Source organism: Spirillospora sp. NPDC048824, from assembly GCF_043198455.1.
In the GTDB taxonomy this organism is placed as follows: Bacteria; Actinomycetota; Actinomycetes; order Streptosporangiales; family Streptosporangiaceae; genus Spirillospora.
Map to the genome: position 1 here is coordinate 395,076 of NZ_JBICUS010000003.1, position 56,082 is coordinate 451,157.

Annotated in this window: 52 protein-coding genes and 1 riboswitch (2 of these 53 running past the window's edge); of the genes, 16 read left to right on the forward strand and 36 right to left on the reverse strand. The window is 73.1% G+C overall.

The window, feature by feature from the left end:
* Positions 1-1,650, forward strand: the 3' portion of a protein-coding gene (locus tag ACGFIS_RS08245; protein WP_392902664.1) for a beta-glucosidase. It extends 492 nt beyond the left edge of the window; the window shows 1,650 of its 2,142 coding nt (coding positions 493-2,142); its start codon lies beyond the left edge, outside the window; the stop codon is at positions 1,648-1,650.
* Positions 1,651-1,699: 49 nt separating this feature from the next.
* A complete protein-coding gene (locus ACGFIS_RS08250; RefSeq protein ID WP_392902662.1) occupies positions 1,700-2,836 on the forward strand; it encodes a serine/threonine-protein kinase in 1,137 nt (378 codons plus the stop codon).
* A gap of 50 nt (positions 2,837-2,886) precedes the next feature.
* Here the strand turns inward: ACGFIS_RS08250 and ACGFIS_RS08255 are convergent, their stop codons facing one another.
* The 4 genes from ACGFIS_RS08255 to ACGFIS_RS08270 form a co-directional block, all read right to left on the reverse strand.
* A complete protein-coding gene (locus ACGFIS_RS08255; protein WP_392902660.1) occupies positions 2,887-3,045 on the reverse strand; it encodes a hypothetical protein in 159 nt (52 codons plus the stop codon).
* A 65-nt stretch (positions 3,046-3,110) separates the two neighbouring features.
* Positions 3,111-3,779 (reverse strand): thiamine phosphate synthase, encoded by a 669-nt coding sequence (gene thiE / locus ACGFIS_RS08260; protein ID WP_392902657.1) that lies wholly within the window; start codon positions 3,777-3,779, stop codon positions 3,111-3,113.
* Between the two features lie 142 nt (positions 3,780-3,921).
* On the reverse strand, positions 3,922-4,296 hold the full coding sequence (locus tag ACGFIS_RS08265; protein ID WP_392902655.1) for an Rv2175c family DNA-binding protein: 375 nt from the start codon (positions 4,294-4,296) through the stop codon (positions 3,922-3,924).
* An 81-nt stretch (positions 4,297-4,377) separates the two neighbouring features.
* Positions 4,378-5,592 (reverse strand): NAD(P)/FAD-dependent oxidoreductase, encoded by a 1,215-nt coding sequence (locus tag ACGFIS_RS08270; RefSeq protein WP_392902653.1) that lies wholly within the window; start codon positions 5,590-5,592, stop codon positions 4,378-4,380.
* A 91-nt stretch (positions 5,593-5,683) separates the two neighbouring features.
* A riboswitch (TPP riboswitch) is annotated at positions 5,684-5,798 on the forward strand.
* Between ACGFIS_RS08270 and thiO the strand changes: the two genes are divergently transcribed.
* From thiO to ACGFIS_RS08300, 6 genes are all read left to right on the forward strand, one after another.
* Positions 5,788-6,912, forward strand: a complete 1,125-nt coding sequence (gene thiO, locus ACGFIS_RS08275; protein ID WP_392902651.1) for a glycine oxidase ThiO — start codon at positions 5,788-5,790, stop codon at positions 6,910-6,912. (Overlaps the previous riboswitch by 11 nt.)
* Before the next feature lie 16 nt (positions 6,913-6,928).
* Positions 6,929-7,129: a sulfur carrier protein ThiS gene (thiS, locus tag ACGFIS_RS08280; RefSeq protein ID WP_392902648.1), complete on the forward strand. Its 201-nt coding sequence runs from the start codon at positions 6,929-6,931 to the stop codon at positions 7,127-7,129.
* A 56-nt stretch (positions 7,130-7,185) separates the two neighbouring features.
* Entirely contained in the window at positions 7,186-7,905 is a 720-nt protein-coding gene (locus ACGFIS_RS08285; RefSeq protein WP_392902893.1) for a thiazole synthase, read from the forward strand.
* Positions 7,906-8,049: 144 nt separating this feature from the next.
* Complete coding sequence (locus ACGFIS_RS08290) at positions 8,050-9,012, forward strand: DMT family transporter (RefSeq protein WP_392902645.1); 963 nt, start codon at positions 8,050-8,052, stop codon at positions 9,010-9,012.
* Positions 9,013-9,048: 36 nt separating this feature from the next.
* Positions 9,049-10,977: a Stk1 family PASTA domain-containing Ser/Thr kinase gene (pknB, locus tag ACGFIS_RS08295; protein ID WP_392902643.1), complete on the forward strand. Its 1,929-nt coding sequence runs from the start codon at positions 9,049-9,051 to the stop codon at positions 10,975-10,977.
* A 20-nt stretch (positions 10,978-10,997) separates the two neighbouring features.
* Entirely contained in the window at positions 10,998-11,852 is an 855-nt protein-coding gene (locus tag ACGFIS_RS08300) for a deoxyribonuclease IV (protein ID WP_392902640.1), read from the forward strand.
* A gap of 664 nt (positions 11,853-12,516) precedes the next feature.
* Here ACGFIS_RS08300 and ACGFIS_RS08305 read toward each other — a convergent pair.
* From ACGFIS_RS08305 to ACGFIS_RS08325, 5 genes are all read right to left on the reverse strand, one after another.
* Complete coding sequence (locus ACGFIS_RS08305) at positions 12,517-14,253, reverse strand: cation acetate symporter (RefSeq protein ID WP_392902639.1); 1,737 nt, start codon at positions 14,251-14,253, stop codon at positions 12,517-12,519.
* On the reverse strand, positions 14,250-14,726 hold the full coding sequence (locus ACGFIS_RS08310) for a hypothetical protein (RefSeq protein WP_392902636.1): 477 nt from the start codon (positions 14,724-14,726) through the stop codon (positions 14,250-14,252). Before ACGFIS_RS08310 ends, ACGFIS_RS08305 begins: the two co-directional genes overlap by 4 nt.
* A complete protein-coding gene (locus ACGFIS_RS08315; RefSeq protein WP_392902634.1) occupies positions 14,716-15,525 on the reverse strand; it encodes a LytR/AlgR family response regulator transcription factor in 810 nt (269 codons plus the stop codon). Before ACGFIS_RS08315 ends, ACGFIS_RS08310 begins: the two co-directional genes overlap by 11 nt.
* A 76-nt stretch (positions 15,526-15,601) precedes the next feature.
* Positions 15,602-16,966 carry a sensor histidine kinase gene (locus ACGFIS_RS08320; protein WP_392970017.1) on the reverse strand — a complete coding sequence of 455 codons (1,365 nt, stop codon included), beginning with the start codon at positions 16,964-16,966 and terminating at the stop codon, positions 15,602-15,604.
* A gap of 127 nt (positions 16,967-17,093) precedes the next feature.
* The gene (locus ACGFIS_RS08325) at positions 17,094-17,717 is read right to left on the reverse strand and encodes a sulfite oxidase-like oxidoreductase (RefSeq protein ID WP_392902629.1); all 624 of its coding nucleotides are present in this window, start codon (positions 17,715-17,717) and stop codon (positions 17,094-17,096) included.
* A gap of 266 nt (positions 17,718-17,983) precedes the next feature.
* Here ACGFIS_RS08325 and aroF point away from each other — a divergent pair, with 266 nt between their 5' ends.
* The 3 genes from aroF to ACGFIS_RS08340 all read left to right on the forward strand — a co-directional run bounded on the left by aroF (position 17,984) and on the right by ACGFIS_RS08340 (position 20,424).
* Positions 17,984-19,030: a 3-deoxy-7-phosphoheptulonate synthase gene (aroF, locus tag ACGFIS_RS08330; RefSeq protein ID WP_392902627.1), complete on the forward strand. Its 1,047-nt coding sequence runs from the start codon at positions 17,984-17,986 to the stop codon at positions 19,028-19,030.
* 129 nt (positions 19,031-19,159) lie between these two features.
* Positions 19,160-19,474 (forward strand): EamA family transporter, encoded by a 315-nt coding sequence (locus tag ACGFIS_RS08335; protein WP_392970106.1) that lies wholly within the window; start codon positions 19,160-19,162, stop codon positions 19,472-19,474.
* A 53-nt stretch (positions 19,475-19,527) separates the two neighbouring features.
* Positions 19,528-20,424, forward strand: a complete 897-nt coding sequence (locus ACGFIS_RS08340) for a DUF5954 family protein (RefSeq protein WP_392902622.1) — start codon at positions 19,528-19,530, stop codon at positions 20,422-20,424.
* Positions 20,425-20,442: 18 nt separating this feature from the next.
* On the opposite strand, the gene thiI is transcribed toward ACGFIS_RS08340, so the two are convergent.
* The 5 genes from thiI to ACGFIS_RS08365 all read right to left on the reverse strand — a co-directional run bounded on the left by thiI (position 20,443) and on the right by ACGFIS_RS08365 (position 26,003).
* Positions 20,443-21,705 carry a tRNA uracil 4-sulfurtransferase ThiI gene (thiI, locus tag ACGFIS_RS08345; RefSeq protein WP_392902620.1) on the reverse strand — a complete coding sequence of 421 codons (1,263 nt, stop codon included), beginning with the start codon at positions 21,703-21,705 and terminating at the stop codon, positions 20,443-20,445.
* A 132-nt stretch (positions 21,706-21,837) separates the two neighbouring features.
* Positions 21,838-22,863: a 6-phosphofructokinase gene (locus ACGFIS_RS08350; protein WP_392902618.1), complete on the reverse strand. Its 1,026-nt coding sequence runs from the start codon at positions 22,861-22,863 to the stop codon at positions 21,838-21,840.
* 352 nt (positions 22,864-23,215) lie between these two features.
* The gene (locus ACGFIS_RS08355; RefSeq protein WP_392902890.1) at positions 23,216-23,854 is read right to left on the reverse strand and encodes a response regulator; all 639 of its coding nucleotides are present in this window, start codon (positions 23,852-23,854) and stop codon (positions 23,216-23,218) included.
* Positions 23,855-23,887: 33 nt separating this feature from the next.
* A complete protein-coding gene (gene macS, locus ACGFIS_RS08360) occupies positions 23,888-25,036 on the reverse strand; it encodes a MacS family sensor histidine kinase (protein WP_392902615.1) in 1,149 nt (382 codons plus the stop codon).
* Between the two features lie 253 nt (positions 25,037-25,289).
* Positions 25,290-26,003, reverse strand: a complete 714-nt coding sequence (locus tag ACGFIS_RS08365; RefSeq protein ID WP_392902613.1) for a lysophospholipid acyltransferase family protein — start codon at positions 26,001-26,003, stop codon at positions 25,290-25,292.
* 378 nt (positions 26,004-26,381) lie between these two features.
* Here ACGFIS_RS08365 and ACGFIS_RS08370 point away from each other — a divergent pair, with 378 nt between their 5' ends.
* Positions 26,382-27,221: a hypothetical protein gene (locus ACGFIS_RS08370; RefSeq protein WP_392902611.1), complete on the forward strand. Its 840-nt coding sequence runs from the start codon at positions 26,382-26,384 to the stop codon at positions 27,219-27,221.
* Here the strand turns inward: ACGFIS_RS08370 and ACGFIS_RS08375 are convergent.
* The 6 genes from ACGFIS_RS08375 to ACGFIS_RS08400 all read right to left on the reverse strand — a co-directional run bounded on the left by ACGFIS_RS08375 (position 27,218) and on the right by ACGFIS_RS08400 (position 31,517).
* Positions 27,218-27,916, reverse strand: coding sequence for an endonuclease/exonuclease/phosphatase family protein (locus ACGFIS_RS08375; protein WP_392902608.1), 699 nt, complete (start codon positions 27,914-27,916; stop codon positions 27,218-27,220). The two genes, ACGFIS_RS08370 and ACGFIS_RS08375, sit on opposite strands and share 4 nt — an antisense overlap.
* Before the next feature lie 2 nt (positions 27,917-27,918).
* Positions 27,919-28,887 (reverse strand): ROK family glucokinase, encoded by a 969-nt coding sequence (locus ACGFIS_RS08380; protein WP_392902606.1) that lies wholly within the window; start codon positions 28,885-28,887, stop codon positions 27,919-27,921.
* A 46-nt stretch (positions 28,888-28,933) separates the two neighbouring features.
* The gene (locus ACGFIS_RS08385; RefSeq protein ID WP_392902603.1) at positions 28,934-29,392 is read right to left on the reverse strand and encodes a hypothetical protein; all 459 of its coding nucleotides are present in this window, start codon (positions 29,390-29,392) and stop codon (positions 28,934-28,936) included.
* Positions 29,393-29,445: 53 nt separating this feature from the next.
* Positions 29,446-29,880: an SRPBCC family protein gene (locus tag ACGFIS_RS08390; RefSeq protein WP_392902600.1), complete on the reverse strand. Its 435-nt coding sequence runs from the start codon at positions 29,878-29,880 to the stop codon at positions 29,446-29,448.
* Positions 29,881-29,946: 66 nt separating this feature from the next.
* Positions 29,947-30,714: a metallophosphoesterase gene (locus tag ACGFIS_RS08395; protein ID WP_392902598.1), complete on the reverse strand. Its 768-nt coding sequence runs from the start codon at positions 30,712-30,714 to the stop codon at positions 29,947-29,949.
* Between the two features lie 110 nt (positions 30,715-30,824).
* Positions 30,825-31,517: a copper homeostasis protein CutC gene (locus tag ACGFIS_RS08400; protein ID WP_392902595.1), complete on the reverse strand. Its 693-nt coding sequence runs from the start codon at positions 31,515-31,517 to the stop codon at positions 30,825-30,827.
* Positions 31,518-31,748: 231 nt separating this feature from the next.
* Here ACGFIS_RS08400 and ACGFIS_RS08405 point away from each other — a divergent pair, with 231 nt between their 5' ends.
* Complete coding sequence (locus ACGFIS_RS08405) at positions 31,749-33,551, forward strand: AMP-dependent synthetase/ligase (protein WP_392902593.1); 1,803 nt, start codon at positions 31,749-31,751, stop codon at positions 33,549-33,551.
* Positions 33,552-33,579: 28 nt separating this feature from the next.
* Here the strand turns inward: ACGFIS_RS08405 and ACGFIS_RS08410 are convergent, their stop codons facing one another.
* The 13 genes from ACGFIS_RS08410 to ACGFIS_RS08470 all read right to left on the reverse strand — a co-directional run bounded on the left by ACGFIS_RS08410 (position 33,580) and on the right by ACGFIS_RS08470 (position 49,940).
* Entirely contained in the window at positions 33,580-34,239 is a 660-nt protein-coding gene (locus tag ACGFIS_RS08410; protein ID WP_392902591.1) for an NAD(P)H-binding protein, read from the reverse strand.
* A 151-nt stretch (positions 34,240-34,390) separates the two neighbouring features.
* Positions 34,391-35,875, reverse strand: coding sequence for a DUF1996 domain-containing protein (locus ACGFIS_RS08415; protein WP_392970021.1), 1,485 nt, complete (start codon positions 35,873-35,875; stop codon positions 34,391-34,393).
* 35 nt (positions 35,876-35,910) lie between these two features.
* Entirely contained in the window at positions 35,911-36,543 is a 633-nt protein-coding gene (locus ACGFIS_RS08420) for a DUF4142 domain-containing protein (RefSeq protein WP_392902586.1), read from the reverse strand.
* A gap of 146 nt (positions 36,544-36,689) precedes the next feature.
* Positions 36,690-38,201: a ferredoxin gene (locus ACGFIS_RS08425; RefSeq protein ID WP_392902583.1), complete on the reverse strand. Its 1,512-nt coding sequence runs from the start codon at positions 38,199-38,201 to the stop codon at positions 36,690-36,692.
* A complete protein-coding gene (locus ACGFIS_RS08430; protein WP_392970024.1) occupies positions 38,198-39,037 on the reverse strand; it encodes a hypothetical protein in 840 nt (279 codons plus the stop codon). The genes ACGFIS_RS08425 and ACGFIS_RS08430 overlap by 4 nt, the downstream gene beginning before the upstream one ends.
* Before the next feature lie 7 nt (positions 39,038-39,044).
* Positions 39,045-40,901 carry a peptidoglycan DD-metalloendopeptidase family protein gene (locus ACGFIS_RS08435; RefSeq protein ID WP_392902580.1) on the reverse strand — a complete coding sequence of 619 codons (1,857 nt, stop codon included), beginning with the start codon at positions 40,899-40,901 and terminating at the stop codon, positions 39,045-39,047.
* A gap of 575 nt (positions 40,902-41,476) precedes the next feature.
* Positions 41,477-43,015, reverse strand: coding sequence for a penicillin-binding transpeptidase domain-containing protein (locus ACGFIS_RS08440; RefSeq protein WP_392970027.1), 1,539 nt, complete (start codon positions 43,013-43,015; stop codon positions 41,477-41,479).
* A gap of 551 nt (positions 43,016-43,566) precedes the next feature.
* Positions 43,567-44,358, reverse strand: a complete 792-nt coding sequence (locus ACGFIS_RS08445) for a hypothetical protein (RefSeq protein WP_392902574.1) — start codon at positions 44,356-44,358, stop codon at positions 43,567-43,569.
* A 17-nt stretch (positions 44,359-44,375) separates the two neighbouring features.
* Complete coding sequence (locus ACGFIS_RS08450) at positions 44,376-45,503, reverse strand: glycosyltransferase family 4 protein (RefSeq protein ID WP_392970030.1); 1,128 nt, start codon at positions 45,501-45,503, stop codon at positions 44,376-44,378.
* Between the two features lie 88 nt (positions 45,504-45,591).
* The gene (locus tag ACGFIS_RS08455; RefSeq protein WP_392902570.1) at positions 45,592-47,214 is read right to left on the reverse strand and encodes a cytochrome bc complex cytochrome b subunit; all 1,623 of its coding nucleotides are present in this window, start codon (positions 47,212-47,214) and stop codon (positions 45,592-45,594) included.
* Positions 47,211-48,326, reverse strand: a complete 1,116-nt coding sequence (locus ACGFIS_RS08460; RefSeq protein WP_392902567.1) for a Rieske 2Fe-2S domain-containing protein — start codon at positions 48,324-48,326, stop codon at positions 47,211-47,213. Before ACGFIS_RS08460 ends, ACGFIS_RS08455 begins: the two co-directional genes overlap by 4 nt.
* Entirely contained in the window at positions 48,323-49,231 is a 909-nt protein-coding gene (locus ACGFIS_RS08465; protein ID WP_392902564.1) for a c-type cytochrome, read from the reverse strand. Before ACGFIS_RS08465 ends, ACGFIS_RS08460 begins: the two co-directional genes overlap by 4 nt.
* A 52-nt stretch (positions 49,232-49,283) precedes the next feature.
* A complete protein-coding gene (locus ACGFIS_RS08470) occupies positions 49,284-49,940 on the reverse strand; it encodes a heme-copper oxidase subunit III (RefSeq protein ID WP_392902561.1) in 657 nt (218 codons plus the stop codon).
* A gap of 93 nt (positions 49,941-50,033) precedes the next feature.
* Between ACGFIS_RS08470 and ACGFIS_RS08475 the strand changes: the two genes are divergently transcribed.
* Together ACGFIS_RS08475 and trpD are read left to right on the forward strand one after the other, a co-directional pair.
* Positions 50,034-50,456, forward strand: a complete 423-nt coding sequence (locus tag ACGFIS_RS08475) for a hypothetical protein (RefSeq protein ID WP_392902558.1) — start codon at positions 50,034-50,036, stop codon at positions 50,454-50,456.
* A 46-nt stretch (positions 50,457-50,502) separates the two neighbouring features.
* A complete protein-coding gene (trpD, locus tag ACGFIS_RS08480; RefSeq protein ID WP_392902555.1) occupies positions 50,503-51,549 on the forward strand; it encodes an anthranilate phosphoribosyltransferase in 1,047 nt (348 codons plus the stop codon).
* A gap of 36 nt (positions 51,550-51,585) precedes the next feature.
* Here trpD and ACGFIS_RS08485 read toward each other — a convergent pair whose 3' ends face one another.
* From ACGFIS_RS08485 to ACGFIS_RS08495, 3 genes are read right to left on the reverse strand one after another with little or no spacing between them, the layout of a single operon-like run.
* Entirely contained in the window at positions 51,586-51,873 is a 288-nt protein-coding gene (locus ACGFIS_RS08485; protein ID WP_392902551.1) for an Lrp/AsnC family transcriptional regulator, read from the reverse strand.
* Between the two features lie 48 nt (positions 51,874-51,921).
* On the reverse strand, positions 51,922-52,671 hold the full coding sequence (locus ACGFIS_RS08490) for a rhomboid family intramembrane serine protease (RefSeq protein ID WP_392902548.1): 750 nt from the start codon (positions 52,669-52,671) through the stop codon (positions 51,922-51,924).
* Between the two features lie 44 nt (positions 52,672-52,715).
* The gene (locus tag ACGFIS_RS08495) at positions 52,716-54,515 is read right to left on the reverse strand and encodes a DEDD exonuclease domain-containing protein (protein WP_392902546.1); all 1,800 of its coding nucleotides are present in this window, start codon (positions 54,513-54,515) and stop codon (positions 52,716-52,718) included.
* 302 nt (positions 54,516-54,817) lie between these two features.
* Here ACGFIS_RS08495 and ACGFIS_RS08500 point away from each other — a divergent pair, with 302 nt between their 5' ends.
* Positions 54,818-56,082 carry the 5' portion of an NYN domain-containing protein gene (locus ACGFIS_RS08500; RefSeq protein ID WP_392902887.1) on the forward strand. It continues 37 nt past the right edge of the window, so only the first 1,265 of its 1,302 coding nucleotides appear in the window; its start codon is at positions 54,818-54,820; the stop codon falls past the right edge of the window.

Here is a 56,082-nt window from a genome sequence, read left to right on the forward strand (position 1 = left end):
CCCCGCAACGGCCGGACGTTCGAGGGCTTCGGTGAGGACCCGTACCTGTCGGCGACCCTCGGGGTGCCCTGGATCAAGGGCGCGCAGGCCGAGGGCGTGATGACGTCGGTCAAGCACCTGGCCGTCTACACGCAGGAGACCGACCGGCTGTCGCTGAACATGAAGGTGGACCCGCGCACCCTGCGGGAGATCTACCTGCCGCCGTTCGAGGCCGCCGTGAAGCAGGGCGGCGCGGCGACCGTCATGTGCGGGTTCGGCCTGCTGAACGACCGGTGGGCCTGCCAGGACGACACCGTCCTCAACAAGATCCTGCGGTCGGAGTGGGGCTTCAAGGGGTACGTGGCCTCCGACCACTTCGCCCCCAAGGACGCCGCCGACGCGGCCAACGGCGGGCTCGACATGGAACTGCCGGTCGGCCTGAGGTACAACGCTTTCATGCTGAAGACGGCCGCCGGGCAGGGGAAGGTCACGCAGGCGACCATCGACGGGCACGTCCGCAACGTCCTGCGGACGATGTTCGAGTTCGGGGTGTTCGACCGGCAGGCGTACCCGAACGACCTCACCCGCATCGACCGGACGGCGAGCGAGACCGCGGCCGGGAAGGTCGAGGAGGCCGGGATCACGCTGCTGAAGAACGACGGGATCCTGCCGCTGAAGGCCCCGGAGTCGATCGCGCTGATCGGCCGGGCCGCGCAGCAGAGCCCGAGCGGGCACGGTTCTGCGCAGGTCGTCCCGTTCACCACGGTCAGCGCGCAGGACGGCATCGCGCGCCGCGCGGGGTCCGGAACACAGATCACGTTCAACAACGGCGACGACCGCGGTGCGGCGGCGAACGCCGCGCGTGCGGCGGACGTGGCGATCGTGTTCGCCACCGACGGCCAGGGCGAGTTCTTCGACAAGTCGTGCCTGACGCTGGAGTGCGGCGAGCCGCTCAGGGGCGACCAGGACGGGCTGATCTCCGAGGTCGCCAAGGCCAACCCGAACACCATCGTCGTGCTCAACACCGGCGGTCCGGTGCTGACACCGTGGGCCGGGCAGGTGAAGGGCATCGTCGAGGCCTGGTATCCCGGTCAGGAGGCAGGGAACGCCTTGGCCCGCGTCCTGTACGGCGACGTGGACCCGGGCGGGCGGCTTCCGGTGACGTTCCCCGTCAACGAGAACGACGCGCCGGCGTCCGCGAACCCCGCGCAGTATCCCGGCGTCGACGAGACCATCGCGCTCTCCGAGGGCGTCATGGTCGGCTACCGGCACTACGACGCGAGGGGCATCACACCGCGGTTCCCGTTCGGGCACGGGCTGTCCTACACCACGTTCGGCTACAGCGGCCTGGAGGCCGGCACAGAGTCGGTGCAGGTGACGGTGACGAACACCGGCCGGCGCGCCGGCATCGCCGTCCCGCAGCTGTACATCGGCATGCCGTCGCCGGGCGTGGACGTCCCGCAGCCGCCCAAGCAGCTCAAGGGCTACACGAAGGTCGCACTGGCCCCCGGTGAGAGCACGAGGGTGACGTTCCCGCTGTCCCCGCGTTCGTTCGCCTACTGGAACGAAGGCGCGAAGGCGTGGAAGGTCGCAGACGGCTGCTACAGGGTCATGGTCGGCTCCTCGTCGCGGGAGATCGCCCAGACGGGGACGCTCGGAGGGTGCCGGTAAAGGGAAAGATCGAGGTTCCTCTGCCGTACGCCCCGGTTACACGGTACAAATGAGGAAATCTTCGTCCGTCCCCGCCGAGTCGGAGCCTCTTTTGCCGCACGACACCTCCCGCGGGAGGACGAACCCCCATCCCGCGCGGCCCGCCGCCCGGCCCGCGCGGGCCGGGCAGGGTCACTCCGGCCACCCGGCCAAGACGCGGCCCGCCCGTGCGGTGGACGGGCCGCGGCGCGGCGGCGCGGCCCGTCCGCCGCACGGACCGGACCGGCGACACGAGACGCCGCTCGGCCCCGACGATCCGCGCGGCCTCGGCGGCTACACGCTGCTCGGGCGGCTCGGCGAGGGCGGGCAGGGCGTCGTCTACCTCGGGCGGGACGGCGACGGCGAGCTCGTCACCGTCAAGCTGCTGCGGGGCGGAACGGCGGCCGGGGACCGGGCGCGCAGCCGCTTCGTCAAGGAGGCGGACGCGGCCCTGCAGGTGTCCGGGCGGCACACCGCGCGCGTCCTGGACGCGGACATGACCGGCGACCGGCCCTACATCGTCAGCGAGTTCGTCGAGGGGCCGCCGCTCCAGCACATCGTCGAGGACCGCGGTCCGCTGCCCGCGCCGCAGCTGCGCAAGGTCGCGCTCCGGACGGCGGCGGCGCTGGCCGCGATCCACCGCGCCGGGATCGTGCACCGCGACTTCAAGCCCGGCAACGTGCTGCTCGGCCCGGACGGCGCGAAGGTCATCGACTTCGGCATCGCCCGCACCGCCGACGCCGCGCTCGACACGCCGCTGACGACGGGGCCGGTCGGCACGCCCGCGTACATGGCGCCGGAGCAGATCGAGGACGAGCCGGTCGGGCCGCCCGCGGACGTGTTCGCCTGGGGCGCCGCGATGGTGTTCGCCGCGACGGGGCGCCCGCCGTTCGGCACCGGGCCGAGCGCGGCCGTCATGCGGCGCGTCACGTCCCGCAGGCCCGACCTCGGCGACATGGCGGGCCCGCTGCGCGACCTCGCGGCCCGCTGCCTGGACAAGAACCCCGCCGCCCGGCCGACCGCGCCGCAGATCGTCCGCGCGCTACGCGAAGGGCAGGGACCGATGACGAAACCGCGGCCGACCAGGATCCCGCGCTACCGGTGGCGGATGATGGTCGCGCTCGCCGCCGTGGTCGTCGCCGGGTTCGCCCTGGGCATGCTGTTCTAGCCTTGTTCCAGCCGTATTCCAGCCGTGGTCCGGATCCGCGCGGCCCGGCGTCACCAGTGCGGGGGGCGGTCCTCCAGGAGGCGCGAGTCGTCGTCGCCGCCGCGCCATTCGCCCCATCCGACGTCGGTGTCGTCGGAGGTCTGGTCGGGCAGGATCTCCAGCTCGTCGCCGAGATTCACCGGCCGGTCGTCGTCGGGTCCCACGCTCATGATCCCATTGTCCGCGATCGGGCCCCGGCCCGCACCGTGATACGGGTCAAATCCCCACACGGAGGTCAGCCGGCGAGCCGGCGGGCGAACTCCGCCGCGGCGGCGCCCGGATCGCCGGCCTCGGTGATCGCCCGTACCACCACGACCCGGCCCGCGCCCGCGGCCGTCACCGCACCGAGGTTGCCGAGGTCGATCCCGCCGATCGCGAACCAGGGGCGGGCGACGCGCTGCGCCGCGACGTATTCGAGCAGCTTGGGGCCGGGCGCGGGACGGCCCGGTTTGGTCGGGGTCGGCCACACCGGGCCGGCGCAGAAGTAGTCGACGCCCGGCTCGGCGGCGGCCGCGGACGCCTGCTCGCCCGAGTGCGTGGACCGGCCGATCAGCATGTCGCCGCCGACGATCTCCCGGGCGGCGGCCACCGGCAGGTCGTCCTGGCCGAGATGCAGCACGTCGGCGCGGACGGCGTGCGCGACGTCGGCCCGGTCGTTGACCGCGAGCAGTGCCCCGTGCCGGTCGCAGGCCGCCCGGAAGGTCTCCAGGTACTCCATCTCCTGCCGGGCCTCCAGGCCCTTCTGGCGGAGCTGGACGAGGTCGACGCCGCCCGCGAGCACGGCGTCCAGGAAGGCGGGCAGGTCCCCCTGGCGCTCTCTCGCGTCCGTGCAGAGGTAGAGGCGGGACCGGCTGAGCCGGGCGCGCAGCGCGACGGCGCGTTCGGAGGGGAGATGCCTGGACACGGCCGGAGTCCGTCCTTCCACAGGAGAGATCGCGGGGTCGCGCGGCGGTCACGTCCCGCCGCGCACGACCCCGCGATCGTGTCACGTGCCTTGTCTTCCGCCGGATCCCGGGGGCGGCCCTCGGCCGGACGGCGCGGGCGCCCTAGAAGGCCAGCGCCTGGGCGCGGCGGCGGACCTCGGTCCCCCGGTTCTCCGTGAGCGCGTCCACGGGCGTCCCCGGCAGAGTGTCGTCGGCGGTGAACAGCCAGCGGATCGTCTCCACGTCGTCGTAGCCCGCGTCCGACAGGAGCGTCAGCGTGCCCGGCAGCCCCTTGATGACCTGACCGTCCTTGATGAAGGCGGCGGGCACCATGGGGGTTCCTTCCCGGCGCACCGCCAGGAGCCTGCGCTCGCTGATGAGCTGCTTGATCCGGTTGGGCTTGATCCCGAGTCGTTCGGCGGCCTCCCGCAGGGAGAGCCATTCGCCCGCGAGGGCGTCGGTCCGGGGGTCGAGTGCGCTGTCAACGGTTGCGTGCATCTGCGTCACGCCCCCTTGCTACCACTCCTTCGGAACCCTCAAACCCCCTGCACAGCCGTAACGTCCCGGCGTTGATCGCCTTCAGCGAACGGCCTGCCGGAGGGGCACGCCGGGGTCGGCGATCGCGCCGGGGTCCACGGGCGTCCCGGCGGCGATGACGCGCCGCGCCTGCACCAGGTCGCGCGGCCGGTCGACGGTGAGGACCGCGTCGAGGCGGTCGCCGGTCAGCCACGCCACCGCCCATTTGCGGCCGGCCGGGTCGCCGCGGTGGACGATCCGCTCGGACGCGGCGTGACTGCCCGTGTACTGCACCATGCGGCCGAACTGCTCGGACCAGAAGTACGGGGCGGCGTCGTACACGGCGTCCTCGCCGAGGAGCGTCGCGGCGGCCACCTCGGGGGCGTTGAGGGCGGTGTCCCAGTGCTCGACGAGGAGCCGCCGCCCGTACCGCCGCGACCACCACGCGGCGCAGTCGCCGACGGCCACGACGTCCGGGCGCAGCGAGCCGGGCTCCTCCTCGCCCTGGTAGGCGCGGAACGAGCCGTCGGTCACCACGCCGCGCTCCAGCAGCAGCCCCGAGTCCTCCAGCCAGGACAGGGCGGGCCGGACGCCGATGCCGGCGACGACCTCGTCCGCCTCGATCCGGGTGCCGTCGGCCAGCAGGAGACCGCCGTCCTGCACGGCCGCGACCTTGACGCCGGTGCGCAGCTCGACGCCCGCCTCGGCGTACCACGGGACGGTGAGCGCGCCCACCTCGGGACCGATCGCGCCCTCGAGCGGGGTGTCGGCGGCCTCGACGACGGTCACGGCGCAGCCCTTCCCGGCTGCGGTGGTGGCGACCTCGGCGCCGATCCAGCCCGCCCCCACGATGACGATCCGCGCGCCCCCGGTGAGCCGGGACCGCAGCTCGCGGGCCTCGTCGACGGTGCGCAGGACGTGCTGGCGCCCGTCCCCCGGCAGCGTGACCGGGACGGCGCCGGTCGCGATGACCAGCCCGTCGAACGGAAGATCGCCCACCGTGGACGCGACGATGCCGCCGCGTCCCGGTTCGTCCAGGCGCAGGCCGGTGGCGCGCTCGCCGAGCAGCAGGTCGCAGCGCATGGCGTCCCAGTCGACGTCGACCGTCGTGTCGTCGGAGTCGCCCGCGAGGACGGCCTTGGACAGCGGCGGCCGGTCGTAGGGCCGGTGCCGTTCCGCCGAGACGAGGGTCAGCGCGCCCTCGTACCCCTTGTTCCTCAGGACCTCCACGGCGCGCACGCCGGCCAGCCCTCCGCCCACGACGATGACCCTGTCCATAAGGTCACCCTAACGGGGCGCGATCGAGGCTCGGACGATCGTCCAGACAGCTGCGCACGCTACCGAGGTCGTAGAGTGGAACCGGATAAAACAGCAGAAGCGCGGGAGTCCGGTGCGACCGGGCTGAGAGGGCGGCTGGAACGGGCCGCCGACCGCCACGACCTGATCCGGATCATGCCGGCGAAGGGAGCGCGCATGGAGATCGTGATCATAGGCGCCGGGGTCATCGGCCTGGCCACCGCCTGGCGGGCCGCGGCGGCCGGCGCCCGCGTCACCCTGGTCGATCCGGAGCCCGCGAGCGGCGCGTCATCGGTGGCGGCGGGCATGCTGACACCCGTCAGCGAGGTGACCTACGGCGAGGAGCCGCTGCTGCGGCTCGGCCTCGCCTCCCGCGACCGGTACGGCGCGTTCGCCGCCGAACTGGAGGAGCTGACCGGCCTGGAGACCGGCTACCGCACCGACGGGATCCTCCAGGTCGCGTTCGACTCCGACGACCTGACGTACCTGGACGAGCTGCGCCGCTTCCAGGAGAGCCTCGGCATCCCCGCCGAGGCGCTGACCGGGCGGGAGTGCCGGAGGCTGGAGCCCATGCTCGCCCCCGGCGTCCGCGGCGGCCTGCACGCCCCCGAGGACGGCTCGATCGACCCGCGCAGACTGACCACGGCCCTGCTGGCCGCGGCCGGGAAGACGGGCGTCCGGCTCGTCCGGCGCCGGGCCGCCGGCATCGCCGTGGCGAACGACGCGGCCGCCGGGGCACGGCTGGACGACGGGACGGTGATCCCCGCCGACCGGGTGCTGCTGGCCGCCGGCCCGTGGTCGGGCGACCTCGACGGCCTGCCTCCCGGGACCGTTCCACCCGTCCGCCCGGTGAAGGGCCAGGTGATCCGCCTCCGCACCCGGACGCCGTTCCTCGGCCGCGCCACGCGGGGGCTGGTGAAGGGCTCCTCGGTCTACCTGGTGCCGCGCGCGGACGGCGAGATCGTCCTCGGCGCCACGCAGGAGGAACTCGGCTTCGACACGCGCGTCACCGCCGGCGGACTCTGGGAGCTGCTGCGGGACGCCCGCGAGCTGGTACCCGGCATCACCGAACTGGAGTTCGCCGAGGTCTCGGCCGGACTGCGTCCCGGCTCCCCCGACAACGCGCCAGTGATGGGCCCGTCCGCGCTCCCCGGCCTCGTCGTCGGCACCGGGCATTTCCGCAACGGCATCCTGCTGACCCCGGTGAGCGCCGACATCCTGTCGGCGATGCTCCTGGACGAGCCCGTCCCCGGCGTCGCCGCGCCGTTCTCCCCCGGCCGCTTCTCCGCCGAGGTGCGCTGATGGCCGAGGTGCGCTGATGAAGGTGTTCGTCAACGGCGAGCCGCGCGAGCTGCCCGAGGGCGCCAGCGTGGCCGAGGTGGTCGCGTCCGTCACCGCCGCCGGGACCGGCGTGGCCGCCGCGCTGAACGACGAGGTCGTCCGGCGTTCCGCGTGGGAGTCGACGGCCCTGCGCGACGGCGACAGGCTCGAAGTGCTCACGGCGGTCCAAGGAGGCTGAAGGTGGACGACGACAGGCTGGTCATCGCGGGCGAGGAGCTCGGCTCGCGGCTGATCATGGGGACCGGGGGCGCGCCCAGCATGCGGGTGCTGCGGGAGGCGCTCACCGCGTCCGGGACGGAGCTGACCACGGTCGCGATGCGGCGGGTGGACCCGTCCGCGCGCGGCTCGGTGCTGGACGTCCTGGCCGAGTGCGGGATCCGGGTGCTGCCGAACACGGCCGGCTGCTTCACTGCGGGCGAGGCGGTCCTCACCGCCAAGCTCGCCCGGGAGGCCCTCGGCACGAACTGGGTCAAGCTGGAGGTCATCGCCGACGAGCACACGCTGCTGCCCGACCCGATCGAGCTGGTCGACGCCGCGGAGCAGCTCGTCGACGACGGGTTCGCCGTGCTGCCGTACACCAATGACGACCCCGTCCTCGCGCGGCGCCTGGAGCAGGCCGGGTGCGCCGCCGTGATGCCGCTCGGCTCCCCGATCGGGTCGGGGCTCGGCATCCGCAACCCGCACAACATCGAGCTGATCGTCGAGCGGGCGGGCGTCCCGGTCATCCTGGACGCGGGCCTGGGCACCGCGTCCGACGCGGCCCTGGCCATGGAGCTGGGCTGCGACGCGGTCCTGCTCGCGACCGCCGTCACCCGCGCGCAGTCCCCCGCGCGGATGGCCGCCGCGATGCGGCACGCGGTCGAGGCCGGGCGGCTCGCGCGGCTGGCCGGGCGGATCCCCAAGCGCCGCTACGCCCAGGCGTCGTCGCCGTTCGAAGGCCTCGCCACGTCGTAGCAACGCTAAAGACTCGCTTATAGAAATATTCGCTAGACCTGAAATGTCGGCTTGGTGAGACTGGGGCGGTGCACCAGGCCGCGCCGCAACCCGGCACGTTCCTTCGGTGTTCGTGGAAACGTCCCATACCTAAGGTGCGTCACTATGCAGCAGGACAGCCCGCAGACGGCCGCGCCGGGCATCGACAAAATCGCGGTGGCCGCCGCCACGGTCACGGTGGTGCTCTGGGCCTCCGCGTTCGTCTCCATCCGCAGCGCCGGCGCCGAGTACAGCCCCGGCGCCCTCGCCCTGGGCCGCCTCCTCTCCGGGACGGTCGTGCTGGGCGCGCTGTGGCTCGTCCGGCGCGAAGGACTTCCGCCCAGGGGCGCCTGGCCGGGCATCATCGCCGCGGGCATCCTGTGGTTCGGCGCCTACATGGTCGCCCTGAACTGGGGCGAGCAACTGGTGGACGCGGGCACCGCGGCCCTGATCGTCAACATCGGGCCCATCCTCATCGCGCTCCTCGGCGGCTGGCTGCTGAAGGAGGGGCTGCCGCCCCGGCTGATGGCCGGCCTGGTGGTGTCGTTCGCCGGCGCCGCCGTCGTCGGGCTGTCGATGTCCGGCGAGGGAGGCTCATCCGTCCTGGGCGTCCTGCTGTGCATGGTCGCCGCGGTCACCTACGCGGCGGGCGTCGTCAGCCAGAAGCCCGCCCTCCGGCACGCCTCGGCCCTGCAGTTCACCACGTTCGCCTGCGCGATCGGCGCCCTCGCCTGCCTGCCGTTCTCCTGGCAGCTCGTCTCCGAGGCCGCGGACGCCCCGGCCGGCGCCACCCTCAACATGGTCTACCTGGGCATCTTCCCCACCGCCATCGCGTTCACCACCTGGGGATACGCGCTGGCCCGCACGTCCGCCGGGAAGATGGGCGCCACCACCTACGCCGTCCCGGCCATCGTCGTGCTGATGTCGTGGCTGTTCCTCGGCGAGGTCCCCGGCCTGATCACCCTCGGCGGCGGCCTGCTGTGCCTCGCCGGCGTGGCCGTCTCCCGCAGCCGCCGCCGCGTCCCGCCGGAACCGGCCGCGCCGCAGGAGCCGCGCTCCGTGCTCATCGAGGCTCATACTCGGGACTGATGGGATCCACGGGGATTCGCCCGTAAACTCGCACCGATGGACACGACGGTTGCTGATCCACTCGTCGGGCAGGTGCTCGACGGGCGCTACCGCATTGAGTCCCGCATCGCGCGCGGCGGCATGGCCACGGTCTACGTCGCGCGCGACATCAGGCTCGACCGCATCGTCGCGATCAAGGTGATGCACGCCGGACTCGCCTCCGACGAGGACTTCGTCGCCCGCTTCATCGGTGAGGCCAAGGCCGCGGCGGCTCTGTCCCACCCGAACGTCGTCGCCGTCTACGACCAGCGCACCGACGGCGAGCACGTCTTCCTGGTGATGGAGTACGTCGCGGGGCAGACGCTGCGCGACGCGCTGACCTCGCTCGGCCGGCTCGGCCCCCGGGCGGCGCTGGAGATCATGCAACCGGTGCTCGCCGCCCTCGGCGCGGCCCACCGGGCCGGTCTCGTGCACCGCGACGTCAAACCCGAGAACGTGCTGATCACCGAGGACGGCCAGGTCAAGGTCGCCGACTTCGGCCTCGCGCGGGCCGAGACCGCGAGCAAGATGACCAAGACCGGGATGATCATCGGGACGGTCGGCTACCTGGCGCCCGAGCAGGTCACGGCCGGCAGCGCCGACGTCCGCTCCGACGTGTACGCCGCCGGGATCATGCTGTTCGAGCTGATCACCGGGCATCTGCCCCACCGGGGCGACACGCCCCTGGCCGTCGCCTACAAGCACGTCAACGAGACCGTCCCGCCGCCGTCCGGCGTCGTCCCCGGCCTGCCGCCGCAGGTGGACGCCCTGGTCACCGACGCGACGAGCCACGACCCGGCGCGCCGCCCGGTGGACGCGAACCAGTACCACGCCGAGGTCGCCGAGGTGTACGGCGGCCTCCCCGGCGACTTCGACCGGCGCCTGGAAGAGGCCTCCCGCAACGCCACGAGCGTCCTGGAGGCGCCCCCCGGCGGACGCACGGCCGTCCTCGACCGGCGCACCCTGCCCGCCGACCACCCGTCCGAGCACGTCCCCCGGCGCACCGCGACCGACCGCGCCATCGGGGCACTGACCGGCCGCTACGTCCTGGTCGCCATCGGCGCGATCGCGGCGCTCATCCTCGGCTGGGCCGTCTGGTACCAGACGTCCGGGCAGTACGAGCACGTCCCGTCGTCGATCATCGGGATGAAGGTCGCCGACGCCCGCGACCAGCTGGAGAGCGCCGGCCTCGACGTGCGGACCGCGGAACCCGTCTACGACGACCGGGTCCACAAGGGCAACGTCGCCAAGTCCGACCCGCCCGCCGGCGCCCGCATCGCCGAGGGCCGGACCGTCACCCTGACGCCGTCCAAGGGCATCACTCCGCGCCAGGTGCCGGACGTCGCGGGCAAGACCCTGCCCGAGGCCGAGCAGACCCTCGAGAACGAAGGCTTCAAGGTCGGGCGGACGAGCACCACCCCCTCCCAGACCGTCGCCAAGGACAGGGTCATCGGCACCGACCCGGACGCGGGTGAGAAGCAGTCCCCCGACGACCCGGTCGCCGTCATCGTCTCCACCGGCATGTCCATGCCCGACCTCATCGGCGAGAACGGCGACGCCGCCGCCAACCGGCTGCGTTCGATGGGCCTCGACGTCAAGGTCGAGAAGCGGCAGGTCGACGGCAAGGAACCGAACTCCGTGATCGACCAGGCCCCGTCCGAGGGCACCGGCGTCTCCCGCGGCGACGACGTCACGATCGTCGTCAACAAGCGCGACTGCCTCGTCGACGCGGGCCCGTTCCAGTTCGGCTGCGACGACGGCAGCGAGCAGAACGTCCCCGTGCCGAACATGACCGGCCGCACCGTGGGCGACGCCAAGAAGGCCCTGAAGGAATCCGGCTTCAAGGTCAATGTGACGGGTTTCGGCGGCGACATCGTCCGCTTCCAGTCCCCGAGCAGCGGCGAGGCCCCGCGCGGCTCCACCGTGACCATCGTCAAGGGGCCGTGACCGGATAGGCTGAGCCGGTCATGACCTCACCCCAGAGCCCCGTCGGGGCCCATGTCCCCGTGGCCGGCGGCCTGGCCACCGGCGGCCTGAAGTACGCCGCCGAGATCGGCGCGGAAGCCGTCCAGGTGTTCGTGGCGAACCCGCGCGGCTGGGCCCTCCCCGAGGGCAAGCCCGCCGAGGACGAGAAGCTGCGCCGCTCCGGCGTCCCCGTCTACGTCCATGCCCCGTACCTGGTCAACTTCGGCTCCCCCTCCGAGGAGACCCTCGCGAAGTCGATCGCGACGGTCCGCCACTCCCTGGTCCGCGGCCGGGCCATCGGCGCCCGCGGCGTCGTGGTCCACACCGGCTCCGCCGTCACCCAGACCTACGACGAGGCGATGGCCCAGGTCCATGACCAGGTGCTCCCCCTCCTCGAAGAGATTCCCGACGACGGCCCGGACCTGCTCCTCGAACCCATGGCGGGCCGGGCCGGGATGCTCTGCCGGAAGGTCCAGGACCTCGGCCCGTTCTTCGAGCGCCTCGAACACCACCCCAAGCTCGGCGTGTGCTTCGACACCTGCCACGCGTTCGCCGCGGGCCACGACCTGTCCGCCCCCGGCGGCGTCAAGGACACCATCGACGCGCTGGTCGCCACGGTCGGCGAGGGCCGCCTCAAACTCGTCCACGCCAACGACTCGATGGACCCCTGCGGCTCCACCCGGGACCGCCACCAGAACATCGGCGCCGGCCTGATCGGCGAACAGCCCTTCGCCGACCTGTTCCGCCACCCCGCCGTGACCGGCCTCCCCTTCATCATCGAGACCCCGGGCCGGGCCCCCGCCCCCCACGCCAAAGACATAGAGACCCTGAAACACCTACGCGACACCCCCCACTGACCCTGGAGGCGGGGTTGGGCTGGAAGCGGCAGGTACGCGCAAAGAGGTACCGACTACTGCGCCCACACCGGCCACCACCGCACCACGCGACGACCGAAACCGTCGCGATCGCGTCCGAAGGCAGGTTGCAAGCGAAGCGAGAAACCTGATCGCGCAGCGAGCCGCAAGGCGAGCCGGAGCGATGCAGCGATCGCACGCAGTGCCCGCCGAAGGGAGGGCCCCCAGGGCCCGACCGCCAAGGGCACTGCAAACAAACACGACTCGGGCGCCGATGAACAACCCCCCGACTGTTCAGCGGCGCCCGAGCCATAGGCCACCGGATCCCACCCCCCCGGTACGGGATCCAGCGGCGCATGATCCGGCGTTCGACTGGCGCGCGCCGGATCTCCGGATTTGCTCTTGTGGGAGGTTCGCGGTGGTATGCGGCGTGGGCCGCTTTCCGGCCGCCCGCCCTCCGTCGGCGGTGTGGCGTGTGGTGCCACTGAGAACACTAGGGGTCCGGCGTGGACGATCGGCGCAGGAAAACGCGGCTCTCGATAAGCGGTACGTAGTCAGAGTTGTACGTAGCGTGATCATGCGGTGAGCGGTCGATGTTGGGGGACGAGCGGTGGGTGGGAACGGTCCACAACAGGCGGCGAACGGTCGTCGATGATTTACCCGCGGTTCAGCGGGCGTCCGCGTCCTCGGGCAGGTGCAGTTTCATCAGGGCCTGGTCGGCGCGGCGGGGGACGCGGTGGCGGGTCAGCAGCGAGACGGCGACCATGACGGCGAAGACGGCCGGTGCGACGACCAGGGTCGGCTGGGTCAGGACGGCGGCGGGCCAGCCCGTCCAGCAGCCGGAGAACAGCCGGGTGACGCCCGCGGCGGCGGCCAGGCCGCCGCCGGCGAGGAGGCCGGCGGCGGCGCCGGCGGCGGTGAGGCCGCGCCACCAGATGCCGAGGACGAGGAGCGGGCACAGGGAGCAGGCCGACACGCAGAGCGCCATCGTGACCAGGGTGGCCGCGCCCTGCGGGCCGATCGCGGGCAGGACGGCCACCGGGACGGCCAGCGTGACCACGACGCCGACGCGGAACGCGGTGACGCCGCTGGGGCGGCCCGTGCACTGGGACCGGCCCGTGCACTGGGACAGCGTCCCGGCGAGGGCCACGACGATTCCGCAGGACGTGGAGATGAACGCGGCGAAGGCCCCGGCGGTGATCAGGCCGGTGAGCAGCGCACCGGCGGGCCCGGGGAACATGCGCTGCGGGAGCAGCAGGAGGGTCGCGTCGGTGTCGCCGGTCATGAGCAGTTCGGGGGCGTAGAGGCGTCCCAGCGTCCCGTACAGGATGGGGAACACGGAGAACAGCGCGAGCAGGCAGGGAACGTACGCGGCGGTGCGGCGTGCGGCGCTTCCGCAGGTGCTGGTGTAGAAGCGCATCAGGATGTGAGGCAGGCCCATGGTGCCCAGGAGAACGCCGAGCAGCGCCGAGCAGGTGCGGAAGAGACCGTGTTCCGCGTCGCGCCCGAACGGCGTCACCCAGGCCGCGCCGTCCTGCACGGGGAGCCGTTCGGCGTGCGGCACCGCCGCCCCGGCCGGGAAGACGACCTCGGTCCCCCGGCCGATCGTGTGGCGGCCGGGCGCGAGCGGCACCGCGGCGCCGTCGTGGGCGGTGCCGTCGACCCGTCCCCGGGCGGTGACGGTGACGGCCGCCGGCACGGTGACGGCGGCGTCGGTGTGCACCTGCACCCGGGTGGTCCGCTCGAAGCTCGGCGGGCCGTCCGTCACCGGGCCGGGGCGTCCGTCGAGGTTCCACAGCGCCAGCAGCGCCACGGCGGGGACGGCCACGGCGGCCAGCTTCACCCAGAACTGGACGGCCTGGACGGCGGTGATGCTGCGCATTCCACCGGAGGCGACGGCGGTCAGCACGACGGCGACGACGACGGCCCAGCCCGTCCAGGCGGGCGCGCCGGTCAGCAGGTGCAGCGTCACGCCGGCTCCCTGGAACTGCGGGAGCAGGTAGAACCAGCCGATGCAGCAGACGCAGCCGGTGACGATCCGCCGGACGGTCCGGGAGCCGAGCCGCCATTCGGCGAAGTCGGAGACGGTGTAGGCGCCGGACCTGCGCAGCGGGGCGGTGACGAACGCCAGGAGCAGCACGTATCCGGCGGTCCCGGCGATGGGGAGCCACAGCATGTCGGTGCCGTAGGCGAGCACCAGCCCGGCGGTGCCGAGGTAGGCGGCGGCGGAGAGGTACTCGCTGCTGACCGCCGAGGCGTTCCACCAGGGGGTGACGCCTCGCGAGGCGACGAGGAAGTCGGAGGTCGTCCGGGCGGAGCGGCGGCCGTACAGGCCGAGGACGGCCGTCATCCCCAGCACCGCCACCAGCGCGATCAGCGCCGCCGTCACGGCCAGCACGGTCACGGACGGCCCACCGGCCTCGTCAGGTCGCGTTCCGCCCGCTCGGCGCGTCGCAGCTGGCACCGCGAGACGGCGATCCAGAGCGGCTGGACGCCGAGCGCGAGGACGAGCCACCACAGCGGAACGCCGTGCACGCGCGCCCGTGCGATCGCAGGGACGGTGGCCAGCAGCACGGGCAGGCCCGTCACCGTGCTCACGACGATCGCGCAGGTCCCGAGGGCGATGCGCAGCTGGGTGCGGATGAGGGCGCGTACCTCGGCGGTCCCGGAACCGCACGCGGCGGAGCCCGGCGAGCTGGGATCGGACGGACCGGTGTCGACCGTCCCTAAATCGGCCGGTCCGGCGCCCGGCGACCCGGGGGCGGGTGGGCCGGTGTCCGGCAGCCCGTTATCCGGCGGGCCGGGGGCGGGCGAGGCGGTGGGCGGTGGGGCGGAACCTGGTGCCTGGGGGACCGCGGCGGGGCGGTCACCGGTCATCGCCGTCGTCCTCCGCGGCCCCGTCGCCGTCGCCGTCACCGTCGCCGCCCGGCCGGTGGAACTTGCGGACCAGCAGGTCCCGCACCTCGCGGGTGTGGCGGCGGCTGACCTGCAGCAGCTCGTCCCCGATCTGGACGGCCGCGCGGCCGCCGTCGAAGCGCAGCTCGGTGACGTGCGCGGACGCGACCAGGGTGCTGCGGTGGATCCGGATGAACCCGGCCGCCTCCCACCGCTTGGTCAGCGCCGACAGCGGCATGCGGACCAGGTAGCCGCCGTCGGCGGTGTGCAGCCGCACGTAGTCGCCCTGCGCCTCGACGTGGGTGACCGACCGGCGGGAGACGAGCCGGGTGCGCCCGCCGAGTTCGACGGGGATCATCTCGTCGTCGGCGTCGCGGCCGTCCTCGTCCGCCGGGCCCGCCCGCCGGGCGGCCACGTGGACCCGGCGGACCGACTCGGCGAGCCTCTCGGGACGGACGGGCTTCAGCAGGTAGTCGAGGGCGCCGAGCTCGTAGGCGGTGACGGCGCAGTCGTCGTGGGCGGTCACGAAGACCACGTGCGGGGGTGCGGTGAAGCCGGTGAGCAGGCGGGTGAAGTCGAGCCCGTCGAGCCCGGGCATCCGGATGTCCAGGAACACGGCGTCGAGGCGTTCGCCCTCGACGAGCATCCGGCTCAGGTCACGCAGCGCGGACGACGCGTCGCCCGCACAGCTGACCTGGCCGATGCGCGGATCCCTGCGGAGGAGATAGGCCAGCTCCTCCAGGGCGGGGCGTTCATCGTCGACGGCCAGGACGTGGAGCATGAGGGCGACTTTGCCGCGATTACCGTCTGTCCGCAATCGGTTCCGAAAAGTGAGTGGCGTGTCGCGGGGGCATCGGTCAGTCCGGAAACACCCCCGGACGGTACTTCGGGACGCGCAGATTGACCTTCGTCCCGGCGCCGAGAGCGGTCTCGACGGTCAGCCCGTACTCCTCTCCGTAGACCTGCCGCATCCGCTCGTCGACGTTCGCGAGTCCGATTCCGGCCCCGGATCCGGCGCCGTCGCCGTCGCGCCGCGCCCGGGTGGTCACGCTCCCCCAGCCGGTCGGCCCGGGCCCGCCCACCGGGGCGGAGAGGATCTCCTGGAGCCGTTCGGGGTCCATGCCGACGCCGTCGTCCTCGACGCTGATCGCCGCCTCGGCGCCGGAGTCGCGCGCGACGATCGAGATGTGGAACGCCTCCCCCGTGCCCGCCATGCCGTGCCGGACGGCGTTCTCGACCAGCGGCTGCAGCGCCAGGAACGGCACCGCGACCGGCAGCACCTCGGGCGCGATCTCGACCCGGCATTTCAGCCGTTCGCCGAACCTGGCGCGTTCCAGCAGCAGGTAGCGGTCGATGGAGCGCAGCTCGTCGGCGAGGGTGGTGAAGTCGCGCGGGTTGCGGAAGGAGTAGCGGGCGAAGTCGGCGAAGTCCAGCAGCAGCTCCCGGGCGCGCTCGGGGTCGGTGCGGACGAACGAGGCGATCGTGGTCAGCGAGTTGTAGACGAAATGGGGGGAGATCTGAGCGCGCAGGGCCCGCATTTCGGCCTCGGCCAGGCGGATGCGGGCGGTGTCGAGCCCGGCCAGCTCCAGCTGCCCGGTGACCAGACGGGCGGCCTCGCCGACCGCCCTGACCCGCGCCGCCGACGGGTGCCGCCAGTACGCGGTCAGCGTCCCCTCGACACGTCCCTCGACGGTGAGGGGCGCGACCATCGCGACCTGGACGGGGCACAGCGGGTCGTGGCAGCCGGGCGGCTCGAGGGTCGTCACCCTCGGCCGTCCGGAGGTCAGGACCGGCAAGGCGTGCTGGACGGCCTCCGCCGCGTGGACGCCGCGACCCGCACCGTCCCATGCGAGCAGCCGCGGCGCCTCCCGGACCGGCTCGGGACCGCCGTCGCCGGGGCCGTCGCCGTCGCCGGAATCGTCGAGGCCCTCGGGATGGGCGGCGTCGTCCGGGGGCGGTACTCCGACCAGCGCGACCGCCTCGGCGCCCAGCAACGATCTGAGCCGCCGGGCGGCTTTGCGCGCCGATTCCTCGGTGAGCCCGGCACGCAGCGGCGGCGACGCCCGCGCGACCGTGTGCAGGGCCGCGAACGCCGCCTTCTCGGCGGGATCGGCGGGCGCGCGGCGCGGGACGCGGAGCCATCGGCGCAGCGCCCAGGCTCCCGTGGCGGCACCGGCGGCCACGGCGCCCGCCACGGCGTCCACGACGGACGGTAGGACCATGACGACTTACGGTAACGTCTGTCTTCCGTGCGGGTCGGTGTGTTGACCATTTACGAACCTCTTGGGTGGCCACACACGGCCACACGGCCGCGCGCGCACCAAGAACGCCCCCGTCTGCGCACGCGGGTCACAGGGGCGGGGCTTCGCCTTCGTCCTCCTGGTAGGAGTACCGCTGCTCCCGCCACGGGTCGGCGACGTTGTGGTAGCCGCGCTCCTCCCAGAAGCCGCGGCGGTCCTTCACGAGGTACTCCACGCCCCGCACCCACTTCACGCTCTTCCACGCGTACAGGTGCGGGATCACGATGCGCAGGGGGAACCCGTGGTCGGGAGTGAGCCGCTCACCGCCGCGGTGGGTGGCGAACATCGTCGTGTCCGCGAGGAAGTCGGTCATCCGGATGTTGGCGCTGTAGCCGTACTCCGCCCAGACCATCACGTGCGTGGCGTCCGGCGCCGGAGGCGCCAACTCCGCGATCACCGTGCCCGGGACGCCCTCCCACTCGTTTCCGGGGATCGTGAACTTGGTGACGCAGTGGAAGTCGGCGACCGCCGCGGCCGTCGGCAGCGCCTCGAACTCGTCCCAGGTCCAGCGGTGCTGCTCACCCGACTCCGTCGCGCCGAAGACCCGGAAATCCCAGTCCTTGGGACGGAACTTCGGCACGGGGCCGTAGTGGAGGACGGGCCAGCCCCGGGGGACGTACTGGCCGGGCGGCAGGTCCCGCGGCTGCGGCGCGGGCTGTTCGGGGTGGGACATGACGCGGCCATACTGCCATCCGGGGTGAGCTGAGCCATATTCGGGGTCGCGCGGGCCCACCACCGGGAAATTCGGCTACGCTGACCACATGCGCAGCGTCGTCTATTTCTTTTGGTACGACCAGCCCGGGCGGCTGGTCTGCCACGCGCTGCGCTGACAGACCACAGAACGAAAGCCCCGGGCCGGCTGGCCCGGGGCTTTCGCCGTTTCAGGGGTAAGCCGCGAGGTCACCGGGATCCCGGGCGTACAGGAGAGGCAGCACATCAATGGTCGTCGTCATGGCCCAGGAGGCCAACGAAGCGGACATCAGGGCCGTCGTCTCACTTGTCGAGACGGCGGGAGGTGACGCCTTCGTCAGCCGCGGCGTGGAACGCACCATCGTCGGGCTCGTCGGCGACGTCCAGCAGTTCGGCTCGCTGAACCTGCGCGGGATGCGCGGTGTCACCGACGTCATCCGCATCTCGGCGCCCTACAAGCTGGTGAGCCGCGAGAACCACGGCGAGCGCTCGATCGTCCGGGTCGGCGGCGTGCCGGTCGGCCCCGGCACCATGACGCTGATCGCCGGCCCGTGCGCCGTGGAGACCCCCGAGCAGACCCTCGGCGCGGCGCAGATGGCGCAGGCCGCGGGCGCGACGCTGCTGCGCGGCGGCGCGTTCAAGCCGCGCACCTCCCCGTACGCGTTCCAGGGACTCGGCGAGACCGGCCTGCGCATCCTCGCGGACGTGCGCGAGGAGACCGGAATGCCGATCGTCACCGAGGTGGTGGACGCCGGCGACGTCGACCTCGTCGCCTCCTACGCGGACATGCTGCAGATCGGCACCCGCAACGCGCAGAACTTCTCCCTCCTGCAGGCCGCCGGCGAGTCCGGCAAGCCGGTCATGCTCAAGCGCGGCATGAACGGGACGATCGAGGAGTGGCTGATGGCCGCCGAGTACGTCGCGCAGCGCGGCAACCTCGACATCGTGCTGTGCGAGCGCGGCATCCGCACGTTCGAGAAGGCCACCCGCAACACCCTCGACATCTCCGCCGTGCCGGTGGCGCAGCGCCTGTCCCACCTGCCGGTCATCGTGGACCCGTCGCACTCGGGCGGCAGCCGCGACCTCGTCCTGCCGCTGACCCGCGCCGCGATCGCGGTCGGCGCCGACGGCGTGATCATCGACGTGCACCCGCACCCCGAGACCGCCCTCTGCGACGGCCCGCAGGCCCTCGTGGACGGCGACCTGCGCGAGCTCGCCAAGCTGGTCCGCGACCTGCCCCCCATCGTCGGCCGCTCCCTGGCACAGGCGCCCGACACCGACACCGTCCCCGCCTGACCGGCCATCGTTCTGGACCATGGCGTACTGGACCCCTGACTGCGGACCGCCGCGCTCCTGACGGGGCGCGGCGACCGCACTCTCCACCCGAGTCCTGACACGGCCCGGCACCGGCGTGTGCCCGGGGCCGTGCACTCCTGCGCCCCGAATCCGGATTTCCTCTCTCCGATTTACCGCGCTCTCCTCGGGGTGATCACCACGGGCGGCGGCTATCTTCTGTTCGCCCGGGGGCTGCGGACCACGCCCGCCACGACCGCGACGACGCTGACGCTGGCGGAGCCCGCGGTCGCCGCGGTCCTCGGTACCGTCCTGCTGGACGAGGACCTGGGCGCGGCCGCGCCGGGCGGGTTGGCGCTGGTGGGGGCGAGCCTGATCGTCCTCATCGCACCGGCCGGGCCGCGGGCCTCCCGGCGGAGCCGCGAGAAAACGCGAACGGGCCGGTAACAAATTGGTCTGAACCATTGGCCGGAGCGGGCGCGACGAGGATGATGTCCGGCATGACAACCGGCGATGGTGATGCCGGGGGGCGGCTGTTCCCGGAGGACCTGGACGGCGTCGACCCGGTCGCGGCGGTGATGCTCGCGGACGCGTGCCGCGCCATCTCCGCCTACCCGGAGCTCGTGGCCGTCGGCGCGCTGTTCACGGCCGCCGAGCAGGTCCCGGGCGGCTGGCAGATCATCTGCCCGTGCGACCCGCTGCCGCAGGGCGCGCGTGAGCTCCTCGCCGTCCATCTGGCGGACATGGCCGTGTCCGCGGGCCGCGCGGAGGCGCGTGAGCTGCGCGCCGCCGCACGGACGCTGCAGGACGAACCGACCGACGCGGTGAACGCGGGCGAGCGGCGGTTCCGGATCGTGCGGATCGAGCAGCTGGTCCGGACCGGGCCCGACGGGCCGGAACCGCCCCGCCCGACGGACGTGGACCCGTCCGGCCCCCGCACCGGGCCCGGCCGCCGCCACGAGCTGCTGCCCGACCACGGTTCCGCGTCCGACCTCGCGACCGCCGAACTGCTGTGCCAGGTGCTGGACGCCGCCGCGGCCATCGGGAACGAGCCGTCCGGCGCGTTCCTCACCCCGGTCGCGCTGGCGCCCGCGTTCACGGTCGCGGAGCGCAGCGAGCGGCGCTGGCGCCCGGTCGGGCGGCTGCACGACGCCCCGCAGCGGGCCCGCGCCTCGCTGGTCACCTACTTCCGGCACGTGGTGCCCGCGGTGGAGAGTCCCGGCGACGCGGACGTCGCCCAGTTCGCCGAGGCGGCGGAGCTGATGGAGGACGAGACGCGCCGCAACGGCATCGCCGTCGCGGGCCGCCGGTTCCGCATCGTCCGCGTCGAGCGCATCGCGCTGATGGGTCCCGGCGGCCCCGAGCCGCCGCGCCTCACCGACTTCGACGCGCGCTAGGCGCGCCGGGCCCCGCGCTCAGCCGGCCGTGTCGCCGTAGACGGGACGGTGCTCCTGGACGGAGCCGGCGAGCTGGTCGGCGAGTTCCCCGGCGTCGAGGCGCTTCTCGATCTGCCGCAGGTCGTCGATCCTGGCCTTGGTCTCGGCGCGGCGCGGCGCCAGCACGGTGCAGCAGTCCTCGTCCGGCAGCTCGGAGATCGTCAGGGTGCGGATGCGCCGCGCCTGGTCCATGATCTCGACCTTGTCCATGCCGACGAGGGGACGCAGGATCGGCAGCTCGACGGCGTCGTCCAGCGCGGTGATGTTGGTCAGCGTCTGGCTGGACACCTGGCCGAGCGCGTCACCGGTGATCAGCGCGCTGCCGCGCAGCCGGCGGGCGAGGATCTCGCCGGTGCGCAGCATCAGCCGGCGCTGCGCGATCACGGCGAGCCGGTCGGCGCCGGACGTCTTGATCTGCTGCTGCGCCTTGCCGAACGGGACGACGAACAGCCGGGAGCCGCCCTGGAACCTGTCCAGCTCGCGGACCAGCGCGTACGCCTTGTAGATCGACTCCGGGCCGGTGAAGGGCATGCCGGAGAAGTGCAGGTAGTCGACGCGCAGGCCGCGGCGCATCATCCGGTAGGCGGCGACGGGCGAGTCGATGCCCCCCGACATCAGCACGAGGGCGCGGCCGCTCATGCCGACGGGCAGTCCGCCCTGGCCGGGCAGGCCTCCGGAGTAGACGAACACCTCGTCGCGGTCGACCTCGATCGACAGCGTGTGCTCGGGGTCCTTGAGCCTGACGGGCTGCCCGTACCGGGCGGCGACGAGGGCGCCGATGTGCCGGTCGAGCTCCATGGACGTCATCGGGAACCGCTTGTCGCGGCGGCGGGCCCGGACGGCGAACGAGCCGATCCGCCCGTCCATCAGCTCCAGCGCGGCGCGTTCGACGCTGGCGAGGTCTTTGCCGACCCGCCAGGCGCGGTGCGCCCACACGATGCCCATGACGTCGGTGACGCGCTGCGCCACCCGTTCCATGGTCGCCAGATCGGCGTCGTGCTTGCGGACGATGAAGACGCCGTGGCGCCGGATGACGTCCACCCGGGCGATCGGGCGGACGGCGGTGCGGACGTTGTCGGCGAGGCGCCGCTCGAACTGCTCGCGGTTCTTGCCCTTGAGGACGACCTCGCCGAGTTTGAGCAGCACGCACGGCTCGCCGTCGACCGGTGACTGCTCCCGGACGTCCGCCGGCGCCGGCGCGGGCGCCGGCACGGTCGCGGGCGCGGGGTCGAGCGTGGTCATGCGTGATCCTCCTGGCGGGAACAGGTCGAAAGGGAGCCTCCAGTGTGGCCCAGTGGAGCCGATGCCGCGACCCGATACTCGTGGGACCATCCCCGCATGCGCGGGGAGCAGAGTTCCCGCCAGGACGGGCGGTCAGCCGAAGAAGACCTCGGCCTCGGCGTATCGCTCCAGCGGGACGGTCTTCAGCGTCTTGGTCGCCTCGTCGAGGCCGACCCGGATGATGTCGGTGCCCTGGAGCGCCACCATCTTGCCGTAGTCGCCGTCGCTGACGGCGTCGATCGCCTGCAGGCCGAAGCGGGTGGCGAGGACGCGGTCGAACGCGGTCGGGGTGCCGCCGCGCTGGATGTGCCCGAGCACGGTGGCGCGGGCCTCCTTGCCGGTGCGCTTCTCGATCTCGTCGGCGAGGGCCTGCCCCATGCCGCCGAGCCGGACGTGCCCGAACGCGTCCCGCTCCCCGGTCTGCAGCTGCATCTGCCCGTCGACCGGGTGGGCGCCCTCGGACACCACGATGATCGGCGCGTAGCGGGTCTTGAACCGGCTCTCCACGTACTCGACGACCTTGTCGATGTCGAAGGGCCGCTCGGGAATCAGGATGACGTTGGCACCGGCGGCCATCCCGACATGCAGCGCTATCCAGCCCGCGTGCCGCCCCATGACCTCGCAGATCAGCGCGCGGTGGTGGCTCTCGGCGGTGGTGTGCAGCCGGTCGACGGCCTCGGTGCCGATGTTCACCGCGGTGTCGAAGCCGAAGGTGTAGTCGGTCGCGTTGAGGTCGTTGTCGATCGTCTTCGGGACGCCGACGACGTTCACCCCGTTGGCGTACAGCTCGCGCGCGACGCCGAGGGTGTCCTCGCCGCCGATCGCGATCAGTGCGTCCACGCCGAGGCCGGCCAGGTTGTCCTTGATGCGCTCGACGCCGCCCTCGACCTTGACGGGGTTCGTCCGGGACGAGCCCAGGATCGTCCCGCCGCGCGGCAGGATCCCGCGCACGGCCTGCACGTCGAGGGCCACGGTGTCGCCTTCGAGCGGGCCGCGCCAGCCGGCCCGGAAGCCGACGAACTCGTAGCCGAAGACCTGGACGCCCTTGCGCACGACCGCGCGGATCACAGCGTTCAGTCCGGGGCAGTCACCGCCTCCGGTCAGCACTCCGACGCGCATGCCCTCTCCTTGTCCCGCCACCGGGCTCCTCCCTCGATTCACATGGCCAGGGCCAGACTAGCCATCCGGACGCGGCCGCACAGGGCATTCACCGCCCGCCCCGGCGTGCCGCCATTGGTCTAGACCATAGCCGCTCGCGGGCGCCCGCCGCACGTCGTCCGCCGAGTGGACGGCATCAGCGCGCCGGGTCCCGGCCGAAGACGCGGATCCGCCCGCCGACCTGGATCAGCACGCCCCCGGGCACCCGCCGCACGGCCGCCTTGCGGGGCCTCCTGCGCCGCCGCCGGCCCTGAGCCGAAGGGGCCGGGGCCGAACGCGGCGCTCATGTGACGGGCGGGAGGTCCGCTGTCCACTACCGGTCTTGGTCGAGACCCTTCTCGATGGCGTAGCGGACGAGTTCGACGCGGTTGTGGAGCTGGAGCTTTCCGAGGGTGTTCTGGACGTGATTCTGCACCGTCCGATGGGACAGGACGAGCCGCTGCGCGATCTGCTTGTACGTCAGGCCCTTCGCCACCAGCCGCAGGACCTCGGTCTCGCGGTCGGTCAGTCGCGGCGCGTCGTCGTCGGCGCGGGCGGGCGCGGCGGCGAGGCGGCGGTACTCGCCGAGCACCAGCCCGGCGAGGCCGGGGGTGAACACGGCGTCGCCCTCGCCGGTGCGCCGGACGGCGTCCAGGAACTCCTCGCGCGCGGCGGACTTGAGCAGGTAGCCGGTGGCGCCCGCCTTCACCGCCTCCAGCACGTCCTGCTGCTCACCGCTCGCCGACAGCACCAGGACGCGGACGGGCGGGTCCGCGGCGGCCAGATGGCGGGTCACCTCGACGCCGCCGATGTCGGGAAGCTGGAGGTCGACCACGGCCACCTGCGGGCGCGCGGCGGCGGCGACGCGGATGGCGGCGCGTCCCTCGCCGGCGGTCGCGACCACGTCGTGACCGGCCTCGGCGAGGTCGCGGGCGACCGCCTCGCGCCACATCGGATGGTCGTCCACGACCATGACCCTGAGGGGAACGTCGCTCACGCCCACACCCTAAGCCGCGCGCCAGGGGCGGGGGACGGTCAGCTCGATCTCTGTGCCCTCGGCCTCGGTGGAGACGATCGTGACCTTGCCGCCGAGGTCGGCCACCCGGCCGCGGATGGACTGGGCGACGCCGAGCCGGCCGTCCGCCGCGGCCTCCTCGAGCCGCCCGGCGGCCATGCCGGGGCCGTCGTCCCGGACGCTGACGGTGATCTCGCCGGCGCCGTCCTCCAGCAGCACCCAGGCGCGGGCACCGGCGCCGCAGTGCCGCCGGACGTTGTCGAGCGCCGCCGCGACCGCCGCCTCGACCTCCCGGGCGGCGGGCCCGGGCAGCAGCACCTCCGTCGCCGGCGTCGAGACCGTCACCGACGGAGACGCGTGGCCGGTCAGCAGCGGCCGGAGGTCGACCCCGGCCCCGGCGCCCGGCGACGGCGCGGGCACGGCCGGGCCGGTGCCGATGAGGGACCGCAGCGCCGCCTCCTGCTCCCCCGCCAGCCGGCCCAGCTCCGCCGCCTCGCCGCCCAGCTCGCCGCCGCGCCGCTGCACCATCGCCAGCACCTGCAGGACCGAATCGTGGATGCGGCGCGCCAGCCGCTCCCGCTCCCGGGTGGCCGACTCCAGTTCCACGGCCCGCGCCAGCCGCGCCTCCGCCTCCAGCGCCAGCCGCACGACGTGCCCGACGACGAGGCCCGCGAGGAACAGCAGGACGATGCCGTTGAACGTCGTCGACCCCATCCCGCCGGCCGTCCCGGCGATGGCGTGCACCGTCAGGTTCGCGGCGGCGAGCACGAGCGCCGCGGTGACGCCGAGCCGCCGCCCGCCCGCCACCGCCCATGACAGCACCGCGGCCGCCACCCACGACACCGGCAGCGTCGGCCGCCCGGCCGCGATGTTCTCCGCCGTCTCCACCCAGGCCGTCGCGAGCACGCATCCGGCCGCGACGGCGAGATCGGCGCCCAGCAGCGCCCGCCCCCGCCTGCGCGGGTCGCCGAACGCCCGCACCGCGTACGCCGTCCAGGCGGCCATGACACCGAGGACGGCCCAGCCGGCCGCCGTATGCGCGTAGCCGCCGGAGTTCATCGCGATCACGAGCCCGGCGTAGACCAGCGCCAGGCCGCGGTAGACCGCCACCGCCCGCCACAGCGCGGCCTCGAGCCCCATCCCCCGGGGCTCGGCCCCGATCATCCGCGCCCTCGCGGGTGGGCGGGCCCCGCGCCTCCCGGTCCGCCTTCGCTCAACCATGCCGCTGTGGGGGACGACCCCCCACACCCCCCGGGTCCGCTTCGCTCATACGTGCCACTGTGGAGGGACGACCCCCCACACCCCCCGGTCCGCTTCGCTCATACGTGCCACTGTGGAGGGACGACCCCCCACACCCCCCGGTCCGCTTCGCTCATACGTGGTCGCTCAGGCCTCAGTCGTCCTCGGCCGGCCGCGTCGGCTTGCCGGCCATCTCCGCCTTCACCTCGGCGGCGTACCGGTCGACGTACTCCTGCCCCGACAGCTCCCTGATCGCGTTCATGATCTCGTCGGTGACCTCCCGCAGGACCGCCTTGTCGTCCTCGCGGCCGTAGTGGCGGGAGAAGTCCATCGGCTTGCCGAACCGGACGCCCGGCCGGACACCGAGCCGCGGGTAGGTCTGGCCGGGCGGCATCAGCTCGAACGTGTTGATCATCGCCATCGGGATCACCGGGACCCGCGACTTCAGCGCCAGCCGCGCGGCGCCCGTCTTGCCGCGGTACAGCCGGTTGTCGGGGGCCCGGGTGCCCTCCGGGTAGATGCCGAGCAGCTTGCCCTCCGCGAGGATCCGCAGCCCGGTCTGCAGCGCCGCGTCGGCCGCCGAGCCGCCCGTCCGGTCCACCGGCACCACGCCCACCCCGGTCATGAACGCCTTGCTGATCAGCCCCTTGACCCCCTTGCCGGTGAAGTACTCGCCCTTGCCGATGAAGAAGATCGGCCGCATCAGCGGCAGCGGCCCGAAGAAATGGTCGGCGAACGACAGGTGGTTGCCCACCAGCAGCGCCGGCCCCCGCTTGGGGACGTTCTTCATCCCCCGGTTCCGCGGCCACCACAGGAGGTACATGAGGGGCGAGAGAACGATCCGGAGCAGGATCCAGAACCAGAGCATGCGGGACCTTCCTCGGACCGCGTGCCCTGGATGAGCACGACCGGTCCCTGACCGACGAGAGATGATGGGACATCTTCCCACTCCACGTCCCATCCATCTACCGGCCGGTACTCCCCGGGTCCCGGGCGGCCCGCCCGGTCGCGCGCCGAAGCGATGCGGCGAGCGGCGGCCGAATGAACGTAGGCTCTGACGTAAATCTCAATCGGGTGCGCCCGGGGGCTTGTCCCGGGCGGCGCAGCGAATACCGTGGGACACACGTTTCAGGGTGTCCGGAAGTGCCGCCGCGAGCCGGGGGCGCCACCGGGCACATGTCGTTGGGGGAGCGGAGGCCGTCATGCCGGTGCTGTCGGTCACGCCGGAGTCGAAGGAGCCGGCCCCGTGAATCGCCGTGGCAATGGACTGTCGGCCGACACCTACGCCCCGCTGGTCGACCTCGCGCCGCACCTCGCCGACGCGATGCTGGCGGCGCTCGGGGAGGCGGGCGTGGCGGCGTACGCGGCCTCGCCGTCCGACCTCTCCGACCTGACCGACCCGTCCGGCGAACCCGTCGCCGGCGACGTCCTCGACCGGCTGTACGTCGACGTCGACATGAAACCCGCCGCCGAGGGCATCCTGCGCGCCCACCTCGCCCGACTGCGCGACACCTCCGCCCGCGGCCCGGACGCCGAACGCCCCGAAACCGACCTCGCCGGCCCCCGCGACGCCGCGGAGAACCGCGACGCCGCCGCGGACCACGCCCCCGCCAAGGCCAAGGACACCGACCTCCCCGCCGACCGCGACGAGGACGCCATCTGGGCCGAGATCGTCGCCGGGTACGACTCCGTCCCCGAGGGCGACGACGTCCCCTGGCCCGACGAGGAGAACCTCCGCGAGCCCGCCGACCCCCCGCGGGAAGGCGACGACCGCACCGGACGCCTCCCCCGCGCCCGCGTCATCAAGCCCGCCGAAGATCCGGAGATCCCCCCGGACGACGACGCGGACGGCCACTACATCCCGCCCCCGCCGCCGCCGCTGCCCAGCGCCGACCCCCTCACCAAGAGCGCCTGGATCGCCCTGATCGGCGGGCCCGTCTACCTGCTCGTCACCGTCATCCTCGACTGGGAGGTCCCCGGCTGGGCCGCCTTCCTGGCCGTCGCCGCCTTCATCGGCGGCTTCGTCACCCTCGTCCTCCGCATGGGCGACGAGCCAAGGGACCCCGACGACGGCGCGGTCGTCTAAGGGAGTTCCAGGTCGGCCGTCACGGGCCGGTGGTCTGTGGCCTCCGCGTGGTCGGCGGCCGTATCGGGGGTGGGGACACCGCAGGCGGTTATGCGGACGGAAGGGTCGGCGAAGACGGCGTCGATCCGCCTGCGGGGGTCGCGGGCGGGGAAGGTGAGTTCGCCGCCCGCGGGGGCCGCCCGGTAGGCGTCCCGGAGGTGCTCGGTGAGGAGTGTCCAGGATGGGCCACCGGGGTCCTCGTTGAAGTCTCCGGCGAGGACGACCGGGGCCTGGTAGCGGGCGCGGGCGCGGTCGAGGTGGGCGAGGATCTCGTGGACGTGGCGCAGGCGCGGCTCGCCCAGCACGTCCAGGTGGGTGCTCGCGGCGATGAGCCGGGTTCCGCCGGTCTCCAGGACGGCGATCGCCAGGGCGCGGCGGTGCAGGCCCGGTTCGGGGGTGAGCAGGTGGAACTCGCGGGCCACCCGGTGGACGTGCGGTGCGGTGAGGACGGCGAGCCCGCAGGCCCGCCGTCCCGCCGCGATCCGCAGGCCGCACGCGCGGGCGAGTCGGCGGCGCCGGAGGCGCCAGCCCAAGAAGCGCGGGACCTCCTGCAGGCACGTCACGTCCGGGGCGATGCCGCGGACGACCCGGGCCACGGCGGCCGGGTCGTCGCGCAGCGACCGGATGTTGTAGCTCAGCAGGCGGACGGACGCCATCCCTAGACGACGACGTCCTGGAGGGGGCGGACGCGTGCCAGGTCCGCGGCGCCGACGATCCCCGCCGCCGAGCCCAGCTCGGCGATGCGGATGTCGGGCAGGGGGCGGTGGCCGCGGCCGGTCAGGGCGTCCTCGAACGCCGAGCGGATCGGGTCGAGCAGCAGATCGCCGGCGTCCGACAGGCCGCCGCCGATGATGAACGCGCCCGGGTCGAGGATCGCACTGAGGTCGGCAAGACCCTGGCCCGCCCAGTGCGCGATGGTCCGGAAGCACTCCAGGGCGGCCTTGTCTCCCTCGCGGGCCGCCTGTGACACCTCCGGGCCGCTGATGCCCTCGGGCCGGCCCTCGCCGAGCTCCAGCAGGCGTCCCGCCATCGCGGGCGCCACCCGGGCCAGGTCCCGGGCCTCGTGGACGAGGGCGTTGCCGCTGGCGTACTGCTCCCAGCAGCCGCGGTTGCCGCAGCCGCAGCGGCGGCCGTCCGGGACGACCCGGAAATGCCCCATCTCGGCGCCGATGCCGAAACTGCCCCGGTACAGCTCGCCATTGATGATGATGCCGCCGCCGATACCGGTGCCGAGGGCCACCAGGACGAGGAAGTTCTCGCCGCGGCCGGCGCCGAAGCGGGCCTCGCCCCAGGCGGTGGCGTTGCCGTCGTTCTCCACCACGACCGGCAGGCCGACGAGGCTCTCCACCTTCTCCTTGATCGGCTCGTCCCGCCAGGCCAGGTTCGGCGCGAACAGGACGGTGGAACGGGTCTCGTCGACGAAGCCCGCGGTGCCGAGGCCGACCGCCGACACCTCTTCGAACTTGCCCGCCAGGAGGTCGACGACCTCGGCGATGGTCTCAGCGGTCTCCTTGGGGTTGGTCGATGGAGTCGGCCTGCGTACCTTCTCCAGAATCGTCCCCCGGTCGTCGACGACCCCTGCGGCGACCTTCGTACCGCCCACATCCACGCCGATGGTCAGGGCCATGTACCCTTCCTCCTCCTCGCGCGCCCCGGCTGGAGCCTGTACCGCACTACCCGATGTCGGTGGGGCCGCCGCCCGTGGCGACCGACCACACATCACCCGTCTCCGGACGTTCCGACCGCTCGGACCTACCCGCCCGCGGGCTCTTCGACGCCTCCGGCGGCCGGTTCCGGCTTGTCCGGCCGGAACCCGTCCGGCCGGAACCCGTCCGGTCGAACGCCGCCACCACGTCCAGTGCGGCGGCGAGCAGCGACCGGCCGGCCTCGTGCAGATGCCGGCCGACGTCGCCGCCCGCCTCGCGCTTCACCGCGATCGCCCGGCAGACCGGGCAGTCGAGGCATTCCGGGGCGCCGGTGGCGATGCGCGGCTCCTCGGCGGTGGCCCGCCCCCACGCGTCCCCGCCCGCACCGCGGTCCCGGCCGGCGCCTCCGCCTCCGGCCACCCGCCTGATCAGCGTGTCGAAAAGCTTGGCCGCCTCGTCCAGGACGTCGCCCGGCTGCTCGCTCATGGGTCCATCTTCCATCGGTCGTCGGCGTGCACGGTATCGCTTGGGCGTGGTGTTCAGCTCTCCACGTGGCGTTTGAGGCCCTTGAGGGCCGAGTCGGTGATCCGCTTCTCGCCCTTGCGCTTCACCATGCCGATCAGCGGTATCCGGACGTCCACGGCGAGCTCGTAGGTCACCTCGGTGGATCCGTCCCTCTCCTCCAGGCTGTAGGAGCCGTGCAGGCCGGTGACGACCGAGCCCTGCTCCACCAGCTTCCACGTCACCCGGTCGTCGCCCTCCCAGGTGTAGGCGAGGCCGACGGTGTCGCTGAACGGGCCGCCGTCGAAGGTCAGCTTGGCGAGGGACGCCCGGCCGTCCTCGCCCGTCTCCTGGACGGTGAACCCGCGGATGCCGCTCGCCCACCCCGGGTACCCCTCAAGGTCGGCGATCACCGCCATGATCTCGGCCTTCCCGGCCTTGACCGTGATGGTGGAACTCGTGCGGTCCGCCATCTGCGTCTCCCTCCGGCTCTCGGTGAGCCCACGCGCGCGGGCCCGCTGTCCTAGAGAAAGTATCTTTCACACCGTCAGTACGTGCGGCACGCCACGGGCCCGGAAGTGGCCCACGTTCACGCATTCGGTGCGGCCGATGCGCATCCGGCTCGCGAGCGGCTGGTGGACGTGCCCGAACAGCACGTACTTCGGCTGCGTCCGGTGGATCGCGTCCAGGATCGCCCTGCTGCCGCGTTCGAACCTGCGCGCCACCGTGTCGTACAGCAGCTCGGGGACGTCGGGCGGGATGTGGCAGCACAGCACGTCCACCTCGCCGACGGCCTCGACCTTGGCGGCGAACGCGTCGTCGTCCAGTTCGTAGGGGGTGCGGTACTCGGTGCGCAGGCCGCCGCCGACGAACCCGAACCGGAGGCCGCCGATCTCGGTGGTCTCGCCGTCCAGGACGTGGTGGCCGTCCCGCAGGTGCGCTCCCCACATGCGCGGGACGTCCACGTTGCCGTACGTCAGGTACGCGGGGGCCGGCATGGCCGCGAACAGTTCGGCGTACTGCCGGTCGACCGCGCGTTCGATGTGGGGCCACGCGTCGCCGTCGAGGGACGCCCACAGCCCGCGGGAGAACTCGCGGGCCTCGTCGAAGCGCCGCTCGGTGCGCAGCGTGATGAAGTGCTCGGCGTTCTCCTGCCCGAACAGGTCGGCGAAGATCCCCTGCGCGTGGTCGTGGTAGTCGACGAACAGGATCAGGTCGCCCAGGCAGATGAGCACGTCCGCGCCGTCCGCCGCGCTCGTCAGCGCATCCGCGCGGCCATGGACGTCGCTCACCACGTGGATCCTCATGAACCGACTCTAATAGGGCACACCGCCCACGAGAATGGCCGGGTTCCGCGCCGACCGGGCGGAACACCGCGGGCGGAACACCGCGGGCGGAACACCGCGGGCGGGCCCGGTCAGCCGGTCGCGGCGGACACCAGGGAGCGCCACTCGCTCACGAGCGCGGGTTCCACGGGGGCGTCCCAGGCGCCGTCCGGGCGGACGGCGGTGCCCACGTGGAACGCGGTCACGCCCGCGGCGGCGAGGAGCGCGACGTGCTTGCGGCGCAACCCTCCCCCGGCCATGATCATCTTGGCGGAGTCCGGGTCCTCGGCGGCGCGCCGGACGAGGACGTCCACCCCGGCGTCCACGCCCCGCGCGGAGCCGGCCGTGAGGACCGTGTCGGGCCCGCCGCCGAGATGCCGGACGGCGTCCCACGCGGCGCCGGGGTCGGCGGCGTGGTCGAGCGCGCGGTGGAACGTCCAGGGCAGCGGGGCGGCGTCGGCGGCGAGCTTGCCGGTCGCGGCCGTGTCGATGTGGCCGAACGAGTCGAGGAAGCCGAAGACGAACCCGTCCGCGCCCGCCTCGGCGAGACCCGCGGCGGCGCGCCTCAGCCGGTCCAGTTCGAAGCCGGTCGTGCGGAAACCGGCGTTGGCCCGCAGCATCACCCGCATCGGCAGAGTGGTGACCTTCCGGACCGCCTCGACGACGTCGGGATCGGGGGTGAGGCCGTCCGCGGCCATGTCGGCGACGACCTCGAGCCGGTCGGCGCCGCCGTCCTGCGCCGCCCGCGCGTCCTCGGCCGTCAGCGCGATCACTTCGAGCAGCATGGCGATCCCCCGGAACCCCGTTCGTGTGCGACCGGCCCAAGCGTAGGCGACCACGCGGCGGACGCCGCCGGTGACGGCCGGTCTTTGCCGTGCCGTTAACCCGTACCGCCGGCGGGTGCCGATGACCGGGCCTTCGGGGCAAAGTCCCTACTCATGGGTATCATTCGTCAACCGGAGAAGCCTCGTGGGGACTTCCCCGCCGACCTCGAAGATCGACTACAGGAGCAGGCCGTGCGCGAGTTCAGCGTTCCCGTGATGGTGGAGGTCCCCGATTCCGCCACCCTGACCGACGCGCCCTTCACCAGGGCCGCAGAGGATCCCGGCGTGATCGTGGCGCGCCGCAAGAACGGCTCGGGCGAGGGGGCGGCGTGGAGCGCCGTCACCGCGGCCGAGTTCGCGGCCGAGGTCGCGGCCGTCGCCAAGGGCCTGGTGGCCGCCGGGATCGAGTCCGGCGACCGGGTGTGCCTGCTGTCGCGGACCCGCTACGAATGGACCGTTCTCGACTACGCGATCTGGACCGCCGGCGCGGTCTCGGTCCCCATCTACGAGACGTCCTCCGCCGAGCAGATCGAGTGGATCGTCGGCGACTCCGGCGCGAAGGCCGTGTTCGCCGAGACGGACGCGCACATGGCCTCGGTCGATGAGGTGCGCGAGCGCCTCCCCGGCCTCGCGCACGTCTGGGGCATCGACGCGGGCGGCGTCGACCGGGTACGCGAACTCGGCACCGGCACCGGCGACGACGTCGTCGAGGAGCGCCGCCGCTCCCGCACCGCCGCGGACCTCGCCACGCTCGTCTACACCTCCGGCACCACCGGACGCCCCAAGGGCTGCGAGCTCACCCACGGGAACCTCGTGGCGACGTCCCGCAACGCCGTCCAGGGCGCGATCGCCGAGGTCGCCGTGGAGGGCAGCTCCACACTGCTGTTCCTGCCGCTGGCGCACGTGTTCGCCCGGCTCATCCAGGTCGCCACGATCGAGGGCGGCATCGTCCTCGGGCACAGCGACATCCCGAACCTGCTGCCCGACCTCGCCTCCTTCCAGCCGACCTTCCTGCTGGCCGTCCCGCGCGTCTTCGAGAAGGTCTACAACGGCGCCGAGCAGAAGGCCGAGGCCGACGGCAAGGGCAAGATCTTCAAGGCGGCCGCCGAGACCGCGATCGCCTACAGCCGGGCACTGGACGACGGCCGGCCGGGCCTCGGCCTCAAGGCCAAGCACAAGGTCTTCGACGCGCTGGTCTACGGGAAGCTGCGCGCGGCCGTCGGCGGCAAGGTGCAGTACGCGGTGTCCGGCGGGGCCGCGCTCGGCGAGCGCCTCGGGCACTTCTTCCGCGGCGTCGGCATCACGATCCTGGAGGGCTACGGGCTCACCGAGACGACCGCTCCCGCCAGCGTCAACCGCCCCACCGCCCTCAAGATCGGCACCGTCGGTCAGCCGATCCCGGGCGTGGACGTCCGCATCGCCGAGGACGGCGAGGTCCTCGTCCGCGGCATCAACATCCTGCGCGGCTACTGGAACAACGAGGCCGCCACCAAGGAGGCCCTGGAGGACGGCTGGCTCCACACCGGCGACCTCGGCTCCCTCGACGACGACGGGTTCCTGCGCATCACCGGCCGCAAGAAGGAGATCCTCGTGACCGCGGCCGGCAAGAACGTCGCGCCCGCACCGCTGGAGGACAGGCTCCGCGCGCACCCGCTGATCAGCCAGTGCCTGGTCGTCGGCGACGGCCGCAAGTTCATCAGCGCCCTCGTCACGCTGGACGAGGAGGCGCTCGGCCCGTGGAAGGAACGGCACGGCAAGCCCGAGACGATGACGGTGGACGAGCTGCGCCTCGACCCCGATGTCATCGCCGCGATCGAGGCCGCCGTCGCCGAGGCCAACAAGTCGGTCAGCCGCGCCGAGGCGATCAAGAAGTACGTGATCCTCGGCGTGGACTTCACCGAGGAGGCCGGCCACATGACACCGAGCCTGAAGGTCAAGCGCAACGTCGTGATGAAGGCCTTCGCCGGCGAGATCGAGTCGCTCTACACCGGCTGACCCGGGGTGCGGGCCCGCCCTCGCCCGGTCAGCGCAGCGCGTTGACGGCGTCCCCGACCGGGGTTTCGCCGTTGAGGAGGTCGAGCGTGCGGCGGCGGACGTCGCCGGCGTCGAGCAGCGCCACGATGACCGCCGCCACGTCGTCGCGGGTGACCGCGCCGTGCCCGATGGGCGGTTCGGCGAGGGTCACCCTGCCGGTGGCCGGGTCGTCGGTGAGGCGGCCCGGCCGCAGGATCAGCCAGTCGAGGGCGTCCCGGCGGCGCAGGTCGTCCTCCGCCTCGCCCTTGGCCCTGATGTAGGCCTCCCACGCCTCACCGCGGCCCGGCGGCGGCGGCTCCCCCGCGCCCATCGCGGAGATCTGCACGAAGCCGCGGACGCCCGCGCGCTCCGCCGCGTCCGCCGTCAGCACCGACGCGGCCCGGTCGACGGTGTCCTTGCGCGCCGCGCCGCTGCCCGGCCCCGCCCCGGCGGCGAACACGACCGCGTCCGCCCCGGTCAGATGGCCGGCGACCTCGCCGGCGTCCGCCGACTCCAGGTCGCACACCACCGGCTCGGCGCCGGTGCCGCGCACGTCGGACGCGTGGCCGGGATTGCGGATCAGGCTCAGCACGGTGTCCCCCCGCGCGGCCAGCAGCCGCGACAGCCGCAGTGCGATCTTCCCGTGCCCGCCCGCGATCACGATGTCCATGCCCCGATCGTACGGAGCCGGGGCGCCCGGAATCGCGCGGGCACGCGGGCGCGGCCGGTGAGTATGCCGCCGAAGGTCGAAGACGGCATCCTCACCGGCCGCGCGTCCGGGTCAGCCCGGGGCGGTCCGGATCACCCGGACGTCCGGTGGATCAGTGGTGGCGCTTGGGCCGGGTCGTGGGCTGGTCGCCGCCCTCCTGGCCGCCGCCGTTCTGACCGCCATCGCCGTTCTGGCCGCCGCCGCCGTTCTGGCCGCCGCCCCTGCCGTTGATGGTGTTGACCGCCTGCTGCATCAGCTCTTCACCCATCACGTTGATGAAGTCGCCGTGGTCGGTCACCGGGTCGTGGCCCGACTCGGGGAAGCTGTCCAGCGCGAACGCCAGCGGCTCCGCGGGCACGTCGTAGGTCAGGGTCATCCGCAGCTGCGGCACGGCCTGAGTGCCCTCCGGGCAGGCGCCCGTCCGCTCGTCGGGGAAGGCGATGTGGTCGCGGTGGTTGGCGCTGTCGGTGTTCTGGCCGTCCCAGCAGCTCGGGAAGTTCAGCACACGCGCGACCTGGCTGCCCTCCGGGCAGAGCGGGTACTTGTCGGTGAACGCCCGCTCCTCGAAGCCCGTGCACGTCCACAGCGCCTTCGCGTTCTGCAGGCCGTTCGTCACGGCCTTCGCGTCACCGGTGGCGACCCGGATGAACTGCGGCATCGCGGTCACCTTGCTGCGCGGATTGCCCAGGAACTCCAGGCGCGCCTCGGCCGGCTCGACGATGCTGCCGATGTTGCCGTCGATCTGGCTCTGCTCGGCCCGCTCGGAGTCGTCCTGGCCCGCGCGAAGCCGCAGCACCGGCCAGAAGTAGGCCGACTTGTCGCCGTTCTCGCAGGTCGTCCCGGCCGCGGCGAAGGTCTCGTCGGTCGAGAAGGCGTCGGTGTCGAGGTTGCCGACGTAGTCGTGGATGTGGTGCGCGCCGTTCACGACGCCGGGCGCCGCGAGCACGTTGTCGGGGTTGCTGTGCGCCTGGCCCTCGTTCGTGCCGCAGTCCACACTGAACACACCGGTGGAGGCCCGCCGGGTGTTGCGCGGCTGCCGCACGCGCGGCGCCTGCTGGATCGGGACGAACTGGTCGGCCCTCAGCTCCGGGATCTCGACTTCCTGGCCGTCGCCCTGGTCGTTGCCCTGGCCCTGGTCGTTGCCCTGGCCATGGTCGTTGCCCTGACCGTCGCCCTGGTCGTTGCCCTGGCCGTCGCCCGGCTGGCCGCCGCCGTCGCCCGGGTCCTGCTGACCGCCGCCGGGGTCCTGCTGACCGCCGCCCGGATCTTGCTGACCGCCGCCCGGGGTCTGCTGGCCGCCGCCCGGGTCCTGCTGACCGCCGCCCGGATCTTGCTGACCGCCGCCCGGGGTCTGTTGACCGCCGCCGGGCTGCTGGCCGCCGCCGTTCGGGTAGCCGGTCGGAGCTCCGGTGGGGGCGCCCGGGTTGTTGACATCGTCGAGATTCCCGCCGCCTTCGAGGTCCGAGCCGTCCGCGGCGGCCGACGTGCTTGCGCCGGGTTGCGGGGCGGCGATCCCGCCGGGCGTCGTCTGACACGCCGACGTGACAAGGGCGAGCGCCGGAATGATCACGGCGAAGGCTTTTTTCTTGCTTCCCATGGAAAGGTACTCCCTTTTGCGGGGTGGGATGTACGTCATTTCAGAGCACGCCTGGGTACCAGGCCGGTGCTCTCCAGCAGCGACATGTGCGTGTTGACGAACTTCATGGAACGCTCGGCGAACGCACGGACCTCGCTGTTCTCGGACTGCGAGCGCACCTTGGCGATGACGGTGAAGACCGCCCCGTGTGCGGCGCGCAGCCGATGCACCCAGATCTTGTCGTAATCGGCGCCGAATTTGCCTGACATCTCTCTCAGCCAGGCTTTCTGGCTCCCGTTGGGCTCGTTCGGGAGGAGCACGCCGAGCCGCTCCGCGGTCGCGCGGGCGTCCGCGTCCAGCTGCACGTGCTGCTGCCAGATGATCTCGGCGACCTCCCTCACCCGGGGGCTGGAGGCACGCTGCTGTGCCTGCTGGCCTGCGGGGATCTCCCAGAGGCCGGCCTGCCGCACCGCGACGAGCAACTTCCTGTCCAAAGTGCTCAGACGTCCCCAGCGGGTGTTCACGGTGCCACCGAGGTTCGCCGCGCCGCTGGCGGGGACGCCGACCGGGTTCATGACGACCACGAAGGCGGCCCCCACGGCCGCCACGGCCGCCAGAATCAGCAGGGTGCGGCCCAGGCGAAGGCGTGGCAGCCTGCGCATTTCGGCGATTCCGTAGGATTTCCTCAAGGGAACTTCTTCCTCCTTTCGAGGATCTCTCGACGGACCCGGCGCGGGTTCTGTGGGAGATACGCGCCACGCGGGGTACCGGGTTCAAGAGCGCTCATCTGATTTCCTCTTTTTCACACGCCCGAATTGGCCGCCGGACCGTCGGGTCAGCGCCTGGACGGGATGCCGGGGACGCCGTCGACGACGCGCAGCGCCAATGCGGGGCACATCGCGACCGCCTTCTGCACGTCCTTTTCCATCCAGGAGGGAATGTCGGTGCCGAGCACCACCGGGAAGCCGTACCGGTCGAGCTGGATCAGCTCGGGGACGATGTAGGCGCACAGTCCGTGCCCGTCGCAGCGGCTCCAGTCGATCGCCACCCGGCCCTCCGAGCCGTCGGGCACCGGCAGCGGCAGGACCCCGTACGTCGACAGATCGCAGCCGCCGCCCCACCGGTGGGCGTCGATGTCGGCGGCGAACGCCTCCATCGCCGAAAGGACGAACCTGGCGGTCCCGTCCGGGTGGGTGCAGGCGCCCCGGCCCCGGCCGATGCCGGCGGCGCGGCGGACGTCCTCCACCGTTCCCGCCCCCTCGGTGAGGGAGTTGAGGGACCGCACGACGTCGGGGAGCCCGAGCCGGCACGGCCCGCACTGCCCGGCCGACTGCGCGGCCAGGTAGGAGGCGATCCGGGTGACCTCGCCGAGCGGGCAGGTGCCCTGGCTGAGCGGCAGGATGATCCCGGCGCCCACCGTCCCGCCGACCCGGCGCATCCCCGCGCGTGACAGCACGGCCCGCGGCACCGCGGCGGGGCCGAGCCACATCCCGTGGTAGCCGCCGACGAGCACGCCCGGCGACGGGGGCACCTGGCAGTGGTCGAGCACGGCCTGGAGCGGCGTGCCGAGCGGCGCCTCCACGACCTGGGTACCGCCGACGGTGAGCAGCGTGGTGCCCGGCTCGTCGTCCGTCCCGGCCGACGCGTACAGGTCGGGGCCGAGGGAGACGAGCACGGCGAGCTGCGCGAACGTCTCGGTGTTGGACAGCAGCGTCGGGTAGCCATCGACGCCGGAGTCGGACGCGCGGACCTTGACGCCCGGAGGGATCGGCGTCTCCCCGTTGATCGCGCGGACCACCGCGCCGCTCTCCCCGGAGATGAACCGCTCGGTCAGCCGGACGACCCGCGCGGGCATCCGCCGTTCGCTGATCGCGGCGCGGACCGAGCGGGCGGCCTCGTCGTCCTCGACGGCCACGACGATCCGCTGGGTGCCGAGCGCGGACGCGGCGATCTGGGCGCCGTCGAGGACGAGGTGCGGCGCCCGTTCGAGCAGGACCTTGTCCTTGGAACTGCCGGGCTCCCCCTCGGCGCCGTTCACCACGATGACGACGTCCTCGCTGGAGCCGCGTTCGTTGCCGCTCTCGCCGGGCAGCAGCGCGGTCTGGTCGGCCGTCGGGTAGTTGACCCGCGCCGCCACGGCCATCAGCTTGCGGGCGAACGGGAAGCCGGCGCCGCCGCGCCCCCGCAGATCGACCTGCTCGCACATGCGGACGATGTCGTCCAGGTCCGGCGCGCGGAGCCTGCCGTGCACGGCCAGGTGCCTGTCGAGGTCCAGCCGGTCGAACCTGTCGAATCCGAGCGTGAGCCGCGGACCGCCGATGCCGGAGACGGTGACGGTCGATGTCATCGGTAGACCTCGGTGTCGTTTCCGCCGCCGTACACGGGCATGCCGCGCGGGTCCTGGACGGTGCCGCGCGGGTCGTCGAAGCCGTCCATGGGATCGGCCTCCCTCGCGCGGGCCGCCGCGGCGGCGCGGGCCTCCTCGTGCTCCATCGCCGCCATCGCGCGCCGGTCGCGGCGGCGTCCGGCGCCGTCCGGCCTGGAGAACGGATCGATCTCGTCGTCGGCGCGGTTCAGCTCCCGTGGTTTGACCACCACGATCAGGCGGGTCGTCAGGGCGAGCACGACCAGCACCACGCTCATCACGTAGGAGAGCACGACCCAGTTCGCCGCGGCCCGGCCGGTGATCAGGCCGTGCACGATCGCGAACGGCCACGCGACGTAGGCGAGGGCGTGGACCGACCGCCACACCCACGCCTTGCCCCGGAACGCGAACCGCGACCGCAGCATCCCGGTGACGACGATGACGAGCATCAGGTCGAACGCGACCGTGCCGAGGCCGACCGCCCCGCCCGTCGGCACGACGACGTTGACGGGCAGGGCGAGGCCGGCCATCACCTTCACCGACACGTGCGCGAACAGCATCGCCACCGAGATGATCGCGGACGCGCGGTGCAGGGCCTGCGCGAGCACCCGGTGCCGGATCTTCAGGATCAGGCGATCGGTGGCCAGCAGCCCGCTCATCACCGCGGTGGTCAGCGCCACGAGGGCGAAGACGCCGGCGAAGAAGTTGAGGAAGTACTGCACGTTCGCGACCGCGACGGCGCCCTGCGGGGTCGCCGCGCCGACGAGCACGAGCACCGCGCCGGCGAGCACGAGGCGCAGCGCCCAGGTGGGGACCATGGGATCATCACTGTTGCGAATTCGCACCGCTCGGACTCCTCTTCTGGGTTGCGCCCTCCGCCGGGGCGGGGGGCGTTCCGGCGCCGTCCTCCGGCGAGGCGCCTGGGGACGGCGGCGACGACGGAGGGTCGTCCCCCGCGGGGACCGCGCCGAGGTTGGCCAGCAGCCCGCCGGGAAGCACCTGGAGAACACCGCGTTCGGCGAAGCCGAGGAGGGGGTTGGCCCGCTCCTGGAACGTCCAGCCGCCGATCTGCGCGCCGTCGAGGGGGATCGGCCCGCCGCCGCGGCGCAGCCCGAACCCGACCTCGGCGCGCGGCGAGGCCGCCCCGCCGCAGGGCCGTTCGGTACCGGTGCGGCCGAGCGGGGCGCCCTGCTCGACGACGCTGCCGTCGCGTACCGCCGACGCGCCGCGGAGCCGGTAGTAGGTGGTGGCCACACCGCTCCCGTGGACGAGCATGACCATCGCACCGCCGCCCGAGTCGGCGCAGAAGCGGTAGAGGCGGCCGTCGCCGGCCGCGAGGACCCGCCCGTCGCCGCCGGAGAACGCCAGCGAACCCAGCGGCCGCGGCGAGCCGTTTGAGGTCGTCATCGACCAGACCTCGCCGGTCTTCCACGGCAGCATCAGCGCGTCGCCGGCCCGCGAGCCGTTGACGAGCGCGGTGGCCTGCGCGGCGGTGAGGGCGCCGTACCGGCGCAGGGCACGCACCTCCGCCGCCGGCATGACCTTCGCCGGGGCGGCGCCGAGCAGCGCGTTGAACTCCGTCCCGCCCGAGAGCGCGACCTGCCACTCCTCACCCGTCCAGCGGGCCGCGTAGAACGCCACTTCGGGGGTCGCGGTGCTGCCGGTGGGGACGGGGAGCGCGGTGGTGCCGAACACCCAGCTCTTGTCGGCGCTCGTCCTGGTCGCGTCCACGATCGGCCGGCCCGCCGGCGCCGCGCCGTAGGCCTGCCGGGCGGCCGCGCCGCGCTCGTCGATGGTCAGCTCGCGCACCTGCGCGGCGAGGATCCCGAGGTTCGGGGCGGACGGCGCCGCGGGCGCCCCGCTCTGCCCGGGCTGCTGCGGCCGGCCGGGCTGCTGCGGCTGTGCGGGGTCGCCGCCGGGCTTGGGCGGCGTGATCGCGCGCTGTGAGCCGGCCGGGCCGGACGCCCCGCCGATGGGCCCGCCTTCCAGCAGCGCCCGCTCGGCGATGCCGAGCAGGGACAGGCCGACGGCGGTGGACAGCACGATCGCGCCGATGCTCATCCGGTCGGTGGGGCGCCGCCCGCGCCGCGGCTTCGCCTTCGGCCCCGGCCGCGGTGTCGCCGGGCGCCGGGACGGCGGACGGGCCGGCTGACGCGACCGGGTGGCCCGCTGCGGGGGACGTTCCGCTGCGCGCCGCTGGGAGCGTGACCGCTCCGCGGGCCGTGCCCGTCCGCCGCGCGGCTGGAACTCCCGCGACCGGTCCCGGCCCGCCGCGAGCCCTTCCGTCCGCGCGTCGAACCCTTCCGTCCGCGCGTCGAGCGTCTCGGACCGGGCGTCGAACCGGCGGGTGCGCGCATCGGACCGGCCGTCCCGTGGATCGGGCTGCCGGCCCCGGGCATCGGACCGGCCGTCCCGCGCATCGAACTCGCGGGTTCGCGCATCCGGTGGATCATTGCGGGGGCCGAACTGGCGGGTCCGCGCATCCGGCGGGTCGTTGCGAGGGCCGAACTGGTTCGCCCGGGCATCGGACCGGCCGTTCCGTGCGTCGAACTGCCGGGTCCGCGCATCGGACCGGTCGTCCCGCGGACGGTCGTCCCGGTCCTTGGGAGGCCTGTTCCGCGCGCCGAACTGGTCATCCGTGCGCTTGCGGGACCGCTTGGCGCGGGCCTCGTGCCGCTTCATCTCGCGCCGGCTCGGCCCGCGGCGCGACGATCGCCGTCCGCGCTCGGTGCCGTCCGGCTGCTCGGACCACCAGGACCCTTCGGGCCACTGCGGCCGCGGCTGCGGCTCGTCGGACCATGTCCCCCGACGGGGCTCAGGTCTCGACGAGGGACGCGCGGGCGTCTCGGCCCACGGTGAAGCATGCGTGTTGTTCCGGGACGCATGCCCGATATCGCGTCGCGCCATGCCCTCTCCTGTGGAGGAGACGGAGGGCTCGGCGAACGCCGGTCGGCTCCGGACCGCCCGGCTCATCACCCGGCGGCCTTCCCGCTGAGACATCGGAGATCGCGGTGCGGGAGCCCGCTCGCTCCCACCGCGTTCCCCGAACGGATTCTTGACGAACCCGCTCGATCACTCCGGGAGCATACGCCCCATGAGTCACTCGTTGCGCGCTGGTGCCAAGAAATCCGTACAGACCCTATCCCGCGGCCCTTCTGCTCTCCACTGGAGTACGCGGGGACACCGCGGAGTGTTCACGATGAGGCTCACCTTTTCCGGAAGTCCGCCGCGAACGCACGGCGGCCGCGGAGCACCGGTCAGCGGACGGCCTTCAGGAAGCGGGCGGCGAGCGGCGCCGCGACCTCCGGCCCCGAGCCCCCTGCCTCGACGAAGACCGAGAAGGCGAGATCGTCGCGGTATCCGATGAACCAGGCGTGCGACCGCCCGCCGCCGAACTCGGCCGTGCCCGTCTTGCCCGCCGTCCCGGCCGGCAGGCCGGCGCCCGCGGCGGTGCCGCCGGTGACCACGGCCCGCATCAGCGTGCCGAGCGCGGAGGTCCCGGGCACCCGGCGGGGTTCCGGCACCGCTCCCCCGCCCTCGCGGATCAGCTTCGGCGCCAGCAGCCGCGGCGCCCGCCACGAGCCGTCCGCCACGGCGGCGGCGGCCGACGCCATCAGCAGCGGGCTCGCCTGGACGCGGCCCTGCCCGATCCCGGCCTCGGCCAGTTCCGCGCCGCCGCGCGGGTCCGGGAAGCCGCCCTGGGCGGCGTCCACACCCGGCGTGATCCGCACGCCGAACCCGAAGCGCCGGGCGCTCGCCGCCAGCTTCGCCGCACCGAGCCGCTCGACCGCGAGCCGCGCGAACGTGGTGTTGCAGGACGCGGCGAACGCGGCCCGCAGCGACGTCGGGCCGAGCGCGTGGTCCTCGTCGTTGTGGATCGTGCGCTGCGCGGTGACCACCGAGGCGGGGCAGTCGACACCGGTCCCGGGGCCCGCCCCGTCCGCGATCAGCGCGCCCGCGACCACCACCTTGAACGTCGAGCCGGGCGGGTAGAGGGAGGCGAACGCGCCGAGCCCGCCGAGCCCGTCGGCCACCGCGAGCACCTCCCCGCTGGACGGGCGGACGGCGATGACCGCGGCCCGGCCGGGCGCGGACGCGGCCGCCTTCACCGCCGCCGCCTGTACGCGCCGGTCCAGCGTCGTGCGGATCTTCTCGCCCTTCTCCACCCCGAACAGCTTCACGCGCTGCGGTGGTCCGCCGTCGTCGCGCAGCTCGATCGCCCATCCGGTCTGCTCGTCCTCCTTGCCGAGCCGGTCGGTGATCCCGGCGAGGTAGGGCGCGAGCGGGCCGTCCTCGGGCAGCGCCTCGCCGTCCCGCGCGACCAGCGTGACGGCGGGGACCCGCACCTGCCGCAGCGCCCACCGCCCGCTGCCCTTCAAGCCCGGGTACAGCGTGGCGGGCGACCACAGCACGCGCCACCGTCCGTCCACCTGCCCGAGCCGCAGTTCCGACGTGAACGACCACCTCCCGTGCCCGGCGACCGACCTGCTGACGGTGAAGCCGGCCCGCGCGGCGGCTCGCCCGGTGCGAACGACGGGGCGCGGCTCCAACGCGATGCGGTCGACCATGAGGCCGCGGGACAGCGCGCGGTGCTGCGAGGCGAAGTCGGCGGGCGGGTCGGCGACGAACTCGCGCATCTCGTCCAGGTCCCCGTGGCTCCAGGCCGCGAAGTACCCGGCCGCGACCTCCCGGGGATCGCCGCCCCGTCCGTTCCCCAGTGCCCAGCCGACCGTGAGCCCTGCCACCAGGACGGCCGCCAGCACCCCCGCCAGCACCACAAGGCCCTTGGACCGCACCCGTCCTCCTCGACCCCGCCCAGAGATGATCATCCCAATGTCGGATAGTGCCGTACATGCTTAAGAACAGGTACTTTCTGGCCGAATGTGGTGATGGGCTTAGCGACGACTGATCCACCCCTTAAGCGCGCTTTAACGGGGATGCCGCGACGGCCGAGGGTGCCTACCTTCGTGAACGTCCATGACCGCGGACACATGCGGCAGGAGGTGCCCCCGGATGAGTCGATCACCGCGACAGGGATCAGCCCAAGGGGGCGCCCACCCCTCCTGCACGTCCGCGGCCGGGCACCGTCACGGGGCCGGGCCCCGCGGTGCCGGATGCCGGGGCCGTGCCCCGCACTCCCGTCCACGCGAACTCGATCCGGCCCCGCGGGCCGGCCCGCACGGCGCGCCCGTCTCCAGGTCCTCCCCCACGAGGGCGCCGGGCCGGTCACGCCGGATCACCACCCACCCCATCTCGGCAGGGGCGTTCGCGTGGAACCGGTCTCCGGAGGCGAGGCACGGCCCCGACCGGCCACCGGTCCGCGCGTCACCGGCCGCCGCGTCACCGGTCAGCGCGTCCAGGGGAGGCGGACGGCCTCCAGACCCGGATCGGTCAGGACGGCGTCGACGAGCGCGGTGGGCCCGACGACCTTCGTACCCCACAGATCCCAGTCGCAGTAGACGACCCAGGACCGGTCCTCCGCCCACAGATCGGACGGGCAGCTGGACATCTCCGGATGGTCGTACAGGGCGGCCGCGTCGCCCAGCCGTCCCGCGAAGACCGTCTCGTCGTCCCAGTCGGCCGTGACGAGCGGGCAGTAGTACGCCAGGCAGCGGGTATCCGAGCCGGACGGGCTGTGCCGCAGCAGCAGCCCGATCAGCCGGAACCAGCTCTCCCGGTCGAGACAGCCCTCCGCGGGCGGCTGGATGGCCGCCGACCAGCTCCCGGCCGGATGCCCCTGCCGCAGGCAGCGGTTGCCGGGCAGCTCCCCCTCCGGGACGGCATGCTCGCCGAACCCGCGCGCGAGCTCCTTCCAGCGCAGCCTCCGCCACCCCGCGCCCGGATCGCCGCTGCGGCCGAGGCCGGTGCCGGTGACGATCGCGCCCTCCAGCAGGTCGCCCACATCGCCGGGCACGTCACCGGCCGTGTCGGCCAGGCCAGCCGCCGCCACGGACTGGTGGACATCGTCGTGGGTCGTGGTGACCAGCCCCTCCTCCCACGCGTACATCGCGTGCAGGAGCCAGACGGAGTCGGGACGGCGCGGCGGCTCGAACCCTGAATAGCAGTGGTCGGGATCCAGATCGTGCAGCCACCGGGCGGCCTCCCCGGGAACGCGGGCCCATGCGTCCTCGATGTCCATATCCGCATCCTGCCATCTCAGGACGCGAGCAGGCCGCCGAGGCGAGCGGCCTGGATCTCCCAGCGCCACTCGCGCTCCACCCAGGCGCGGCCCTTCTCGCCCATTGCGCGGGCGCGGCCGGGGTCCGTGAGAAGCCCGGTGAGCGCCTCGGCGAGGCGGGCGACCGAACGGCCGGGCACGACGACCCCGGTCTCGCCGTCCAGCACGGCGTCGGGCGCGCCGCCGGAGTCGCCCGCCACCACCGGCAGCCCGGTCGCCGACGCCTCCAGGTAGACGATGCCGAGCCCCTCCACGTCCAGGCCGCGGCGGCGGGTCCGGCACGGCATCGCGAACACGTCCCCCGCGTCGTAGTGGGCGGGCAGTTCCTCCCACGGGACGCCGCCGGTGAACACGACCGACCCGCCCACCCCGAGCGACGCGGCAAGGCGTTCCAGATCGTCCCGGTACGGCCCGCCGCCGACGAGCAGCAGCACGGCGTCCGGTACCGAGCGCAGGACGTGCCGCCAGGCGTGGATGAGGGCGTCCTGCCCCTTGCGCGGCACCAGCCGGGAGACGCAGACGACCACGGGACGGCCGGCCAGGCGATGCCGCGCCCGGATCTCCTCGCCGCCGGCGCCCGCGCGGAACACCTTCTCATCGACGCCGGGAGCGAGCCGCGCCATCCGGGCCCCGGCGTCCGGCGACAGCGCCCGCGCCATCCGGGACCGCGTGTACTCGCCCAGGTACGTCAGCACGTCCACGTCGTCCCCGATGCGCCCGAGAAGGGCCCGCGCGACCGGCAGCGACGCCCAGCCCGCCTCGTGCCCGTGGGTGATGCCGACGAGCCGCCCCGCGCCGCGCCGCCGCAGCCCCGGGGCCAGCAGCCCCAGCGGCGCCGCCGCGCCGAACACCACCGAGTCGCAGCCCTCCGCGCGCAGCACGTCCGCCGCCCGGCGCAGCACGCCCGGTTCCGGCAGCATCAGCGACCCCGGATGCCGGACCACCGGGAACGGCTGCGCCGCGTCGAACTCCGCGGCGCCCTTCCAGGCCGGGGCGTAGACGACCACCGAGCCCGGCGGGCGCCGCACCGCGAGGCCGTGCACGAACGCCTGGATGCCGCCCGGACGGGGTGGGAAGTCATTGGTGACGAACAGCGTCTTGGTCATCGCCGGCCAGCATACGGACCCGGTGGGAACGGCAGGGGCCCGGCACCGCCGTGACGGTGCCGGGCCCCTCCGAGGCCGGGATGACGGGTCAGTGCTTGACCTGCTCCGAGTCCTTGCCGCTCTCGATCGCCTCATGCTCGCCATGCCCGTGCTCCTCGACGGGAATGTCGTCGAAGGTCCACGCGCGGTTCAGCCGCGAACGCAGATGCCCGATCGGGCCCTTGGCGGCGGGGATGCCCTGGGCGTCCCGGTCGGGCGCCTCGGGCCTGGCGTTCTCCTTGGACAGCAGAACGGCCTTCTCCTCCTCGCGCGCCGGTTCGTGCCGCTCGGAGAACTTGCCTTCCGGCGACATGAGGATCACGCCGCTCTCCACGCCGTGCCCGACGATGCCGGCGTCCTTGCGCTGCAGGCCGAGGCAGATCCGCTTCGTGATGATGAACGCCAGGACCGGGCCGACGAAGAACGCGACGCGGAAGAACCAGGTCGTGGCGAACAGCGAGATGTGGAACCGCTCGGCGAGGATGTCGTTCGCGCCGCCGAGCCACAGCAGCCCGTAGAACGTCACCGCGGCCATGCCGGTCGCCGTGCGGATCGGGGCGTTGCGCGGCCGGTCGTTGACGTGGTGCTGCCGCTTGTCGCCGGTCACCCATGCCTCGACGAACGGCCACAGGGCCGCACCGGTCATGATGATGCCGAGCGGCACCAATGCGGGGATCAGCACGTTCAGGCTGACCGTGTGGCCCCAGGCGGTGATCTCCCAGCCGGGCATGATCCGCAGCGCGCCTTCGAGGAAGCCCATGTACCAGTCCGGCTGGGAGCCGGACGAGATGGCGCCGGGATCGTACGGGCCGTACAGCCAGACCGGGTTGATCTGCAGGAACGCGCCGAACAGCGCGCACACACCGAACGTGAACAGGAAGTAGGCGCCCGTCTTGGCCATGAACACCGGGTAGAACGGGTAGCCGTACACCTGCTTCTCGGACTGGTGCTTGACCGGCATCGCGGTGTGCTTCTGATGCCACATGATCATCATGTGCGCGGTGATCAGGCCGAGCAGCAGGCCCGGGATCAGCAGGATGTGCAGCATGTACAGCCGGGGGACGATGTCCTGGCCGGGGAACTCGCCGCCGAACAGGAACATGTAGATGTAGGTCCCGACGACGGGGATCGACTCCGCCACGCCCTGGGTGATCCGCAGGCCGGTGCCCGACAGCAGGTCGTCCGGCAGCGAGTAGCCGAACAGGCCCTCCAGGATGCCGAGGGTGAACATGCCGAGGCCGATGAGCCAGTTCAGCTCGCGCGGCTTGCGGTAGGCGCCGGTGAAGAACACCCGCAGCATGTGCGCCAGGATCGACGCCATGAACAGGATCGCCGCCCAGTGGTGGATCTGCCGCATGAGCAGGCCGCCGCGGACGTCGAAGCTGATGTGCAGCGTCGAGGCGTACGCCTCGGACATCGTCACGCCCTGCAGGTTCGTGTACGAACCGTCATACACGACCTCCACCATGCTCGGCTTGAACCAGAGCGTGAGGAACGTACCGGTCAGCAGCAGGATGATGAAGGAGTACAGGGCGATCTCGCCCAGCATGAACGACCAGTGGTCCGGAAAGACCTTCTTGACGTTCCGCCTGAAGAAGGTGGTGGATCCGAGGCGTTCGTCGATGAAGCCGAGCGTGCCCTCGACGGCCTTCGGAGCCGTGGTGTCGCTCATCCGCGCTCCCAGAAGCTCGGTCCGACGGGCTCTTGATAGTCGCTCGTCGCGATGAGGTACCCGTCCTCCACGCCCAGCGGCAGCTGCGGCAGCGGCCGCGCCGCGGGGCCGAAGACGACCTTCGCCGCGTCCGTGGCGTCGAACGTGGACTGGTGGCACGGGCACAGGATGTGGTGCGTGGTCTGCTCGTACAGGGCCGCGGGGCAGCCGACGTGCGTGCACACCTTCGAGTACGCCACGACCCCGTTGACGTGCCAGTTGGCGCGGCCCTCGGCCGGCTTGAACAGGGCCTCGGGGACGTTGATCAGGATCGTGACCGCCTTGGCGACCTCCGTCAGCACCCGGTCGTGGGGAACGTGCTCCTCAAGACCCTCGGGCAGGACGGTGATCATGCCGCCGGGCTCGGCGAAGTCGCTGACCCGCAGCGGCTTGTGGGTGCCGTCCACCACCAGGCGGACGCCCTTCTTGCCCTCGCCCTTCGCCCGCTCGACGGCGTCGGCCCAGTAGGTGCTGCGGAGCTTCTTCTCCGGCAGCGGGCCGAGGTCGCGCAGCAGCACCAGCGGGGCCAGGCCGAGCGGCGCGGCGGCCAGCAGCAGCGTGCGGCGCAGCAGCGGCCGCTTGGTGATGCCGCTGTCGTCGGCGCCCTCGACGAAGTCCCTGGCGAAGGCGGCCCGGCTCTCCTCGTCGGAGGCCAGCTCGTGCCGTTCCTGGACGATCGGCTTGCTGGTCATCAGCCGCCGCACCCAGATGGTGACGCCGGCGGCCATCGCGAGGAAGGCCACCGCCATCGTCCCGCCGAGCCAGAAGTTGGACTCGCGGGCGTCCCAGACGCCGTGCATGCCGCCGTCGCGGCCGCTCCAGCCGATGAAGTACGCGATGAACGTCACGCTGGCGGCGAACGCGAGCAGGAAGAACGCCGCGACGATCCGCTCGGCCCGCTTGGCCGACGCCTCGTCGAGCTGATCCCCCACGCCCGCGGGCGCCGAGATGTCGTCCTCGGCGAGGAGGGCCTTCTCCCTCGCCGGGGACGGGGTGCCGACCACGCGTTCGCGCCGGCCGCCCTCCTCGCGCGGGTCCGTCGAGCCCGCGCTCTCGTTGTTGTCGTCGCTCATGACTTCTTCAGCTTCTTCGGCTTCTTCGCGGTGATCCACATGGCGGCCAGCACCAGCAGCCCGAGGCCGACCAGCCAGCCGGCCAGGCCCTCGCTCACCGGGCCGATGCGCCCGAGGCCGTTACCGCCCGGGTTCGGCTCGTTGCGCACGTCGACCAGGTAGGCGATGATCGCCCGCTTGTCCTCCGGCGTGAGCGTGGTGTCGTTGAAGACCGGCATCGCCTGCGGCCCGGTCAGCATGGCCTCGTACATCTGGGTGGGCGTGACGTCCCCCGTCAGCGGAGGGGCGTACTTGCCGCCGGTCAGCGCGCCGCCCTGACCGGTGAAGTTGTGGCACTGGGCGCAGTTGGTGCGGAACAGCTTGCCGCCGAGGGCGACGTCACCGCCCTCGGGGTCGACGGCCGAGGCCGGCGGAACCTCCGGGCCGCCGCCCAGCGACTGGATGTAGGCGCGCAGGTCGGCGACGTTCTTCTGTGCCTGGGCGACCTGCTCCTCGGCGTGCCGCCGCTTCTCCGGCTCCTCGTAGTCGGTCTTGATCGAGGTGTTGAAGGCGGGGATCGGCTCCTTGCGCGGCACCTGCGCGCCGGGGTTCATCGCGGGCATGCGGCCCGTGGTGACCTGGAAGTCGACGGAGGCGGCGCCCACGCCGATCAGGCTGGGCGCGATCGGGTTGCCGTCGGCGTCCTCGGTGCCCTGGGCGTTCAACCCGTGGCAGCTCGCGCAGTTCTTGTTGAACAGCGCCTGGCCGTTCGCCAGGTCCTGCGCGGCCTGGGCGCTGCTCTGCGCCTCGGCGTGGTCGGTCTTCGGCGAGAAGCCGGCGTAGATGACGCCGATCGCCGCCAGGGCCGCCAGCACGACGGCGTAGCCCGCCCACGGGCGCCGTCGCCATGCGGTGATCCTTTTCACGGAAATCCCCGTTCGGGTCATGTCTTCTGGTGGGTCAGGGTCGTCGGGCCGGTCAGACGTCGAGAAGGTAGACGACCGAGAACAGGCCGATCCACACCACGTCGACGAAATGCCAGTAGTAGGACACGACGATCGCGCTCGTCGCCTGCTCGTGCGTCCAGCGCTTCGCGGCGTAGGTCCGCCCGAGGATGAACAGGAAGGCGATGAGGCCGCCGATGACGTGCAGGCCGTGGAAGCCGGTCGACAGGTAGAAGACCGACCCGTAGGCCGAGGAAGAGAAGGTCAGCCCGTCGTGGGTGACCAGGTTGTAGTACTCGTACCCCTGGCCGGCCACGAAGTAGGCGCCCATGAGGAACGTGAGCACGTACCACTCACGCAGCCCCCAGCGCCGGAAGTTCAGCAGGCCGCCGTCGCGGCCCACCTTGCCGGCCTCCGCCTTGAACACCCCGATCTGGCACGTCACCGAGGACAGCACCAGGATCGTGGTGTTGAAGGCCGAAAGCGGCAGGTCCAGCGGGGCGCCCGGCCAGGCGTCCTGCCCGGACTGGCCGATCGTCACGGAGCGGATCGTGAAGAACATCGCGAACAGCGCCGCGAAGAACATCAGCTCGGACGACAGCCAAACGATCGTCCCCACGCTGACCAGATTGGGACGGTTCGCCCGTGCGTGAGGTGTTGTCTCTATCGCGGATGCTGTCACGGGCGACATTATTGCGCCCCCATCCCGTGAGTGACGCATGACCCCCCTTCTAGGGTTCCCGAGCGTGTCCCCGGCGCTCCCGACCCGGTAACCTTCACGTCCATGAGCACCGTCCCGGAGAGCCCGATGAAGGTTCTCGTCTACAGCGACGACGCGAACACCCGCGCCCAGATCCGGATGGCGGTCGGGCGCCGCCCCGCCGCCGGCCTCCCGAAGGTCGAGTTCATCGAGCGGGCGACGCGGCCCGCCCTCATCGAGCGGCTCGACGAGGGCGACATCGACGTCCTTATCGTGGACGGCGAGGCGCAGCCCGCGGGCGGCCTCGGCGTCTGCCGGCAGGCCAAGGACGAGGTGTACGACTGCCCGCCCGTCCTCGCGATCATCGGCCGCCGCGACGACGGCTGGCTCGCGACCTGGTCGCGCGCGGACGCGGTCGTGAGCCTCCCGCTCGACCCGATCGCCGTCGCCAACGCGCTCGCCGGCCTGATGCGCAAGCGCATCGAGACCCGCCTGCCGGTCCTCTAGCCGGCCGGCCCGCCCAACCCGTCAACCGATCGACGCTGTAGGGGACATGGACGCGCGCACCACCTGGCCCGCACTCCTCAACGCCCTGCTCTCGGGCGACTCGCTGTCCAGCGAGGAGACCTCCTGGGCCATGAACAGCATCATGGCCGGGGAGGCCACCGACGTGCAGATCGCGGGCTTCGCGGTCGCGCTGCGCGCCAAGGGCGAGACGGTCGAGGAGGTCACCGGCCTCGCCGACGGCATGATGGACAACGCCACCCCCGTGGACGTGCCGGGCCCCATCGCCGACCTCGTCGGGACCGGCGGCGACCGGGCGCACACGGTCAACATCTCCACGATGGCGGCCGTGGTCGCCGCGGCCTCGGGCGTCCGGGTCGTCAAGCACGGCAACCGGGCGGCGTCGTCGTCGTGCGGCGCCGCGGACCTGCTGGAGAACCTCGGCGTCGCCATCGACCTGTCCCCCGGGGCCACCGAGCGGGTCGCCGAGGAGCTCGGCATCGCCTTCTGCTTCGCGCCGCTGTACCACCCCGCGTTCAAGCACACCGCCAAGCCGCGCAGCGAACTCGGCACGCCGACGGTGTTCAACTTCCTCGGCCCGCTGACGAACCCGGCGCGTCCCACCTCCCAGGCGGTCGGGGTGTTCCACCCGCGGATGGCCGGCGTCGTCGCCGGCGTGTTCGCCGCCCGCGGCTGCTCGTCGCTGGTGTTCCGCGGCGACGACGGCCTGGACGAGCTGACGACCACCGGCACCTCGACGGTGTGGGTCGTCCGCGACGGGACGGCGACGGAGACGACGTTCGACCCGTCCGACCTCGGCATCCCGCCGGCCGAGCCGGAGGACCTGCGCGGCGCGGGCCCCGACTTCAACGGCCGGGCGGCCCGCGAGACGTTCGCCGGGCGGCCGGGCCCCGTCCGCGACATGGTGCTGCTGAACGCCGCCGCGCTCATCACGGCCTACGACGGCGCGCCGGCCGCCGGCGGGCTCACCGGGGCCCTGCGGGACGGCTACGAACGCGCCGCGGCCGCCGTCGACTCCGGCGCCGCGAGCACGCTCCTGGACAACTGGGTCGACCTCTCCCAGAGGCTGCGCTAGCTGTACTGACCACAGAGGTTGTGGCGGGGATCTCTGTCAGTCGGCGTCGGGGAGGCCCAGGGCGAACGCCTGCTCCAGGTCGTGCTGGGAGTAGGTGCGGAACGCGATGTGCGTCTCGGTGCCGAGGACGCCGGGGACCTTGTTCAGGCGGCCCGGGATGACGTCGTTCAGCGCCTCGTGGCGGCCCACCCGGACCATCGCCATCAGGTCGTGCTCCCCGGTGATGGAGTAGACCTCGCTGACGCCGTCCAGGGCGGCGATCGTCTCGGCCACCTCGTGGATGCGCGCGACGTCGGCCTTGACGAACACGATCGCAGTGACCACTTCATCCTCCCCCTGAGATTGCGACACTCCGACCCTACCGGGCACGGGTCAGCCGCGGCTCAGCGCGGCGAGGCGTCCGGCCGCACCTGCCCGGCGGGCGAGGAGCGCGAACACCACTCCGGCGACGAAACCGTAGATGTGCGCGGTGTAGGCCACGTTGCTCTGCTCGTCGCCCAGAGACAGCCACTGCAGGACGAACCAGTACCCGAGCACCACCCACACCGGCAGCCGGATCACGATGATCGGCGGCACGAAGCTCACGATGCGGCCCCGGGGGTTGAGGATCACGTAGGCGCCCATCACCCCGGCGATGGCGCCGGACGCGCCGATGAGCGGGATGACGGAGTCCGGCGACGTCCATGCGAAGCCGTAGACGGCCGCGAGCCCGAAGACCAGGTAGCTGAACAGGTAGCGCCATCGTCCGAGCCGGTCCTCGACGCCCATCCCGACGACGAACAGCGCGACCAGGTTGCCGAGCAGGTGCAGTGCCCCCGAGTGCAGGAACATCGAGGTGAATGCCGACGTCCAGGGCGCCTTGTCGAAGCCCGCGGGCCCGCACTGGCGCACGATGTCGGTCGGCACCGGCTGCTGGTCGCCGGTCGTCAGCTCCTTGGGGACGGCGCCGTACTCGTAGGTGAAATGCGCGGCCTTGCACTCGCGGACCCGGTCCTCGCCGTACCAGGTGGCGAAGTTCGACATCGGGGTGAGCAGGAACACCACCACGTTGGCCGCGACCAGCAGGTACGTCACCCACGGGACGCGCCGGGCCGGCTGGCTGTCGTAGAGAGGCAGGGCCATTCGCGGGTGCAGTCCTCTCCGGGCGCCGAGCTTCCCCGATCACCTTAGCGGCGGCCGGGCCGGGAATGGGACGGCTCACGCCGCTCGTACGTCCTGTCGTAGGCGCGGTCGATCAGCTCGCGCAGGCCCTCGGCGCCGTGCGCGGGGCACGTCCAGGCGCCGTCGACCTCGACCAGGCGGACACCGGGCAGATCGAGCCACCGCAGCACGCACTCCATCTCCTCGGCCGTGGCGCCCGCCGAGGGCGGCTCACCGAGCGCGACGCCGCCGGGCGCTTCGCCCGCGGGCGGGAAGACGGTCTCGGCGGTGGCGATGAGCGCGTCGACGTAGGGGCGGGGGTGGGCGCGGGGCGGAACGGTCCCGGCGGCGGCGAGCCGTCCGTAGCGCACGACCGACAGCTCCCAGCCGCCGTCGAAGCCGGGACGGGCGGCCACCATCTCGGGGAGCCGGGCCAGCGCGGCGAGCCGCTGCCCGCGGGCGGCGGCGCGGACGAACGCGGCGAGCCGGTCGCGCTGGGCGGCGGCCTCCTCGTAGCGCAGTTCGGAGGCGAGCCGGTCGATGCGCACCTGGGCGGCGGCCACGACGGGACGCACGTCGCCCTCCATGACCGAACGCGCCGTGCCGACGTGGACCGCGTAGGCGTCGGCGGACTCGCGGCCGTCGCAGGGCGCGCCGCAGCGGCCGATCTCGGCGAGCGCGCACGCGCGGGCACCGCCGCGCTCGATCAGCCGGAGCGTCAGCCGCTGGGTGCACTGGCGCAGGGGGACGGCCTCGTGCAGCGCCGCCCGCGCCTCCTCGGCCTGCCGGCGGGACGGGATCGGCCCGAGGTAGCGGGCGCCGTCGGTGCGGCACTCGCGGACGATGGACAGCCGCGGGAACGGCTCCACGGTCAGCTTCAGCCAGATGGCCCGCTCGGGGAACTTGGACCGGCGGTTGTAGCGGGGCTTGTGCTCGGCGATCAGCCGCAGCTCGCGGACTTCGGCCTCCAGCCCGGTGGCGCACTCGATCGTCCGGACGTTCTCGGCGAGGCCGACCATCTCGCGGACGCGCCACCGCGTCTCCGAGCCGGTGAAGTAGCTGCGCACCCGCGAGCGCAGGTCGCCGCTCTTGCCGACGTACAGCACCTCGCCGGAGGCGTCCTCGAACAGGTAGACGCCGGGCGTGCTCGGGACGTCGTCGGCGAGGTGGCGTTTGCGGCGCTGCTCGGGCGTGGGGGCCTTGGCGAAGCCGCGCATCTCCTCGAGCGTGGTGACGTTGAAGGAGCCGAGCCGCTCGATCAGGCCGTGCAGGACCTCCACGGTGGCGCGGGCGTCGGCGAGCGCCCGGTGCGTCGGCTCGGTGGTGGTGCGGAAGAAGCGGGCGAGCGTGCCGAGCTTGCAGTTGGGCACCTCTTCCTTGGACAGGACGCGGCGGGCGAGGTCGACGGTGTCGACGACGGGGAACGTGGGCCAGGCGTGGCCGTGCTCGGCGCAGGCGGCCTTGAGGAAGCCGATGTCGAAGGACGCGTTGTGCGCGACGAGCACGCCGCCGCGCGCGAACTCCAGGAACGCGGGCAGCACCGACTCGATGCGCGGCGCGGCCGTCACCATCGACGTGGTGATGCCGGTCAGCGCGGTGATGAACGGCGGGACGGGCCCGCCGGGATCGACGAGCGTGCCGAGTTCGCCGAGGTCCTCTCCGCCGCGGACCTTGACCGCGCCGATCTCGGTGATGGCCGAGTCGGCGGCCGAGCCGCCCGTGGTCTCCAGGTCGACCACCACGAAGGTGACCTCGGACAATGGCGTGCCGAGGTCGTCCAGAGTTCCCTGGACACCGGCCCCCTGGACACCGTGCGCAGCCGTCATGTGCGCGACCGTAGAGGACGCCACCGACAGAAGCCCGGCCCGCTAGGGTTGAGGGGCGCCGGCACGTCCCGCCGGGCCGGGGGCCACGGGGCGGCTCCGGGGGGACCGGCGCGATCCGTCCGATTGCACGTTCGTGCTGGTTAAGTGCGGGCGGCTCGGGAAGACACAGCCCACCGGCGGCGAAGCCCGGAAGGAGCGGGATCATCGACAGCGGCCCCGAAGCGACCCCCGGTTGCGAAGAATCCGCAGAGAGGCCGCGTCCATCCGAGGGAACGGACCCTCCGGCCCGCCCGGACGTGCGTCTGAGCAGGCCGCTCCCCGAAGCCGTGCGGCAGAGCGTCGTCGAGGTCGCCGCCGAGCTGATCGGGGCGCTGCCCCATGACGAGGTTCCCGCCCCGCTGCGCCGGTTCGCGCGGTTCGAGCGCCGCAAGCGCGCCAAGCTCGCCGGGCAGCACATCGCGGCGGTGCTGGAGAAGGACTCCGCCTTCCGGCGGCGCGTCGCCGAACCGCTGCGCGAGGCGCAGGCCGACCTGGTGGAGGCCGTGGAGGCCGGGAACGTGCCGCCGGCCGCCGACCCTGTGCGGGTGGCGGTGCTGGCCTACCTGCTGCGTCCCGAGGGCTGGACGGACCTCGTCGAGTCCGCGCGCGAGGAGCTGGACCGCTCCGCGACCGCCTCGGAGGAGGAGGCCGCCGAGCGCCGGGTCGCCGCGCTCAAGGAGGAACTCGCCGCCGCCCGCAGCGCCCGCGGCGCCGAGGTGGACCGGCTGCGCGCCGAACTGCGCGAGACCAAGGCCGAGGTGGCGGAGCTGCGCCGCAAGCTGCACGAGGCGCGCACCAGGTTCCGGGCCGCGGAGGAGCGGGCCGGCGCGGTCGCGGCGGAGGCCGGCCGCGAGCAGGCGGCCGCGCGCGAGTCGACCGCCGCGTCCGAGAAGGAGCTGCGCCGGCTGCGCGCCCGTGCCGTGCAGGCCGAGGCCGCCGCCGAGGCGGCCAAGCGGGCCGCGCGGGAGGGCCGCAACGTCGACGACGTCCGGCTGCGGATGCTGCTCGACACGCTCCTGGACGCGGCGCAGGGCGTCCGCCGGGAGCTGGCGCTGCCCTCCACCATCGGCCGTCCCGCGGACGCGGTCGGCGGCCTGGAGCCCGATCGGCAGGCGCACCGCGCGCTCCCCGGCCGGGCCCTGTCCGACAGTGACCCGCAGCTGCTCGACCGGCTGCTGACCCTGCCGCGGGTGCACCTCGTCGTGGACGGCTACAACGTCACCAAGACCGGGTACGGGGAACTGCCGCTCGCCGACCAGCGCAGCCGGCTGCTGTCGGGGCTCGGCGGGCTGGCCGCGCAGACCCGCGCGGAGGTGACGTGCGTGTTCGACGGCGCGGAGCTGGACGCGCCGGTGGCCATCGCGGCGCCGCGCGGCGTCCGGGTGCTGTTCAGCCGTCCCGGGCAGACCGCCGACGAGCTGATCGGCGAGCTGGTCCGGGCGGAGCCGCAGGGCCGCGCGGTGGTGGTGGTCTCGTCCGACCGGGAGGTGGCCGACGCAGCGCGCCGCGCCGATGCCCGGCCCTGCCC

Coding starts and splice junctions, on each gene's coding strand:
- ACGFIS_RS08250 (WP_392902662.1), top strand. CDS start 1,700: ATGAGGAAATCTTCGTCCGTCCCCGCCGAGTCGGAGCCTCTTTTGCCG.
- ACGFIS_RS08255 (WP_392902660.1), bottom strand. CDS start 3,045: ATGAGCGTGGGACCCGACGACGACCGGCCGGTGAATCTCGGCGACGAG.
- ACGFIS_RS08265 (WP_392902655.1), bottom strand. CDS start 4,296: ATGCACGCAACCGTTGACAGCGCACTCGACCCCCGGACCGACGCCCTC.
- ACGFIS_RS08270 (WP_392902653.1), bottom strand. CDS start 5,592: ATGGACAGGGTCATCGTCGTGGGCGGAGGGCTGGCCGGCGTGCGCGCC.
- thiO (WP_392902651.1), top strand. CDS start 5,788: ATGGAGATCGTGATCATAGGCGCCGGGGTCATCGGCCTGGCCACCGCC.
- thiS (WP_392902648.1), top strand. CDS start 6,929: ATGAAGGTGTTCGTCAACGGCGAGCCGCGCGAGCTGCCCGAGGGCGCC.
- ACGFIS_RS08285 (WP_392902893.1), top strand. CDS start 7,186: ATGGGGACCGGGGGCGCGCCCAGCATGCGGGTGCTGCGGGAGGCGCTC.
- ACGFIS_RS08290 (WP_392902645.1), top strand. CDS start 8,050: ATGCAGCAGGACAGCCCGCAGACGGCCGCGCCGGGCATCGACAAAATC.
- pknB (WP_392902643.1), top strand. CDS start 9,049: ATGGACACGACGGTTGCTGATCCACTCGTCGGGCAGGTGCTCGACGGG.
- ACGFIS_RS08300 (WP_392902640.1), top strand. CDS start 10,998: ATGACCTCACCCCAGAGCCCCGTCGGGGCCCATGTCCCCGTGGCCGGC.
- ACGFIS_RS08310 (WP_392902636.1), bottom strand. CDS start 14,726: ATGACCGGTGACCGCCCCGCCGCGGTCCCCCAGGCACCAGGTTCCGCC.
- ACGFIS_RS08315 (WP_392902634.1), bottom strand. CDS start 15,525: ATGCTCCACGTCCTGGCCGTCGACGATGAACGCCCCGCCCTGGAGGAG.
- ACGFIS_RS08320 (WP_392970017.1), bottom strand. CDS start 16,966: ATGGTCCTACCGTCCGTCGTGGACGCCGTGGCGGGCGCCGTGGCCGCC.
- ACGFIS_RS08325 (WP_392902629.1), bottom strand. CDS start 17,717: ATGTCCCACCCCGAACAGCCCGCGCCGCAGCCGCGGGACCTGCCGCCC.
- aroF (WP_392902627.1), top strand. CDS start 17,984: ATGGTCGTCGTCATGGCCCAGGAGGCCAACGAAGCGGACATCAGGGCC.
- ACGFIS_RS08340 (WP_392902622.1), top strand. CDS start 19,528: ATGACAACCGGCGATGGTGATGCCGGGGGGCGGCTGTTCCCGGAGGAC.
- thiI (WP_392902620.1), bottom strand. CDS start 21,705: ATGACCACGCTCGACCCCGCGCCCGCGACCGTGCCGGCGCCCGCGCCG.
- ACGFIS_RS08350 (WP_392902618.1), bottom strand. CDS start 22,863: ATGCGCGTCGGAGTGCTGACCGGAGGCGGTGACTGCCCCGGACTGAAC.
- ACGFIS_RS08355 (WP_392902890.1), bottom strand. CDS start 23,854: ATGGTCGTGGACGACCATCCGATGTGGCGCGAGGCGGTCGCCCGCGAC.
- macS (WP_392902615.1), bottom strand. CDS start 25,036: ATGGGGCTCGAGGCCGCGCTGTGGCGGGCGGTGGCGGTCTACCGCGGC.
- ACGFIS_RS08365 (WP_392902613.1), bottom strand. CDS start 26,003: ATGCTCTGGTTCTGGATCCTGCTCCGGATCGTTCTCTCGCCCCTCATG.
- ACGFIS_RS08375 (WP_392902608.1), bottom strand. CDS start 27,916: ATGGCGTCCGTCCGCCTGCTGAGCTACAACATCCGGTCGCTGCGCGAC.
- ACGFIS_RS08380 (WP_392902606.1), bottom strand. CDS start 28,887: ATGGCCCTGACCATCGGCGTGGATGTGGGCGGTACGAAGGTCGCCGCA.
- ACGFIS_RS08385 (WP_392902603.1), bottom strand. CDS start 29,392: ATGAGCGAGCAGCCGGGCGACGTCCTGGACGAGGCGGCCAAGCTTTTC.
- ACGFIS_RS08390 (WP_392902600.1), bottom strand. CDS start 29,880: ATGGCGGACCGCACGAGTTCCACCATCACGGTCAAGGCCGGGAAGGCC.
- ACGFIS_RS08395 (WP_392902598.1), bottom strand. CDS start 30,714: ATGAGGATCCACGTGGTGAGCGACGTCCATGGCCGCGCGGATGCGCTG.
- ACGFIS_RS08400 (WP_392902595.1), bottom strand. CDS start 31,517: ATGCTGCTCGAAGTGATCGCGCTGACGGCCGAGGACGCGCGGGCGGCG.
- ACGFIS_RS08410 (WP_392902591.1), bottom strand. CDS start 34,239: ATGGACATCGTGATCGCGGGCGGGCACGGGAAGATCGCACTGCGGCTG.
- ACGFIS_RS08415 (WP_392970021.1), bottom strand. CDS start 35,875: ATGGGAAGCAAGAAAAAAGCCTTCGCCGTGATCATTCCGGCGCTCGCC.
- ACGFIS_RS08425 (WP_392902583.1), bottom strand. CDS start 38,201: ATGACATCGACCGTCACCGTCTCCGGCATCGGCGGTCCGCGGCTCACG.
- ACGFIS_RS08430 (WP_392970024.1), bottom strand. CDS start 39,037: ATGGTCCCCACCTGGGCGCTGCGCCTCGTGCTCGCCGGCGCGGTGCTC.
- ACGFIS_RS08435 (WP_392902580.1), bottom strand. CDS start 40,901: ATGAAGCGGCACGAGGCCCGCGCCAAGCGGTCCCGCAAGCGCACGGAT.
- ACGFIS_RS08445 (WP_392902574.1), bottom strand. CDS start 44,358: ATGGACATCGAGGACGCATGGGCCCGCGTTCCCGGGGAGGCCGCCCGG.
- ACGFIS_RS08450 (WP_392970030.1), bottom strand. CDS start 45,503: ATGACCAAGACGCTGTTCGTCACCAATGACTTCCCACCCCGTCCGGGC.
- ACGFIS_RS08455 (WP_392902570.1), bottom strand. CDS start 47,214: ATGAGCGACACCACGGCTCCGAAGGCCGTCGAGGGCACGCTCGGCTTC.
- ACGFIS_RS08460 (WP_392902567.1), bottom strand. CDS start 48,326: ATGAGCGACGACAACAACGAGAGCGCGGGCTCGACGGACCCGCGCGAG.
- ACGFIS_RS08470 (WP_392902561.1), bottom strand. CDS start 49,940: ATGTCGCCCGTGACAGCATCCGCGATAGAGACAACACCTCACGCACGG.
- ACGFIS_RS08475 (WP_392902558.1), top strand. CDS start 50,034: ATGAGCACCGTCCCGGAGAGCCCGATGAAGGTTCTCGTCTACAGCGAC.
- trpD (WP_392902555.1), top strand. CDS start 50,503: ATGGACGCGCGCACCACCTGGCCCGCACTCCTCAACGCCCTGCTCTCG.
- ACGFIS_RS08490 (WP_392902548.1), bottom strand. CDS start 52,671: ATGGCCCTGCCTCTCTACGACAGCCAGCCGGCCCGGCGCGTCCCGTGG.
- ACGFIS_RS08495 (WP_392902546.1), bottom strand. CDS start 54,515: ATGACGGCTGCGCACGGTGTCCAGGGGGCCGGTGTCCAGGGAACTCTG.